We start from the raw sequence: 55501 nt of genomic DNA, 5'->3' as shown, positions 1-55501 counted from the left end.
GAGGCACAAGGCCATGATGATCGACCACCCCTCCGCCAAGGTCTTCCTCGTTGCCCGGCAGCGCATGCTGCGGGAACTGTTCGGCGAGCATCTCGCGGGTGTTGCACCTGACCTTGCCGTCGCGGGGCACGAAAGTTTCGCCGAGGTGCGCGACCGGGTCGAGGAGGCGGGGCCGTGCCTCGTCGTTTTCTATTGCGCTGGCCTCGACGACCGCGTGGCAGACGAAATCCGTGCCGCCGCCCGGCTTGCGGGCAAGGTGCCCGTCGCGATCATCTCCGATGGCGGCGACGAGGAAGTGCTCCGCCTCGCGATGTCGCTGGGCATCCGGGGCCTCATCTCCACAACCATGGGTGCTGCCGCGCTGGTGCACGCGCTGCGTGTTCTGCTCGCGGACGGCGAGTTCATGCCATCCTCCGCCGTGCTGGCAGCAGCTGCCGGTTACTCGGCCGAGCCGCGCGGTGCCGGTGACCCGGCGACCGCCGAGGGCGTGCCGCTGAGCCGCCGGGAACTCGACGTCCTCCAGCTCCTGCACACGGGCAAGTCGAACAAGGCCATCGCCGCCGCGCTGGACATGCAGGAAGGAACGGTCAAGGTCCACCTGCGCAATCTCATGCGGAAGTTCGGTGCCCACAATCGGGTCGAGGTGGTCCTGGCCACGAGCGAGATGATCCGCAATTCCGTGCCGCCGGCGGCCGTGCGGACCCGGGGTGCGGAAGCCCGCGTACTGGTCGGCTGAGGCTGGGTTCGCGGGGGTTCGACCGGCGGAGGAGTTCCCCCGCCAGCCATCGCCATCAGGACGGCACGCTTGGAGCTACGCTGCGGAAACGGCTACGCTTTCGCCGATCGCTACCGTATCTGCCACGGATGGCCGGACGCCGGCCGGCCGCTTCAGCCAGGTGACGTAGCTGTCCTCGAAGGTGCTGATCTGCCGGAGCTGCGCGAGATCGGCAACCACCAGCTCCCGGCGAACATAGCGGATCACGCCTGAGCGCTTGAACTCCTTCAGCGTGCGGCTGACGTGGATGGGCGTCAGCCCGATCGCGTCGGCGATCTGGTTCTGCGTCATCGGAACCACGATGCCGGCGCCGTGGGCGAGGTCGCGACCTTCGGCGCGGCAGCTCAGCTCCAGCAGCAGGTTTGCCACCCGTTCGCGCGCGGAGCGGCGCGCCACGTCGGCCAGGCGCTCGCGCAGGAGAAGCTCGCGGCGGATGATCTCGGCGGTCAGGCGAAGGCCGAGGGTCGGCTGCAGGCCCGCCTGCCGCATGAGCGTTTCGCGGGGGATCAGGCAGTAGGTCACCTCGGTCAGCGTCTCGCAGCCGCAGGCGGCTGCTTCACGCAGGTTGAGGTTCAGTCCCACCATGCTGCCGGACAGCTCGATCGTGGTGATCTGGCGCAGCCCTTCCGGGAAAAGGCGATAGGAGAAGGCCCATCCCGACAGCAGCCCGATGATGCGCTCGCCGCTTTCCTCCGGAGCCTGGAGCTGGCGCCCGGCCGGCATGCGGAACGTACCACCCGGCGGCGCAAGCCGCAGCAGGTCGTCTCGAGTGAAGGGGTAGCAGCTGCCGAAGAAGGCCGGCGTCTGCCCGTATCCCCCTAACGGTACGGTCGCGGTCATCTCGATGTCTCCGCCGTATGCGGGCCGACGGATCGGCAGTCCAAGGACGCAGGCTGCGGAGGTAAATATTAATTTCAGCCCTTCAGAATACTAAAAAGATTAATCCCCAACAGGCAATTACACTTATGGGGTTTACCCGACCCCTTTCGGAGTATGGTTGACTGCGCGTGACCGTACGGAGGGTGGTTCGCCTACCCCCGGTCATGCCGAAATTACATGCAGGGACTCGGGCTTGCAGCTTCGCTTTCGCTGCAAACGACCTTGCCGAAAGCGGTAGGACCGGCTTGCCTCAGGGCTGGAACTTGGCGACCGCCAGGGCCTTCACGGCCGGTCCGGAGAAGCGCTCGGTGGTCATATCGTCGGCCGTGCCGAAGCCCATCACGACCGATGAGGCAGGCGAATCGGTCAGACCCCGGACATTGGTGACGGCAATGTGGGCCTTGGCGGTACGCACGCGGGCCGTCTTCGGCAGGCCGGTTGCAGCGGCAGAGAAGAGCGATTTCAGGCCCGTCCTGTCGAGCTCCGCGGCGGATGCAGTCTGTCCGCCTACGGCCAAAGGGGCCTCTGCGCGCGCGTGCTGCGGCGGCGGACCGGGCTGCGGCGCCAGGCTCGCTGTCACCAGCGCCGTGGGCCGCACCGGCGGCATGGGAGCGTAGGCCGAGACGTCCTTGTCGCCGGGCGGAGCTGAGATCGTTTCGGCCACGCCGATCGTCTCTGCACTGGGCACGATGGGCAGGAGCGAAGCGACCTCCACCGGGCGTGATGGCGGCAGCGGCACGTCAGCGGCCGCGACCAGCGATTCCAGATCCCGCGGACGCGAGAGCGGCAGCGGGACGACTGGGCCCTCGTTCGCGGCTTCCGCCCCGTCCGGCCGTGCTGCGCCTGCCGGGCCCGCTTCCCAGACGAGCTGGGGCTGCGCGGACCGGCCTGCCGGCTGTTGCTGCAGGGCAGGCTCGGGCGCAAGGGCGGCGACGGCGACGGGCTTGGCCTGCGGAGCGGGGGCTGGAGACGGCTGCGGGGGTGCCTCGGCAGCCGCCGGGGCCTGTGCGACGGCAGCCGCGCCGCCCGAGACGATGGGGCTGCCGCGGGTGACTGTCTCGTAGGGTTCGACCGTGTTCTCCGGCTCCTCGGCGCGGGCGACCCGCGTAGAGCGGCGGTTGACCTGCGCCCGGGTCTGCTGCGCCTCGTCGTCACGCGAGCCGAAAAGGGCGGCGAAGAAGCTCTTGCCCTTGCTGCCGAACAGGCCCTCGTCCTCGTCGCCGGCGTCGGCATAGGCGGAGACAGTGCCGCCATAGCGCTCGATCTCGGCTGCCGCGACGTCGTAGCCCGGCATCGGCTTGCCGTCGGAGGGAATGTGCACGGTTTTCCCGTCCGGGAACAGCCGGGTCAGCTGATCCCGGGTCATGCGCGGCCAGTGGCGGACACTGCCGGCATCGAGATGCACGAAGGGATTGGAGGTGGGATAGTAGCCCACTCCGCCGCGCTGAAGGCGCATGCCGACTTCGCGGACCTTGGACATCGACACGTCGGGCAGCTGGAAATCCATCGCCTTGCCCAGCATGTGCTGGGAGTGCTTGGCCACCTGCCTGGAACGGCGGCGCAGCATGGCGTTGGTTTCGGGGGCACGGTAGGCGGAAACGATGTGCAGAGGCTCGTTGGAGCCGACCTCGCGATGCACTTCCCAGACGATGTCGAAGAGGCGCGGATCCATGCTGGTCGGCTCGTCGCGGCGCCAATCGCGGAGGATCCAGTTCAGCTTCTCGAGGGCGTCTTTGTCGAACTGCCCGTTCCGCTTGTAGGTGATCGACGCCGATTCACGCGTGTGCGTGTGGTAGATCTCCAGCGTCCGCGTTTCGCCATTGGCATTGGCGAGGCCGCTCGTCCCCGTGCTGGCCAGCAGGACGCCCAGGGCTCCCGCGGGCATCGACAGGAAAACGGCCCAGCGCCGGAGAACGGTGGCGGCACGATGTCTGCGCGGGCGGGCCAACTCTTCTAATCCGCCTTGGTGGGAGCGAAATGCAGCCGTGGCTCTGAGGACATCGGCTTCGTAAACCGATGGTTGCCGAGAACGGTTAATGCCACGTTACCCCCCACGCTGCACCACCCATTACGCAGGTGGCGTCGGCGCCGCACCCGACACGGCTAGGACCGAAAGGTGGCGAAAACTTGGACTCGGCAACCCGGTCCACTGCCTCAGCGTGAGGTGACCACGTCCTTCAGGCCGGCGAAGCGGCGCCCGTCATTCGTCAGGCCGAGGGCCGTGCGGACCTTCCCGTCGTGGCCGTAGATGTCGTCGCGCCGCTGAAGCCGGCCATGCTCGTCCACGAAGAGCGTGAAATAGGTGAGGTGAATGGGCAGCGGCTCGGCCAGGCGGATCATCCGCTCGCCCTTGCCGATCAGCTTGCGGATGCGCTCCTCGTCGTAGCCGGCGTCGCCGAGCACCACTTCGGCCAGCCGGAAAGGCTGGTCGACGCGAACGCAACCATGGCTGAACGCCCTGCGGTCGGCCGAGAACAGGTTCCGCGTCGGGGTGTCGTGCAGGTAGACGGAGTGCTGGTTGGGGAACATGAACTTGATGAAGCCCAGCGCATTCCGCTCGCCCGGCGGCTGGCGCACGGCGATCCGCCCGTTGCGGCTGATCACCTCGTAGCCCCGCTTGGCGGCATAGTCCGGATCCTCGGCCAGCTTGGGCAGGATCTCGTTCTTCATGATCGAGGGCGGGATGTTCCAGTACGGGTTGACGATGACGTGCTGCATCGCGTTCGAGAACAGCGGCGTCGGAGTGTCCGGCTTGCCCACGATGACCCGGGTCTGGTGCACGATCGCGTCGCCGTCGAACACGCGTAACGTGTATTCGGGCAGGTTGACCGTGATGTACCGCTTGCCGAGATCCTGCGGCAGCCAGCGCCAGCGCTCCATGTTGGCGATGATGTCGGCCGGCGACACCGACGGAGTGGGCCGCGGCCCCTCGAGGATGGCGGCGGTCGAGGGGTCAAAGACGCCTGTGGCCCGGCGACGGTTCGCCCTCTGCAGGCTTTTGACGGCATCCGCGAGTTCGTCGTCGTAGACATCGTCCTCGCGGGCGGGAAGGTCGAACTTGGCGCGCAACAAGGGAACACGTGCGTCGGAGACGCCGATCCGAAGTGCCGGGCCAGCCGAGAGGGGCGCCTTGCGGTTCAGCGCACCGGTCGTTTCCCGCAGTTCCACCAGCTTGGCCCTCAGGGCCTTGTAGCCCTCGTGCTGCGGCTGGTATCCGGCGAGGATCTGTGCCGGGTCTGCCGCGGCGCCGATGCTGGCGAGCACGGTTGCCGGCGCAGGCAGGGTGAGTTCAGGCGTGATCAGCTTCGACAGGCGAGCCGGCTCGATCCGGCCGCCGCGTGCGTCGCGGGCATAGGCGTAGGCGGAGGCCGCGACGGCGAGCTCGGCCTGCGCAGCGGCATCCGGAGTTGCTGCGAAAGACGCCGGTACAGGGTAGGCTGCCGGATCCATGCCGTCGAAATCCGCCGACGCGATCTGGTCCGCCACGCTGCGAGCCGTTGCGTTCAGTCCGGACAGTCCGGCAAACAGCGGCTCGCCGTGGCGCGCCACGTAGAAGGAGGCGATGGCCTCCCTCTCGCTCTTCGACAGTTGCGCCATGGGGCCGGCCGTCCATGGGCCGGACGCCAGCCGTGCCTCGACGGCGACGGCCACCGGATTTCGGGCGGCAATATCGATGACGACGGCTGCCGGCGGAAGCTCGGGCACCAGCACATCCGCCACGGGAGCGGGAGCGGGGTCTGCCACGCTGGCGACCGGGGCCGGCTCCGCCGGAGCTGCCGCTACGGGGGCAGGCGCGGGCTCGGCCGGCGCCTCGGCCACCGGGGCAGGGGAGGGCTCTGCCGGCGCTGATGCGACGGGGGCCGGGGAGGGCTGCGCGGCCTCTTCGGCAACGGGTGCCGGAGCGGCCCCCGATGGAGCCTCCGCAACTGGCGCCGGAGCCGGCTCAACGGGAGCCTCGGCCACCGGAGCGAGGGCAGCGGGTTCCGCTGGAGCCTCCACGACGACCGGAGCGGGCTCCGCCGGCTGCTCGGCCGCCGGTGAGGAGGCAGGCTCAGCGGGAACCTCGATGACGACCGGTGCGTCCGGAAGGTCCGGCGGCGCGATCTGGGGCTCGGGAGCAGGAGGATCGATCCTGACCGTGACCGGCGGTGGCTCGGGGACGACCACCTCAATCGGCGCCAGCGCAGGCGACGCCGCGCCCTCAACCGCAACCGCGGCAGGCGAAGCACCAGCAGCCTTCACCACCTCGAATGCGGGGGTCTGTTGGTCGCCCGCGACGGCCGCGGGGGCCGCCAGCACCAGGGCCAGCAGGGATGCACCGGTCAACGGCGCACGCCAGAGGCGCGCACGCATGATTGTCTCCGTCACGGCCATCCTGTGCGCTGCATCCTTGGTCACTTGTCCATGTCCCCGTCGCGCACGCAAGGTGCAATCCCTGCGGCCTGATTCACGAAAGTGGTGAACCCCGGTTTTTCCGGAGCGTGTTGCAAAGCTGCCGGTCAGGCCGCTGCGGTCTCGCCGGGATCGTCGGTATCGAGGCCGTATTCCTTCAGCTTCCGGTAGAGCGTCGAGCGCCCGATTCCCAGACGCCGCGCCATCTCGGTCATGTGACCGCGGCAATGATCCAGCGCGAACCGGATCGCCGCCTCCTCGAGATCAGTCAGGGATCGTACCTCGCCGGTGTCGTCGATCAGCCGGAGATAGCTGGGATCGCGCATGACGATCTCGGCCGCGGACGGCGCGGTCATGGAGGGTGTCTCCGCGACCGGCGCTGCCATCGGAAGAGGCGGGGGAACCCGCACGTCGTAGCCTCCCACCTGCGCCGCGATCTGCGGGAATTCGTCAACGCCCAGCTCGTCCCCGTCGCACAGCACGACGGCCCGGAAAACGGCGTTCTCCAGCTGGCGGACGTTGCCGGGCCAGGAATAGCTGGTGAGGAGCGCGGCGGCCTCGGCCGTCAGGCCGCGAAGGCGCTTGCCTTCCTCGGCGGCGAAGCGGGCGGTGAAGCGGCGGGCGAGATCGGCGATGTCCTCACGCCGGACGCGCAGCGGCGGAATGGTGATGGGGAACACGTTCAGCCGGTAGAACAGGTCCTCGCGGAACTTGCCCTGCTTCACGAGCTCTATGAGGTTCTGGTTCGTGGCCGAGATCAGCCGTATGTCGACCTTCACGGGCCGGCGGCCGCCCACCGGGTCCACCTCGCCCTCCTGGATGGCACGCAGCAGCTTGACCTGTGCGTCCAGCGGCAGTTCGCCGACCTCGTCGAGGAACAGCGTGCCGCCATGCGCCTCGACGAACTTGCCGACATGGCGTTCCGTCGCGCCGGTGAAGGAACCCTTCTCGTGGCCGAAGAGAATGGACTCGACCAGATTGTCGGGTATCGCGCCGCAGTTCACCGTCACGAACGGCTTGCCCTTGCGGTCCGACGAACCCTGGATGGCGCGGGCGAGGAGCTCCTTGCCGACACCTGATTCGCCCTCGATCAGCACGGGGATCGTCGACTTGGCGGTGCGCTCCGCGAGCCGCATGGCCCGGCTCATCTCCGGGCTGCGGGTGACGAGGTCGCGGAAGCTCAGCGTTCCCGACACCTGCCTGTTGATGCGGCGGATTTCGCCTTCCAGCGCGTCGGTGCGCAGCGCGTTCTTGATGGAAACGGACAGCCGCTCGGCGCCGACGGGCTTGACCACGAAGTCGGCCGCGCCGGCGCGCATGGCGGATATCACGGTCTCGATCGACCCATGGGCCGTCTGCACAATGACGGGAGGCGGGTTGCCCCGCTCCTCCAGGCGCTTCAGCACCGTCATTCCGTCGAGATCGGGCATCACGAGGTCGAGGATGACGAGATCGATTCGGCCTCCCTCCGCTGATTCGAGCCTGGCCAGCGCGCCTTCGCCGCTGTCGCAGACCTGCGGGTGATAACCGAGCCTCTGGACGGTGTTTTCGAGCAGCCGACGCTGGATCGGATCGTCGTCCACGATGAGAATCGTGCTGCTCATGCGGTCCCCGCCTGTTCCGTTTCGGGGCGATCGTGAGTGTTGCAGGTAAACGACCCCTTAAGGTCAACGCGGACCCGCGACCCCTTCGCGCCATTGATCGGAGGCGTGCACTCGCCGATATGTGCGAGAGGCAAAGGCCGTCCCGCCGGACGACGAGGAACACAGATGCGCAGGCTCCCGGACATGCCCCGATCGACCGCAGCGGCAGCGCGCGGAGGCGGCGATGAGCCGCTGGGAAATCTGCCGGAATGGGACCTGAGGGATCTTTACCCCGGCATGGACTCGCCGGAGTTCCGCGACGACTTCGCCAGGGCGGAAGCCGAATGCAGGGCCTTCGCCGAGGCCTATCGCGGCAAGCTGGCCGCAATGGTGGCGGAGCCCGATGCCGGTGGCAGGCTGCACGAGGCGGTGAAGCGCTACGAGGCGCTCGAGGATGTGCTCGGCCGGATCATCAGCTTCGCCGGACTTGTCTATGCCGGCGACACGTCCGATCCCGTCCGCGCCAAGTTTTACGGCGATGCCCAGGAGCGGCTGACCGCCGCCTCGACGGACCTGCTCTTCTTCCAGCTCGAGTTGAACAGGATCGATGACACCGTGCTCGACCGGCTGGCCGCCGACGGTCCGCTCGCGCATTACCGGCCCTGGCTGGAGGACATCAGGCGGGAGAAGCCCTTCCAGCTGGACGACCGGGTGGAGCAGCTGTTCCACGAGAAGTCGATGACGGGCCGGGCAGCCTGGAACAGGCTCTTCGACGAGACGATCTCGTCCCTTCGCTTCCAGGTCGGCGAGGACGAACTGACGCTGGAGCCGCTGCTCAACCGCTTCCAGGATCCCGCCGAGCCGGTTCGCCGGCAGGCAGCCGAGTCGCTGGCAGCCACGCTGGGCGCAAATGCCCGCATCTTCACGCTGATCACCAACACGCTGGCCAAGGACAAGGAGATCTCCGACCGCTGGCGCGGCTTCAAGGACGTGGCGGAATCGCGCCACCTCTCGAACCGTGTCGAGCCGGAGGTCGTGGACGCTCTCGTTTCCGCGGTGCGCGCCGCCTATCCGCGCCTGTCGCACCGGTACTACGCCCTGAAGGCGCGCTGGTTCGGGGTGGAGCAGCTCAACCACTGGGACCGCAACGCGCCACTTCCCCGCGTCGAGCAGCGGGTGATCGGCTGGCCGGAAGCGCGCGATACGGTGCTCGGCGCCTATTCCGGCTTCTCGCCGGAGATGGCCGAGATCGCGAAGCGCTTCTTCGACGGGCGCTGGATCGACGCGCCGGTGCGCGCGGGCAAGGCGCCGGGAGCCTTCGCCCATCCCACGGTGCCCTCCGCCCACCCCTATGTGCTGCTGAACTATCAGGGCCGGCCGCGGGACGTGATGACACTCGCCCACGAACTCGGCCATGGCGTGCACCAGGTTCTCGCCGCCCCCAACGGCGCGCTCATGGCGCCGACGCCGCTGACCCTGGCCGAAACCGCCTCCGTCTTCGGCGAGATGCTGACCTTCCGCGCCCTGCTCGACCGCATCAGCGAGCCTGCCGCGCGCAAGGCGATGCTGGCCGCCAAGGTCGAGGACATGATCAACACCGTCGTGCGGCAGATCGCGTTCTATTCCTTCGAGCGCGAGATCCACGGCAAGCGTGCGGATGGCGAGCTGACCTCCGACCAGATCGGCACGATCTGGCTGGACGTGCAGCGCGAGAGCCTGGGGCCGGCCATTCGCTTCGGGGCGGGATACGAGACCTTCTGGTCCTACATCCCGCATTTCATCCACTCGCCGTTCTACGTCTACGCCTATGCGTTCGGCGATTGCCTCGTGAACTCGCTCTACGGCGTCTACGAAAAGGCGCAGGCGGGCTTTGCCGACCGCTACCTCGCCATGCTGGCGGCCGGCGGCACGCGCCACCACACCGAGCTTCTGGCCCCGTTCGGGCTGGATGCGCGCGACCCTGCCTTCTGGCAGATCGGCCTGTCGCTCATCGAGCGGATGATCGCCGAACTGGAGGAGATGCCGTAGGCGTTCGCGCCTACGCAATCTCAAGACTTTGCAGGTAGCGTCCCGCCTGGTCGACCGGGGACGGGCGCATGCAGAAGCAACTGGCGCGGGCAATGGTGTTTATCGGCGTGCTCGCGCTCGCCGCGGCGGGCAACGCCGTGTTCTTCTACAAGGTCTTCGAGACGGTATATCCCTATAACGGGTGGTTTCCGGGCTTCTTCATCGACTTCAAGAACACCTGGTACGGCGCCTGGACCTGGTGGAACGGCGAGCTCAGGACCATTTTCGACGCCGCCGACTTCAATATCGGCATGCGGCGCTGGTTTGCGCTCGAGGAAGGCCATCTCTGGTCGTACCCGCTGCATTTCATGATGCTCACCCTGCCGCTGGGGATGCTGCCCTTTCCGGTCGCGGCGCTCACCTGGACGGTGCTCGGCCTCGTCGCCTACGGCGTCTTCCTCGAACGCACGCTCTCGCCGAGCCGTACCGTGCTGCTCCTGGTCGTGCTGTCCGGCGGCTTTCTGAACACCGTGGCCTTCGGGCAGATGACCTTCTTCGCGGCCATCCTGCTCGCCGGCGGCCTCGCTCTGCTCCCGCAGCGGCCTGTACTGGCCGGAGTTCTCTTCGGCCTCCTGACGGTCAAGCCGCATTTCGGCGTGCTGCTTCCCGTCCTCCTCCTGATGGAGCGGCGCTGGCAGACCATCTTCGCCGCCGCCGTCACTGCCGCTGCGCTGCTGGCCGCGAGCCTCCTCGTCGTCGGTCCGGAGGCATGGAGCCTTTATGCGGACGTGGGCATGGGCGCGCAGACGGAGGCCATGCTGGAGCGGGTCGTGCTCTGGTCCTGGGAACCGACCTGGTACGCCGCTCTGCGCTGGCTGGGCCTTGATCGCACTCTTTCGCTTGCCGTGCAGGGCGTGGCGGCCCTTACCAGCGTGGTTGCTCTCATCGCGATGCAGCGTGCCGGGGTTCCCGAGCGGACACGGCACGACCTCGTGCCGCTGCTCACGCTTTTCGCGCTACCTTACGTGCTGCCGGCAGATCTCCTGCTGATCGCGCCGCTGCTCGCGCTGCGCATCACCGACCCGCGCACGCCACTGCCGGCCTTCGCGCTCCTCCTGCTGGTGCTGATGGGCTCCGGCCTGTTCTTCGTCGTGTCCCGCCTTACCTACGCGCCGCTGTTCCCGGCGGCGCTCACCCTCACGGTCGCCTGGATGCTGCTGCGTGCCTTCCGCGAGGCGCGGCGGGTGCCGGCCGATCAGGCCTCGCCTGCTTCGCCTCAGGCAGCGATGGCGCAGGCGTTGGCCTGAGATCCCTCCCTGCGGCCATGCGCGTCTGGCGCGCGGGCCGCAGGAGCCTATATCTCAGGTCCTGGCGGCAGTGCGCCGCCCTGACAGGGGTCCCGCATGAGCGATGTCGAACGCAACAGGCTGTCGGCCCGCGTCAGCCGTTACGCGAGAGTCGGCGCGAATGTCGGCGGCGTGGCGGCCCGCATCGCCGGCACGCGTCTCTTCGGCGTCGAAGGCCGGGACCGCGACAACGCCGCGGCGCTGATGCAGGCCTTGGGCGGTCTCAAGGGCCCGCTGATGAAGGTGGCCCAGCTCATGGCCACCGTTCCCGACGTCCTCCCGCCGGAATATGCCGAGGAGCTTTCCAAGCTGCAGAGCGAGGCTCCCCCGATGGGGCCGGCCTTCGTCAAGCGCCGCATGATGGCCGAGCTCGGTGGCAACTGGCAGTCGCGCTTCGAGGCGTTCGACCTGCACTCCTCCGCGGCCGCCTCACTAGGCCAGGTGCACAAGGCCATGGCCAAGACCGGCGAGCGTCTCGCGTGCAAGCTGCAATACCCGGACATGCAGTCGGCCGTCGAGGCGGACCTGCGCCAGCTGCAGCTCCTGTTCGCGGTTCACCGGCGCATGGACCCCGCCATCGACACGCGCGAGATCGTCAAGGAGATCGGGGCGCGGGTGCGCGAGGAGCTGGACTACAAGCGGGAGGCAAAGCATGCCGCGCTCTACGCCAAGATGCTCGCGGGCGAGGATCTCGTGCGCGTTCCCGGCGTCTGGCCGGAGCTGTCGACTGCCCGGCTCCTGACGCTGGACTGGCTGGACGGCGAGAAGATGCTCAACTTCCGGGAGCATTCCCTCGAGGAGCGCAATCGGCTGGCCACCGCGATGTTCAAGGCGTGGTGGACGCCGTTCAGCCATTACGGCGTGATCCATGGCGACCCGCATCTCGGCAACTACACGGTGTTCTCCGAGAACGGCCGTCCCGAGGGCATCAACCTGCTGGACTACGGATGCATCCGCATTTTTCCGCCGAGCTTCGTGGGCGGCGTCGTCGACCTCTATCGCGGCCTGCTGGCCAATGACCGCGCCCGCATCGTGCATGCCTATGAGACGTGGGGCTTCAAGGGCCTCAAGAACGAGCTGATCGACACGCTGAACATCTGGGCGAAGTTCATCTACGGCCCGCTTCTCGACGACCGCGTGCGGACGATCGCGGACAAGGTGAGCCCGGGCGAATACGGGCGGCGCGAAGCCTACACCGTGCACCAGGAGCTCAAGCGCAAGGGACCGGTGACGGTGCCGCAGGAGTTCGTCTTCATGGACCGCGCCGCCATCGGCCTCGGCGGCGTCTTCCTGCATCTGCGGGCCGAGCTGAACTTCCACCGCCTGTTCGACGAGACCGTCGCAGGCTTCGATCTCGCCGAGGTCACCAAGCGCCAGGCAGACGCCCTGACCGAGGTGGGGCTCAGGCGGGAAAAGGCGAAGGCCTGAGGGAGCTTGGCGTCTAGGGCGCGCTGCAGCGCGAAGCGGTGCAGCGCAGACCCGGGATCCAGCACCACGACCCAACCCCGACGGAGTTCCTGGATCCCGGCTCTCCGCTGCGCTCCGGCCGGGATGACGGGCGAGGCGCCACTGCATTGGCAGCTGCCTTCTCAGCGGGCCTGACCGTGGTACTCGTCGTTCGGGCGCATGCCGACGGCCGAGGCCATGCGGTTCGACATGCTGAAGAAGGACGCCACCGCGGCGATGTCCCAGATGTCGCGCTCGGAGAAACCTGCGTCCCGCAAGGCCTGCCGGTCGGTTTCGGCGATCTCCGCCGAGGACCGTGCCACTTTAGCGGCGAAGGCCAGCATCGCCGCGTGCCGGGGAGAGAGCGACGCGGCGCGCCAGTTCATCACCATCAGCTCGCCGAGCACGGGATCGCCCGAGAGCTGCCGCACTGCCGCGCCGTGGGCGACGAGGCAGTAGAAGCAGCGGTTCTCGGCGGAGACGACGACCGCGATCATCTCGCGCTCGAGCTTGCTGAGGCCGGAATGGCCGAGCATGAGGTCGTTGTAGAAGCTCGCGAAAGTCTCGAGCTTGGCCATGTCGTGCGCGTAGGCCGTGAGCACGTTGGGCACGAAGCCGAGCTTCTCGACGCATTTGTCGAAATAGGCGGCCATGGCGGGCGTGAGCTCCGCGGGCGGCAAGCCCAGCGCCATCACCGGTCCGCCTCCCTGTCGTGCCGGCATCTCGCCGGCCGTTGCCTTACCCTTTGCCATGCAACCTCTCCCCTGTGGACAGCACCGTCGTGACGGCGCCATGCTGCTCTGCCCAAGATTCGTGCGGCGTTGCCGGTCCGGCACTCCTGCGGAGGCGTCCATGAACGAGCAGAGCCAGTCCGGAAGCAGGGCGCAAGGCCCCGGGACGTACGGCGACATCCCGGCCGGCTTCGAAGATGCACTCTTCGCCGGCGCGGACGAGGAAGACCTCCAGTCCTACGGCAGTGCGGACCGGCACGCGATCGTCACCTGCGCGTGGGAGGGACTGGCCGCTCCGCGAGCGCCCGCCGCGGCGGCGATCCGCCTCCACGATCTCGCACTGTCCCGGAACGGCCGAGCCCGCGACGTCACCATCCTCGAGGTGGTGAACGACAACATGCCGTTCCTGCTCGACTCCACTCTGGCCGAGCTCGACGCGCAGGGTCTCCAGCCGCTTCTCGTGGCTCACCCCATCGTCGCGGTCGAGCGCGGGGCCGACGGAGGCCTGCTTCGCTTCGCAGGGCCTGTACAGCCTTCGGGTCAGGCGGGGCTGCGGCGCGAGAGCCTGATCCACATCCACCTCGACCGCATCGACGGCGAGGCCGCCGAACGCCTGCGTGCCGAACTCGGCCGCACCTACGCCGACATCCGTCTCGCCGTGCGCGACTGGCCGGCCATGAGGAGCCGTCTCGCCCAGATCGTTCACGCCTGGCGCACCGACCCGCCGCCTCTTCCCGATGCCGAGATCCGCGAGGCGGTCGCCTTCGTCGAATGGCTCGCGGCCGACAATTTCACCCTGCTGGGCGTGCGCGAGGTCAGCTTCCCCGGAGCCGATCTGAATGCGGAGCCGGTCGAGAGCGCCGGCCTCGGCATCTTGGCGGATCCCGCCGTGAAGGTGCTGCGGCGCGGGCGGGAGCTGGTGGCGATCACTCCGGAGATCCGGGCCTTTCTCAGCGAGCCGGTGCCTCTCATCGTCACCAAGGCGAGCGTGAAGTCGCGCGTCCACCGGCGCGTTCACCTCGACTATGTCGGCGTGAAGCAGTTCGGGCCGGACGGCCGCCTCGCCGGGGAGCTGCAGGTCGTCGGCCTCTTCACCTCCTCCGCCTATACGGAAACCACGGGCGCGATTCCACTCGTCCGGCGCAAGGTGGCGCAGGTGATCGAGCGCGCCGGCTTTGACCCGGCCAGCCATTCCGGCCGCGCGCTCACCAACGTCCTGGAGAGCTACCCGCGCGACGAGCTTTTCCAGATCGATCCGGCCACGCTGCTCGATTTCGCGCGCGACATCCTGAACCTCTACGAGCGTCCGCGCGTCCGGGTGCTGGCCCGCCCCGACCGCTTCGACCGCTTCGTCTCGCTGCTCGTCTTCATCCCGAAGGACCGCTACGACACCCGCATCAGGCAGGAGGTCGGGGAGACGCTGGCGCGGCTCTACCAGGGCCGTTTCTCCGCGGCTTACCCCGCCTATCCCGAGGGGCCCCTGGCCCGCACGCATTACATCGTCGGACGCTACGAGGGTGTCACGCCCGCAATCGACCGGGCGACGGCGGAGGCTGCGGTCGGCGAGGTCGTTCGCACCTGGGCCGACGGCCTGCGCGAGGCGCTGGCCGACAGCATGAGCGGGGACAACGCTCGCGCGCTCGCCGGCCGCTATTCCGGCGCGTTCAGCGCGGCCTATCGCGAGGCATTCGCGCCCGTCCAGGCGCTGGCCGACCTAGCGGTCATCGAGCGGCTCGGGCCGGGCCTGCCGTTCACGGTGCGGGTCGAGCCGCGCGAGGGTGGCGAGGCCGGGAGGCTGTCGCTGAAGGTGTTCTCGCGCGGGCGCGCCATGCCCTTGTCCGAGCGCGTGCCGCTGCTGGAGCATCTCGGATTTCGCGTGATCAACGAGCGGACCTACCGCGTTCGCCCCGCCGGCGAGGACGCTGAGGAGACGTGGCTGCACGACACCACGCTCGAGCTCGACGGCGTCGATGTCGTTGCGTTGAAGCCTCGCGTCGAGGCGGCGCTGATCGCGCTGCTGCGCAACGAGGCGGAGTCGGACGGCTACAACGCCCTGGTCGTGCGCGGCGGCCTGGGATGGCGGGAAGTCGCGCTGATCCGCACTCTTTCCCGGTTCCTCCAGCAGGCGCGCGTCCCCTTCAGCCAGGACTATATGAGCGCGACGCTGGTGCGCCATGCACTGCTGGCCCGGGACGTCGTCGACCTCTTCACGACCCGCTTCGATCCGTCAGCCGAGGCCGTGGGGGATCGGGAGAGCCGCCAGCAGGCGGTGCGTGCGCGGATCGAGCAGGGTCTCGCCGCGGTCACGAGCCTCGACGAGGACCGGATCCTGCGGCACTTCGTCAACCTCGTGGAAGCGGCGATCCGCACGAGCTTCTTCCAGCTGGGGCCGGACGGACGGCCGCGCGGCACCATCGCCGTGAAGTTCGAGAGTGGATCCATCGACGGGCTGCCCGCGCCGCGTCCGCTCTACGAGATCGTCGTCTACTCGCCGCAAGTCGAGGGCGTGCATCTGCGCTTCGGCAAGGTGGCCCGTGGCGGTCTGCGCTGGTCCGATCGCAAGCAGGATTTCCGCACCGAGGTGCTGGGCCTGGTCAAGGCGCAGCAGGTGAAGAACGCCGTGATTGTGCCCGTGGGCGCCAAGGGCGGCTTCGTGCCGAAGCGCCTGCCGCCGCCGGGTGATCGACAGGCCTGGATGGACGAGGGCATCGCCGCCTATCGCGAGTTCGTCTCGACGCTGCTCGACCTCACCGACAACATCGTCGGCGACGCCATCGTCCCTCCGCCGCTCACCGTGAGGCATGACGGCGACGACCCCTATCTCGTCGTCGCCGCCGACAAGGGTACGGCCACCTTCTCCGACATCGCAAACGCCATCTCGATCGAGCACGGGCACTGGCTGGGCGATGCCTTCGCCTCGGGCGGCTCGCATGGCTACGACCACAAGAAGATGGGCATCACCGCCCGCGGTGCGTGGGAGGCGGTGAAGCGCCATTTCCGCGAGATGGACGTCGACATCCAGGAGACGCCGTTCACCGTCGCGGGGGTCGGTGACATGTCCGGCGACGTGTTCGGCAACGGCATGCTGCTGTCGCGCCACATCCGCCTCGTCGCCGCTTTCGACCACCGGGACATCTTCCTCGACCCCGATCCCGACACCGAAGCGTCCTGGTCGGAGCGCAAGCGCCTCTTCGAGCTGCCACGCTCCTCCTGGGCGGACTACGACAAGGCGCTGATCTCGGCGGGGGGCGGCATCTTCTCACGGTCCGCCAAGAGCATCCCGCTCACGCCGCCGCTCAAGGTGCTGCTCGGCCTGACCGCCGAGCAGGCCACCCCGCCCGAGGTCATGCGCGCGATCCTGAAGGCGCGCGTCGACCTGCTCTGGTTCGGCGGCATCGGCACCTACATTCGCGCCTCTACCGAAACCGACGAGCAGGCCGGTGACCGCGCCAACGATGCGATCCGCATCACCGGGGCGGACGTTCAGGCCAGGGTGGTCGGCGAAGGCGCCAATCTGGGCGTCACGCAGCTCGGGCGCATCGAGGCGGCCCGCCAGGGTGTCCGGATCAACACCGACGCCATCGACAATTCCGCCGGCGTGAACACGTCGGACGTCGAGGTGAACATCAAGATCGCGCTGGCCACCCCCGAAAGGGACGGCGTGCTGCGGGCAGAGGACCGCGACGTCCTGCTGTCAGCCATGACCGACGAGGTGGCCGGGCTGGTCCTGCGCAACAACTACCTGCAGACTCTGGCGCTTTCTCTGGCCCAGCTGCGCGGCGGGGATGATTTCGGCTACCAGCGCCGCCTCGTCCGGCTGCTGGAGACGCAGGGCCGGCTCGACCGGACGGTGGAGTTCCTGCCGGACGAGGCGCAGCTCTCCGACCGCGCGTCCCGCGCGGAAACGCTGACCCGGCCCGAACTCGCCGTGCTGCTGGCCTACGCCAAGCTCGCCCTGCACGACGCGCTGCTGGACAGCCCGGTGCCGGACGATCCGCATCTCGCACGCGAACTCGTGCGCTACTTCCCGCAGAGCCTCGTCGAGCGCTTTCCCGATGCCATCCAGTCGCACCGCCTGCGGCGCGAGATCATCGCCACCCAGCTCGCCAATGCCATCGTCAACCGGGGCGGGCCGACCGTCATCGTGCGCATCGCCGACCAGACCGGGGCCGACGCGCCGCTCATCGCCGCCGCCTACGCGGCGACGCGCGACAGCTACGATCTGATGGGCTTCAACGCCGCGATCGACGCGCTGGACGGCAAGGTGGCGGGAGCCGTCCAGCTCGGCCTCTACCGGCAGGTCCAGGACCTGATGCTCTCGCGCACGGTCTGGTTCATCCGCAACGTCGATCTCGCGCGCGAGACCATCGACTCGGTCGTGGCCCGCTACCGCACGGGCATTGCCGAGGTGGAGGCCAGCATGAACGCGGCGCTCGACCCGTCCCAGCGCGAGCGGGCCGGCAAGCGCGCCGCGGAGCTGATGGAGCAGGGTGTGCCGGAGCAACTGGCCGTGCGCGTCGCCCTGCTGCTGGCGCTCGAATCAGCGACCGACATCGTCTTCATCGCGACGCGCAGCGAGCGGCCCATCGCGATGGTCGCGGCCAACCATTTCGCCGTCGCCAAGCGCTTCCGCCTCGCAGACATCGTCCTTGCGGCCCGCGAGGTCGCCGTTTCCGACTACTACGACCGGCTGGCGCTCGACCGCGCGGTGTCCACGATTGCCGCCGCGCACCGGGCCCTGACCACCGAGGTGTCGCGCCGGGCGGACGTGACCGGGGCCGCAGCCGTCGATGCGTGGGCGGTCGAGCGCGGCCCCGATGTCGAGCGCCTGTCCGCGACGGTCGAGGCCATCGCCGGATCAGGGCTCACACTGTCCAAGGCGACCGTCGCCGCCAGCCTGCTGGCGGACCTCGCGAGGGTTTGACCGGAGCGCGGGTCTTCAGACCCGCACTTCCACGCCTTTCAGAAAAGCGCGTCTGAAGACGCGCGGTCCGGGCCTACCCCAACGCCTTTTCCATCAACCGCGACAGCCGGCGGCCAAAGTCGGCTGCGTCGGCTGGGGCGAGGCCCTCGGCGGCCCGGGCCTGGGCGAGAAGCAGGTGCGCCGCGTCCTCCACGATCTCGCGGTCGCCTCCGGCCTGGTAGCGCTCCGCCAGCCGCGTCACGAGGGCGTGGCGGGGATTGACCTCCAGGACCGGCTTGGCGGCTTCCTTGAGGCGCCCGTGCGAGGCGAGCAGGCGCTCCAGGCCTCGGTCAGGACCGTGCTCGCCCGCGACCAGGCACGCAGGGCTTTCCGCCAGCCGGTCAGACGCACGCACGTCCTCGACCGCGTCCGAGAGTGTCTGCTTGGCGAAGGCGAGCAGCGTCGCAACGGCCGGCTTGACCTCGGCTGAGTGTTGCTCCTGGCCTTCCGCCAGCGGCACCGAGGTGATGTCGGCAGCTCCCTGGGTAACGGACCGGAACGGCTTGCCCTCGAAGCCCAGCGCCGTCTGCACCCAGAAGGCGTCGACAGGGTCGGAGAGCAAAAGCACCTCGATTCCGCGGGCCCGGAAGCCTTCCAGGTGCGGGCTCCTGGCCAACCGCTCGCGGTCGTCGCCGACGAGATACCAGATGGCGGTCTGGTTGGGCCGCAGATCGGCAACGTACTCGGCAAGCGAGCGGCGGCCTTCGGGATGGGTGGAGCTGGAGAAGCGCGCGATCTTGTAGAGGGCGTCGCGCCGCTCGAAATCCTCGTAGAGCCCCTCCTTCATCACCGGGCCGAACGTATCCCAGATCTTGCCCCAGGCTTCCGCGTCCTTCTCGGCGAGCTTCTCGAACTCCGAGACCATACGGTTCGCGAACGCCTTTCGGATGGCGGCCAGGATCGGGCTTTCCTGGATCGTTTCGCGCGACAGGTTCAGCGGCAGGTCGGCGCTGTCGACGACACCGCAGACGAAGCGAAGCCAAGCGGGAAGAAGATCGATGTCGTCGGCGATGAACATGCGCCGGACGTAGAGCTTCATGCGGCCCTTGCGCAGCGGATCGAACAGGGCGAGCGGCTGCGTGGAGGGTACGAAGGCGAGGACGGAGTATTCCTGCCGGCCCTCGGCCCGGTAGTGGACGGTGAGCGCCGGGGCATCGAACTGGCCGGAGACGGACTGGTAGAAGGAGCGGTAGTCCTCCTCGGTTACGTCCGACTTGCGCTTCGTCCAGATGGCCGTGCCGTCGGCGAGGCGGCGCGGCTCGTCTCCAGGCTTCTCGACGAGGTCGACCGGCACGGGCACCGCGCTGGAATGCTCGCGCACGATCTGCTCGACGCGAAAGGCCTTGCCGTAATCCTCGTTGCCCTCGGCGAGGTGCAGCAGCACGCGGGTACCCCTGGCGGGGATCTCGGCCTCATCCGCCGGCTCGATCGTGTAGCTGCCCTGGCCGTCCGACGACCAGTGCCAGCCGTCCTGCGTTCCGGCGCGGCGCGTGAAGACGTCGACCTTCGAGGCCACCATGAAGGCCGAGTAGAAGCCGACGCCGAACTGCCCGATGAGGCGGGAGCCGTCGCCCTGCTCGCCCAGCGCGTCCATGAAGGCGCGCGTTCCCGAGCGCGCAATGGTGCCGAGGGCTTCCGCGAGATCCTCCCGCGTCATGCCGATGCCGTTGTCCTCGACCGCCAGCGTTTTGGCATCGGGATCGAGCAGGATGCGGATGGCGAGTTCACCACCGCCCTGCATCAACTCCTCGTCCTGCAAAGCGAGGGTGCGGAGCTTCTCGCAGGCATCGGCGCCGTTGGCGATGAGCTCGCGCAGGAAGATGTCGCGGTCCGAATAGACAGAATGGACCATCAGGTGGAGAAGGCGGGACACGTCCGCCTCGAAGGGGCGCTGCTCCATGGCAGCCGCCGTCGTCGTCTCTGATGTCACGGTGTCGCCTCATGAGCTGATGCTGCCGCCGGCAGCGCCGGCGGTGCGGCACGGATATCGCTGCCCGCGGCGTGGAATTCAAGCTCTCCTGCGCGCAAGGAAAAAGGGCCGGCTTGCGCCGGCCCTCAGGGACAGGGAACTGAATACTGAGGTTGGGTCCGGTCCACCAGGCCAGAGGGGCTGGGGGGCTGATAAATCCGGCAAGGCGAACCGGACCCGAGGCAACGATTGGAAGATCGCTGCCCAGTGGGGCGGGTGCACGGCCCGGCGGGGGCAAAATCGTGGCGGGTTTCACGGCCACGTGAGATCACTGCGCGGCTGCTGTGCGACCCGCCTGTACAGCGTCGGTCAGAGACGGCGTCCGGCCCCGCCCTCGGTTTCAATGCCCGGCGGATCGTGCCACAGTGCCTCCATGACAGGTTGATGTCGCAGCGGAGGCGCGATGAGCGACGGCGAGATCGCAGAGCCCGAGCGGGGAGCCCAGCCCCGCGATCCCGCAACGGGATCCATGGCAGCAGGGCTTCCCGCGCAGGTGACCTTCAGCAGGGACGAGTTGCGGTCGATCTTCGGCCTCTATGGCCGGAAAGTCGCCGCCGGGGAATGGCGGGACTACGCCATCGACTTCCGCCGGGAACAGGCCGTCTTCTCGGTCTTCCGCCGGACGGCCGAGTTCCCGCTCTACAGCATCGAGAAAAATCCGAAGATGGCGCGCCGCCAGGGTGCCTACTCGGTCGTTGCGGCCGGAGGTTTCATCCTCAAGCGCGGCCACGACCTCGCGCAGGTGCTGCGGGTGCTGGAACGCCCCGTGAAGCTGGTCGAGGCGTAGGCCCGGACCGCGGGTCTCCAGACCCGCTTCTACATCCGGGCGAACTGCGCGTCTGAAGACGCGCGCTCCTGAACAGAAGCGGCGTGTCTCTTGCCGTGAGATCCAACGAAAAAGGCCCCGGTGTGAGCCGGGGCCTTCCGCGTTTCGTGCCGCCAGAGCGTCAGTTGCTGTTACGCTGGCCGACGATCGAGAGCAGGAACTGGAACATGTTGATGAAGTCCAGGTACAGCGTCAGCGCGCCCATGATGGAAGCCTTGCCCATCATCGTCGCGTCGCCGGCGACGTAGTCGTACTGCTCCTTCAGGCGCTGCGTATCCCAGGCGGTCAGGCCGGCGAAGATCAGCACGCCGAGGACGCTGATGCCGAACTGGAAGGCTGAGCTGCCGATGAAGATGTTCACCACGCTCGCCAGCAGCAGGCCCCACACGCCCATCACCAGGAACGAGCCCATCGCCGACAGGCTGCGCTTGGTGGTGTAGCCGTAGAGCGAGAGGCCGCCGAACGCCGCGGCCGTGATGAACAGCGTCTGCACGATGCTGCCCAGCTTAAAGGCCACGAAGATCCACGACATGGACAGGCCCATCACCGCCGCGAAGGCGACGAAGGTCCCGAGCAGCGCGGTCTGGCTCATGCGCTCGAAGCGCCAAGAGAGCACGAAGACAAAGGCCAGCGGAGCGAGCATGATGACCCACTTGAGCGGGCTCATCCACAGCGCCTGGCCGAGCGGGGTCAGATAGCGTCCCGCGCCGATGGCGACCTCGCCGCCCGCGCTCGTCGTGGCCACCATGAAGGTGCCCCACGCCACGAGCGCCGACACGGCTAGCGCCAGCGTCATATAGTTGTAGATGCCGAGCATATAGGCCCGCAGGCCCTGGTCGTACTCGGCAGCCCCTGTCCGGGCTACGCCCGGCGACAGGGTGTAGGCGTTGCGATCATAGTTCGACATCTCATCCTCTCGACGAGCGGATCCGTTTCCCTCCCACCGGTGTATGCCCGGCAGTTGCGGTCAATATGTGTTGGCCTTGTCGAAGCTACAAGGGTCTTCCCGTCGCATCCTTGAGAAATTCCGAGTCGAGCGGTTTTGCCCGCCCAATCAGACAGTTCAAATCAGTGCACTCCAGAGTAGAAGCCGAATTTCTACTTACTGATCGCGTAGATACGATGCGGGCTTCTGCCCGAGAATCCGCCAGGTTCCGAAGAGACCAAGGAGCAACGTCACGCAGATCGCGCCGATCGCCGACATGATCCCGCCTGTTACCTGCCAGTCGAAGTCGAGCTTCATCAGCCGGGTAAGGATCCAGGCGGCGGCGGCTGATCCGGCAACTGTGCCGAAGAGGGCCGTGACTGCACCGAGCATCCCGTACTCCAGGAGAAACGCACCGAGCAGCCGCTTGCGCGTGGCACCCAGCGTCTTCAGGACAACGGCGTCGTAGACGCGCGCCCGGTGCCCCGCCGCGAGCGCCCCGGCCAGCACCAGCACGCTGGACAGCAGGGCGACGGCGCTGGCGCCCCGGATCGCCGTCGCGAGCTGGCCGACCACCTCGTTGACGGCATCGAGCGCGTCCTTGACGCGGACAGTGGTGACGTTCGGGAATTCCTTCGCCGAGGCCGAAACGACCGCGGCCTCCTGTTCCGGGGTCGCTCCGCCGGGGAAGGTAACGGTCGAGAGGTCGGTGTGGGGCGCGCCCGCGAAGGCGGAGGGCGAGAACACCATGACGAAGTTGATGCCGAGCGACTGCCATTCGACGCGGCGCAGATTGGCGATTTTCGCCGTCAGGTTCCGGCCCAGCACGTTGACGGTGAGGCTGTCGCCGATGCCGAGGCCGAGCCCCTTGGCGATCTCTGCATCGACGGAGACGAGGGGAGTGCCCTTGTAGTCGGCTGCCCACCATTCGCCGGCCGTGAGCTTGGAGCCGGCGGGGAGGGTGGCCGAATAGGTGATGCCGCGGTCGCCTTCCAGCACCCAGGCGGCGTTCTCCTCCGCCTTCACCTGTTCTGCGGGAACGCCCTTCACCGAAACGACCCGGCCGCGCATCATCGGCACGCGCTCCAGCGTGGCTGCAGGAGCGGCGGCGCGCAGCATCGTATCGAAGCGGTCGACCTGGCCGCTGGGAACGTCGAGGAAGAAGAAGCTCGGCGCCTTCTGCGGGAGCGAGCGCATCAGCTGGGCGCGGACCGAGGCGTCGATCACCGCGATGGTAACGAGCAGCGTCACACCCAGCCCCAGCGAGAGGACCAGCGACGGCGTCAGAGCGCCCGGCCGGTGGATGTTGGCGAGCGCCAGGCGGAACTCGGTCCGCTTCGGCCGGGGAAGCCGGCGCGCGCCGGCCATGATGGCAGCCGCGACGCCGCGCAGGAGCGCGAAGGCAATCGCCGTGCCGATGACGGCCGCCGTGGCGATGCGCGCATCGTAGGCGAGCAGGATGGCCGTCGCTGCCAGCGCGAGGACGGCCAGCGACACCATGATGACGTAACGCGGCCGCGGGCGCCTGATCTCGGGATCGACCTGGTCCCGGAAGAGCGCGGAGACTGGCACGTCATGGACCCGCCCCAGCGGCCAGAGCGAAAAGGCGAGCGCCGTCAGCAGCCCGTACACCGCGCCGAGGCCGAGTTCGCGCAGGTAGAGATGAGGCTCTAGCGGGATCGGCAGCAGATTGCCGACCACCCCGGCCAGGACGAAGGGCAGCGCCGCACCGATCGCGAGCCCGATCACGATTCCGAGCCCGGCGAGAACCGCGATCTCGGCGAGCGCGATCACGAACACCGCGCCGCCGGAGGCGCCCAGCGCTTTCAGCGTGGCGAGGCTCGCCGTGCGCCGCTCGACATAGGCGGACACCGCATTGGCGACACCGACGCCGCCCACGACGAGGGCGGCGAGCCCGACGAGCGTCAGGAACTGCGTGAAGCGCTCGATGTTGCGCTGGAACTGGGGCGCGGCGTTCACCCGCGACCGCACCTCGAAGCCCGACTCCGGGAAGCGGGACTTCAGGTCGCTCTCGAATCGCGTGAGGGTGGCGTCGTCAGCCGCGCCCTGCGGCAGGACGACGCGGTAGCTCCAGCGCACGAGGCTGCCGGGCTGCAGCAGCCCTGTCGCGCGCAGTGCGTCCTGGGAGATAATGACGCGCGGGCCGAAATTGATGCCGGCGGCGATCTTGTCCGGCTCGGTGACGATGACCGACCTGAGCTCGAACGTGGCCGAGCCGACCGTGACGCGGTCGCCCAGCTTGAGATCCAGCCGCGAGAGAAGGGCCCGGTCGACGGCGGCGCCGAAGACAGCGGCTCCATCCTGCTCCGACCGGCGAAGCGCCTCCTCTTTCGGGAGTGGCGGGTCGAGCACCAGCGTTCCCACCCGGGGGTAGCCGGGATCGACGGCCTTCGGCTCGATGAGGGCGGTGCGTCCGTCAGTCGTGCGCACCATGGCGCGCATGGTGGCGACGCTGGCGAGGTCGCCCTGCGACCCGAGCCAGGCCAGCTCGTCGGGGGTGGCTTCGCGCTGCAGCAGGCTGGCCGCCACGTCTCCGCCGAGGATGAGGCGGCCCTGCGAGGCGAGACCGTCGCCCAGCGAGCGCGCCACGGATCCGACGCCGCTGATTGCGGCAACGCCGAGCGCGATGCAGGCGAGGAACACGCCAAAGCCGGAGAGTCCGGCGCGCAGGTTTCGTAGCGTCATGCGCCAGATGATGGCGGCGCGGCCCGGGGCCTGCGCCTCGCCGGCTGCTCCTGCCGGCGCCTTGGTGTCTGAGATCAGAGCCATGCGTCAGGCCGTCGCTTCGAGCGCACGCAGGTCGCCGTCGACCTTGCCGGACCGCAGGACGATAGTGCGGTCGCAGCGCCGGGCGAGGCCGGGATCGTGGGTGACGAGGATCAGCGTTGTGCCGCGGTCGCGCTTCATCGCGAAGAGCAGGTCGACGATCTGCGCCCCGGTCCCCTCGTCGAGATTGCCGGTGGGTTCGTCGGCCACGACGATGGCGGGCCCGGGAGCCATGGCGCGGGCGAGCGCGACACGTTGCTGCTCGCCTCCCGAAAGCTGCGCCGGGTAATGGTTGAGGCGATGGCCGAGGCCGACGGCGCGCAACTCGGCCTCTGAGCGGGCGAAGGCCTCGGCGTGACCTGCCAGTTCGAGCGGCACCGCCACGTTCTCGAGCGCCGTCATGGTCGGCAACAGGTGGAAGGACTGGAACACGATGCCGATGCGCCGCCCCCTGAAACGAGCGAGGTCATCCTCGTCCATGCGGCCGAGGTCCTCGCCGTCGATCCGCACGGTGCCCGAGTCCGGCCGCTCCAGGCCGGCCATCGTCATCAGCAGGGTAGACTTGCCGGACCCCGACGGCCCGACGAGCCCGACCGCCTCGCCGCGGTTCACCGTGAGGCTGATACCGCGCAGGATGTGCACGCGCGCCGCGCCCCGGCCGAGGCTGAGATCGATGTCCGCGAGCTCGATCGCCTTGACCGGGCCGCCCTGAATGCCGATGTCCGCTGTCATGATGGTTCTTGTCGCCCGCTTCCACCGACCCTGCCGCGATGGCCGGTCTTCAGCCCGCAAGTCGTCTGCCCGCAAGGCCGCGGACGTCTTGGGCCACTATGTCCTTGGCCAATATGGTGAGCCCTCCCGCCACGTCCAGCGATCCCGGCCTGTCCTGGCCCGGGCCGTGGATGCGGCGTGGACACTTCTCGGGATCGTGATCGCGATGGCCGGCGCCCTTGCCATGCCCGTTGCCGCTGCCGCGGCGGAGCCGCTCAGGGTCGTCGCGCTCGGCGACAGCCTCACCGCCGGGTACATGCTGCCGAACGGCGCCGCCTTTCCCGACAAGCTGCAGAAGGCGCTGCAGGGCAGGGGTCTCAACGTGGAGATCACGAATGCAGGGGTCTCCGGCGACACGGCGCAGCAGGGGCTCGACAGGCTCGACTGGTCGGTGGCGGACGACACGGATGCCGTGATCGTCGAGCTCGGGGCCAACGATGCCCTGCGCGGCATCGACCCTGCCGCGACGCGGGCTGCCCTCGACGGCATCGTCACGCGCCTGAAGGAGCGCGGCATTGCCGTGATGCTGGCCGGCATGCTGGCGCCGCGCAACATGGGGCCGGACTACGCCAAGGCTTTCGATGCCATCTATCCCGACCTCGCGGCCAGGCACGGCGTCGTCCTCTACCCGTTCTTCATGTACGGGGTCATCGAGGATCCCCGGCTCAAGCTCCAGGACGGCATGCATCCCACCGCGGAGGGTGTCGACGTGATCGTGAAGCGCATCTTGCCCACCGTCGAGGCATTCCTTGCAGGGGTGAAGCCCGCCCGGCCGGTGCAGTAGCGGGCGCAACCAGCCTCCGTGTCGAAGGTTGATGAGGTCTGCTAGGTTCCAGAAACCATGGCGAAGGGAGAACCGCCCAGGCCGGGTTGAGAATCGGGAGATCCGGCCCCATGCTTGCATCGTGGCTCGCCGGTCGTGGTTTCGTAGTGGAATCAGGCCATCGTTGAAGCCCCGGACGCGCTCTCGCGTCCCTACTGACGGAGGGAGGCCATGCCCCGCCTCTTCACCGGGCTCGAAGTCCCACCCGAAATCGCCGAACAGCTATCCATGATCAGGGGAGGTCTAGTCGGGGCACGCTGGATCGACAGCGAGAACTATCACGTCACCCTGCGCTTCATGGGCGATATCGACTATGGAAGCGCCCGGGATATTTCCGCCCTGCTGGGCTACATCCGCCGCAGCCCGCTCACCCTCACCATCGATGGTCTCGACATCTTCGGGGGTGACAAGCCGCGTGCGCTCGTCGCCCGCATCGCGCCGACCCAACCCCTGATCGAACTGCAGGCAGACCACGAAAGGCTGATGCGCAGGGCCGGGTTGCCGCCCGAACGGCGCAAGTTCACGCCGCACGTGACGCTGGCCCGCTTGCGCGACACGTCGCCCTGGGACGCGGCGGACTTCCTGTCCTCCCGCGCCCGGGCCGGCTCGAAGAGCTTCACGGCCGACCGGTTCGTGCTGTTCTCGTCGAGGGCCTCGGTCGGCGGCGGGCCCTATGTGGTCGAGGCGGCCTACCCGCTGCAGCGGCAGGGCTTTACCGCAGCCGCCGGAGCGCCATCTTCTCCGTGAGGGATGGGAGTGCTGCATGGCAACGAAGCTGACCGATGGGGAGCGCGCCGCAGCGCTGGCGCGTGTACCCGAGTGGAAGACCGCGGAGGGACGCGACGCCATCACCCGGCGCTTTATCTTTGCAGACTTCAATGCCGCATTCGGGTTCATGACCCGTGCCGCGCTCGTGGCCGAGAAGCTGGACCATCATCCGGAGTGGTCCAATGTCTATCGCACCGTCGATGTGACGCTGACGACCCACGATGCCAACGGCCTCACCGAACTCGACATCAGGCTCGCCGAGGCCATGGACCGCTTCGCAGGTTGAGTTGGAACCGCATTCACGCCGGGATCTTGTGAAAGAACGATCCAGCGACCACTTGATGCGCGGGCCGTCCGATGGACGGTTCACGGAGGATGGCATGTCCGCTTCGCACGACGATACCGACGACCTGTTCCGCCGCCGCTTCAGCGAGGCGGAGATGTCCGCCATGCGCCGCGCGGCGAAGGACGAGGCAGGGGTTCTTTCGGAAGCCATGGGCATGCTGCGCCGCCTGGGCCGGAAGCTCCCCTTCGCCGAGGATGCGCTCGCGGCCTTCTACTGCGCCACCGATCCGCAGACCGACAAGCGCGTCAAGCTGGTGCTTGTCGGGGCGCTGGCCTATTTCGTGATGCCCTTCGACGTCATCCCCGACGTGCTGCCGTTGCTCGGCTTCACCGACGACGCGGCCGTGATCGCGACGGCGCTCTCGGCCGTCAGCCGCGCGATGAAGCCCGAGCACCGCGAGCGCGCGAAGCAGAAGCTCGACGAAGCGTAAACAGAGCGAGGGTCGCCGGTAGGGGTTCTCAGCCCCTCGGCCTGACGAGGATCTTGCCGACGGCCCGGCGTCCCTCGAGGTCACGCAACGCGTCGGCCACTCCCTCCAGGCCGACTACCTTCGAGGAGAGGGCGCTGATGCGCCCCTCCTTCGCCCAGGCGAAGAGCTGTTCGACATTGGCGGCGTTGGCCGCCGGCTCACGGTCGGTGAACGACCCCCAGAACACACCCAGGATGTCGCAGCCCTTCAGCAGCACGAGGTTGAGTGGGATCTTGGGGATGCCGCCGCCGGCAAAGCCGACGACGAGGTAGCGTCCCTTCCAGCCCAGCGAGCGCAGGGCGGGCTCGGCGAGGTCGCCGCCGACGGGATCGTAGACGACGTCGATGCCCTTGCTGCCGCCCAGACGCTTCAGCGCCGCCTTGAGGTCTTCGCGGGTGTAGTCGACCAATTCCGCCGCGCCATGCGCGCGGGCCGTCTCCAGCTTTTCGGCGGTCGAGGCGCAGGCAATGACCCGGGCGCCCATGACCGTGCCGATCTCGACGGCCGAAAGGCCGGCGCCGCCTGCGGCCCCGAGCACGGCGAGCGTCTCTCCCGGCTGCAGCCGGGCGCGATCCCGCAGGGCGTGGAGGGAGGTGCCGTAGGTCACCATCAGGCCGGCCGCCTGCTCGTCCGCAAGGCCCTCGGGGACACGGGCGAGCTTCGCCACCGGGATGGCCACCTTCTCCCGGCATCCGCCCCAGCCCACCCAGGCGGCGACCCGAGCCCCGAGCCAGGACGGTTCAACTCCCGCACCGAGGGCAGAGACCCGGCCGGACAGCTCCGCGCCCGGCGAAAACGGCAATTCCGGCGTGAACTGGTAGCGGTTGCGGACCGTCAGCGTGTCCATGAAGTTCAGCGCGGCAAATGCCACGTCGACGACCACCTCGCCTGACCCTGGCGCGGGCTCCGGAACATCGCGGACGGCGAGTGCATCAGGGCCGTCGAAGCTGGAACACAGGAGCGCGCGCATGGCTCAGCCCGCCTCGACCACGCCGCCAGCCTCGAGCTGGCGTCTCAGCCGCGTGAAGGCCAGCCGGATGCGGCTTTTCACCGTCCCGAGCGGAAGCCCCAGCTTTTCCGCGATCTCGCTGTGCGACAGCCCGTCGAAGAAGGCGAGGCGCACCAGCTCGAGCTGCTCGGCCGGCAGGGATTCCATGGCCCCGCGCAGAACTTCCTCGCGCTGCTGCAGATCGATGGCCTTGTCCGTCTGCGGGTCGTCGGCGATGTCGAAGGCCGGTTCGAGCGGATCGAGGTAGTCGACCCTGTCACGCCTCGCCGCATCGATGCGCCGGTTGCGGGCGATGCGGTATAGCCAGGTAGGCACCGAGGACTTGGCGGGGTCGAACTGGCCGGCCTTGCGCCAGAGCGTCACCATGACTTCCTGGGTGAGCTCCTCGGCCATTGATGATTCTGTGCCGAGACGCAACAGGTAGGCATTGAGTCGTGGAGCGAAATGATCGAACAGGCGGGCAAACGCATCCCGGTCGCGACGCTGCGCAACCGCTGCCACGAGCGCCGCCAGTTCCTGATGGGTGACCAACGCGTGTCCCTTGCAAATCCCACGATCTGGGCCGTGACCGCGTCCCCCCGCCACCTCCGGCCCTGGCGCTTGACCTTTTGCCGGCGCCGCCGCTCCATGTTGACACGATCCGCAGCTTCGCGGAACCCCGTCCCCCGCCTGCCTTGATTCCTTCACTTCCAGCGGGAAAGGTTCGCCCGGGCGCGCGCGCCGCGGTAGCGCTCCTGTTCGAGCGGAGTAACATGACCTCCATGATTCGCTGCCTTTACACCCGTTCCCGGGCCGCCCTCGCCGTGTGCCTCGTCTCCGCCGGCATGGCGACTGCGCCAGCCATGGCCCAGACTGCGGCACCGGCCAAGCCCCAGGGCGCCAAACCACAACCCGCCAAGCCGGCCACGGCCGCCAAGCCGAAGCCTGCATCGACAGGTGGGGCTCCCGCGGCGGCTCCCGTCCAGGTTGCATCGTTCCAGGACTGGGGCGTCTACACGTCCGATACCGCGAAGGGGAAGGTCTGCTACGCGCTGGCCCAGCCCAAGGACCGCCTTCCGAAGTCGCTCAACCGTGACCCCGGCTATCTCTTCGTCTCTTCGCGCCCGACCGAGGGCGTGCGCAACGAGGTGAGCCTCGTCCTCGGCTTCGCGCTCAAGGATGGTGGGGAGGGCTCGGCAGCGGTCGGCAACACCGGCTTCGCGCTGGTGACGAAGGGCAACGCCGCGTGGATGAAAAACGCGGCGGAAGACGCCACCTTCGTCGACGCGCTGCGCAAGGGCCAGGGTCTCACCGTGAAGGTCACCTCGAAGCGCGGCAACGAGAGCACGGACCGCTACAGCCTCTCGGGCGCCGCCCAGGCCCTCGACCGCGTCAAGAAGGAATGCCCCTGATCGCAGGTCGGTCTCGGCCGAAGGGAAACGCCATCCAGCGATCGGCAAGTCTCGCCCCTGTCATCCCCGGCGCGCCGCAGGCGCGGGAAGGGGATCCAGCGGCTTCCTTGCAGGCTGAAACGTGGTGAGCGGCGGGCATTTGGCCCCTGGATCCCCTTCCCCTCCGCCGCTTCGCGGCTCCGGCCGGGGATGACAAGGTTGGCGCTGCGATCGTCGCCGGCTTGGATTTGGCTCTGTCCCTGTCATCCCCGGCGCGCCGCAGGCGCGGGAAGGGGATCCAGCGGCTTCCTTGCAGGCTGAAACGTGGTGAGCGGCGGGCATTTGGCCCCTGGATCCCCTTCCCCTCCGCCGCTTCGCGGCTCCGGCCGGGGATGACAAGGTTGGCGCTGCGATCGTCGCCGGCTTGGATTTGGCTCTGTCCCTGTCATCCCCGGCGCGCCGCAGGCGCGGGAAGGGGATCCAGCGGCTTCCTTGCAGGCTGAAACGTGGTGAGCGGCGGGCATTTGGCCCCTGGATCCCCTTCCCCTCCGCCGCTTCGCGGCTCCGGCCGGGGATGACAAGGTTGGCGCTGCGATCGTCGCCGGCTTGGATTTGGCTCTGTCCCTGTCATCCCCGGCGCGCCGCAGGCGCGGGAAGGGGATCCAGCGGCTTCCTTGCAGGCTGAATCGTGGTGAGCGGCGAAAGAACTGGCCGCTGGATCCCCTTCCCCTCCGCCGCTTTGCGGCTGCGGCCGGGGATGACAAGGTTGGAGTGGAGGTGGGCTTGGCGCTTGCAGGGCCGCCACAGAGGCGCCACGTGAGGGGTCCATAGGCGCGGGCCGGCTTTTCTGCTAGGAGCCGGGCCGCAACAGGACCACTCCCGACATGGCCGCCTCGCTCGACACCGCCACGACCCAACCCATGCCCGCCGCCGCTCCGGCCGCCGGCGGGGATGCCCGGTTGCCGTCTCTCGTCGGCCTCACCCGGTCCGGCCTGTCCGAGGCGCTGGCCGGGATCGGCGTGCCGCAGCGCGACCTGCGGATGCGGGTCGGCCAGCTGTGGCAGTGGATCTATTTCCGCGGGGTGCGCGACTTCGACGCCATGACCAATGTCGGCAAGGGTTTGCGGGCCGAGCTGGCACGGCACTTCACGCTCGCCCGGCCCGAGATCGTGTCGGAGCAGGTCTCCGTCGACGGCACCCGGAAGTGGCTTCTGCGCATGCCTCCGACAGGCCCGCACGATCGCGGCGCCGAGGTGGAGGCAGTTTACATTCCCGAGGCGGACCGGGGGACGCTGTGCGTGTCCTCCCAGGTCGGCTGCACGCTCACCTGCACGTTCTGCCACACCGGCACGCAGCGCCTCGTCCGCAATCTCACCGCTGCCGAAATCGTGGCCCAGCTCGTCGTCGCCCGTGACCGGCTGGGCGACTGGCCGGGGGCCGCACGCCCCACGGACGGTCTGGTGCCCGATGCAGAGCGCGCCGTCTCCAACATCGTCTTCATGGGGATGGGCGAGCCGCTCTACAATTTCGAGGGCGTCCGCGACGCCGTCGAGGTGATCTCGGACGGGGAAGGGCTGTCGCTGTCGCGCCGGCGCATTACGCTCTCCACATCCGGCGTCGTGCCGATGATCGGGCGGGCCGGCGACGAAATCGGCACGATGCTCGCCATCTCGCTGCACGCCACCCGCGACGACCTGCGCGACGAGCTCGTGCCGCTCAACAAGAAGTACCCGATCCGCGACCTGCTCGAGGCCTGCCGCGGCTACCCCGGCCTGTCGAACGCGCGCCGGATCACCTTCGAGTACGTGATGCTGAAGGGCGTCAACGACAGTCTCGCCGAGGCCCGCGACCTCGTGCGCCTGCTGAAGGGCATCCCGGCCAAGATCAACCTGATCCCGTTCAATCCCTGGCCCGGTACGCGCTACGAATGCTCGGACTGGGAGCAGATCGAGGATTTCTCGGAGGTCGTGTTCCGCGCCGGCTATGCCTCTCCCGTCCGCACCCCGCGCGGTCGCGACATCCTGGCGGCGTGCGGCCAGCTGAAGAGCGAGACGGAGAAGCTGCGCGCCCGCGCCAGGCTCATGCTGGAGAGCGGCATCGGCGCCGAGGGACTGTTCGTCGCCGGCGAAGCGGACTGACTGCGGCCACAAGGACTTGGGGGCTGCCGGCGCTTCCTCCGGGCGGCCGATTGCACGTCCGTTGCGCATGCGCTAAAGCCCGTGGGACTTCGTGCCGCTTCAGGGAGCACCCATGGCCGACCACCACGCCGCATCCTCCGCCGGTCACCCCGACATGGACTATGCGGAGCACGAGCGCACCTATCGCGGCTTCACCACGTTCGCCAAGTGGGGCACGATCGTCGTGTGCGTGATCGTCGCCGGCATGTACATCTTCCTGGTCTGACGCGGCTTTTTCCTCCTCGGTCCTGACGGCGCGCCGGGGCGGCGCGCCGGGTCTCCACCGGAGTGCCCACGATGCGCATTGCCGTCATCACCGAAACCGATCCGCTCGAGTCGCGCGTCGCCGCGACCCCGGAGACCGTGAAGAAGATCATCGGGCTGGGCGGCACGGTGGCCGTGCAATCCGGCGCCGGCATCCGCTCGGGCATCACGGACGCCGACTACCAGGCCGCGGGCGCCGAGATCGCCGCCACGGCCAAGGCTGCCATCGCCGGGGCCGACGTGATCCTCAAGGTGCGCCGTCCCGCTCCCGCCGAACTCAAGGGGGTGAAGAAGGGCGCGCTGGTGATCGCCATCCTCGACCCCTATGGCAACGAGGCGGCGTTGCAGGCGCTGGCCGAGGCCGGCGTCTCCTCCTTCGCCATGGAGCTGATGCCGCGCATCACGCGCGCCCAGGTGATGGACGTGCTGTCCTCGCAGGCCAACCTCGCCGGCTATCGCGCCGTCGTCGACGCGGCGGCGGAGTATGGCCGCGCCTTCCCGATGATGATGACGGCGGCAGGCACCGTGCCGGCGGCTCGCGTCTTCATCATGGGTGTCGGCGTCGCCGGCCTGCAGGCCATCGCGACGGCCCGCCGCATGGGAGCGGTCGTGACCGCGACCGACGTCCGCCCGGCGACGAAAGAGCAGGTCGAGTCGCTCGGCGCCAAGTTCGTCGCCGTCGAGGACGAAGAGTTCAAGCAGGCCGAGACGGCCGGCGGCTACGCCAAGGAGATGTCGAAGGACTACCAGGCCAAGCAGTCGGCGCTGGTGGCCTCGCACATCGCCAAGCAGGACATCGTCATCACGACGGCTCTCATTCCCGGCCGCCCGGCGCCGCGCCTCGTCACCGAGGAGATGGTGGCCTCGATGCGGCCAGGCTCGGTGCTCATCGATCTCGCCATCGAGCGCGGCGGCAATGTCGCGGGCGCAAGGCCGGGCGAGATCGTGACGACGCCAAACGGCGTGAAGATCGTCGGGCACCTCAACGTGCCCGGGCGCCTCGCGGCGACCTCGTCCAGCCTCTACGCCAAGAACCTCTTCGCCTTCCTCGAGACGCTGGTCGACAAGGCCTCCAAGAGCCTCGCGGTGAAGTGGGACGACGAGCTGGTCAAGGCGACCAACATCACGCGCGACGGCGCAATCGTACATCCGAATTTCCAGCCCAAGGTGGCCGAGCCGGCGGCCTGAGCCGCGGCTTCGAGGGGGAGGTCAGCATGGCAAACGAGTCACCGCAGGACCTGCTCGAGAAAGCGCAGGCCGCGGCGCGCATCGCCCGGGAGGCCGCCGACGCGGCCCAGGCGAATGCCGACCAGCTCGCACACGCGGTCGGGGCGGCGGCCCATGCCGCGACCGGCGGCGGAATCGATCCCTTCGTCTTCCAGCTCGCCATCTTCGTGCTGGCCGTCTTCGTCGGCTACTTCGTGGTCTGGGCGGTGACGCCGGCGCTGCACACGCCGCTGATGTCTGTGACCAACGCCATCTCCTCCGTGATCGTCGTGGGCGCGCTGCTCTCGGTCGGCGTCAGCGCCGAGGGGGCCATGAGCGACGGGCCGGTCTGGGCACGCCTCTTCGGCTTCATCGCCCTGATCCTGGCGAGCGTGAACATCTTCGGCGGCTTCCTCGTCACCCAGCGCATGCTGGCGATGTACAAGAAGAAGGGCTGAGGACGATGAGCATCAACCTCGCCGCCCTCCTCTACGTCGCCGCCGGCGTCCTCTTCATCCTGGCCCTGCGCGGATTGTCGTCCCCCGCCAGCAGCCGCAGGGGAAACCTGTTCGGCATGGCGGGCATGGCCATCGCCATCCTGACCACTTTGGCGCTGGCGCCTCCTGCGGGCGGCCTCGGCTGGCTGCTGGTCGTCGCGGGCATCGCCATCGGCGGCGGCATCGGCGCGGTCGTGGCGCGGCGCATCGCGATGACGGCGATGCCGCAGCTCGTCGCCTTCTTCCACTCGCTGGTCGGCCTTGCCGCGGTGCTGGTGGCGGCCGGCGCGCTCTACGCCCCGCAGGCCTTCGGCATCGGCTCGCCGGGCGCCATCCACGGCGCCAGCCTCATCGAGATGTCGCTCGGCGTCGCCATCGGCGCCATCACCTTCACCGGCTCGGTCATCGCGTTCCTGAAGCTCGACGGGCGGATGAGCGGCAAGCCGATCCTGCTGCCGCAGCGCCACGTCATCAACATCGCGCTGGCGGTGCTCCTGGTCGGCCTGATCGTCGCCTTCGTCCAGACGGAGAGCCACGCCGTCTTCTGGCTGCTGACGCTCGCCGCCTTCCTGCTCGGCGTGCTCATCATCGTCCCGATCGGCGGCGCGGACATGCCGGTCGTCGTGTCGATGCTGAACTCCTATTCCGGCTGGGCTGCCGCGGGCATCGGCTTCACCCTCGGCAACATGGCGCTGATCATCACCGGCGCCCTGGTCGGCTCGTCGGGCGCCATCCTCTCCTACATCATGTGCAAGGGGATGAACCGGTCCTTCATCTCCGTGATCCTGGGCGGCTTCGGCGGCGAGACGGCTGCCGCCGGTGCGGGGGCCAAGGAAACAAGGCCGGTCAAGCAGGGCTCGGCCGACGACGCAGCCTTCATGATGAAGAACGCCTCCAAGGTCATCATCGTGCCGGGCTACGGCATGGCCGTGGCGCAGGCCCAGCACGCGCTGCGGGAGATGGCAGACAACCTGAAAAAGGAAGGCGTCGAGGTGAAGTACGCCATCCACCCCGTCGCGGGCCGCATGCCCGGCCACATGAACGTGCTGCTGGCCGAGGCAAACGTTCCCTATGACGAGGTCTTCGAGCTGGAGGACATCAACTCGGAGTTCGCGCAGGCGGACGTCGCGTTCGTCATCGGCGCCAACGACGTGACCAACCCGGCAGCCAAGACCGATCCCACCTCGCCGATTTTCGGCATGCCGATCCTCGACGTGGAGAAAGCCAAGACGGTTCTCTTCATCAAGCGCGGCATGGGCTCCGGCTATGCCGGCGTGGAGAACGAGCTGTTCTTCAAGGACAACACGCTGATGCTCTTCGCCGACGCCAAGAAGATGGTCGAGGACATCAACAAGGCCATGGCGCACTGAGCCTGCGCTTCACAGATCCGTCACGACGGCCGGCCATCGTGCCGGCCGTTTTATTTCGGGGCGAAGGCAAGACGATGGGACATCGCGAGGAGCAGGCACACTTGCCCCGCCTGCTGGTCCGCGCCATGCGCGAGGCCGACCGCGATGCTGTCGCGCAGCTGCTGCTGGAGATCAACCGCGTCGAGAACGACTTCACGCAAGACCGGCACATCGCTCTCGAGGCAGGCCGGGATTGCCTCATCGCCAATGAGGCCCATATCGCCGAGGCTGGAGGGACAGTGCTGGTCGCGGAGGATGCTGGCCGGGTCGTGGGTATCCTGGTCTTGGCATTCGGCATGGCCGACGCCTTCGTCAGGCCCGACCTGCGGCCCTGTGCGATTGTCCTGGATCTCTGCGTCGATCAGGCGTCCCGAGGCAGGGGAATTGGAAAGCTGTTACTGGCCGAGGCGGAGCGGATCGCCCGCGAGGACGGCCGATCGGCCCTGCTCGTGGGCGCGGTAGCCGGCAACGAGAGGGCGATCGCTCTCTATGAAGCCACTGGTTTTCGTCGCCAGGCGATCGAGTTCCGCAAGCCGCTTCGGACTTTTGACCAGTGACCATCGCGCGTGGACGCATCGTGACGCTGCTCCTTCTCCTCGCCATCCTGCTCTATGCCGGCGTCGCGGTGTTCCTCTACGTCATGCAGCGGCCGATGATGTATCCGGCCTTCGGGGGCAGGACGGCACCGTCGAAGGCAGGCCTTTCCGGCGTCGAGGAGGTTGTGCTGCCCACGCCGGACGGCGAGACGCTGGTGGCATGGTGGAAGCCACCTGCGCCCGGCGCCAGGACCATCCTTTTCCTGCACGGCAATGCCGGCAACCTCGCGATGCGGGCCGATCGGATCCGCCTGCTGACAGCCGACGGCACGGGGCTGCTGCTGCTCGCCTATCGCGGCTATTCGGGCTCGACGGGGTCGCCGACAGAGGAGGGGCTCGCGACCGACGCCCGCACCGCCTTCGACTGGCTGGCCCGGCGCGTCGATCCGGCTGGGATCGTGCTCCTAGGGGAGTCTCTCGGTTCGGGCGTGGCGGTGAGGCTGGCGCAGGAGCGGCCAGTCGCGGGCGTCATCCTCGATGCGCCCTATACTTCCACGGCCGACGTCGCGCGCAGGCTCTACTGGTGGCTACCGGTCGGCCTTCTGATGAAGGACCAGTACCCGTCCATCGATCGCATCGCGGGCGTCCGCGCGCCCATTCTCGTCCTGCACGGCGACGGGGATGGCGTCATCCCCTTCGCCCTCGGCGAGCGCCTCTACGCTGCGGCGAACGAACCCAAGAGCTTCCTGCGCATCGCCGGCGGCAACCACACCGGCAACATCGAGCGGCCGGAAGGGCTGGCCGAGGTGCGGCGGTTCATCGATGGGCTTAAGGCCGGCAAACCCCTGCCTGCGGGCACGCCGGCGTCGCCGTAGGGGACTGCGGAACTCCGGATAGCCCGGATTGATGGCTGGTCGAGGCTGCTTCGATCGATCTGGCGCCGAAACTCAGAACCAGCCGCGGCCACCGCCACCGACGCGCGCGAGACCTTCCTTTGCGGCGCGGTTGCCCTGCTCGAGGGTCAACGCGTGACTGTAGGACTCGGACGCTTTCTGCTTGTCCCCGAGCTTTTCGTAGGCCTCGCCGCGGCCGACCCACGCGTCGACATTGCGGTTGTCGACGTTCAGCGCGGCGTTGAAATCCTCGATGGCCTTTTCAGGCTGGCCCAGCGCCAGCAGGCTCTGGGCCCGTCCGAGATAGGGCGCCCCTGCGAAGGGATCGCGGTCGATCGCGGCATCGAAATCGTTGACCGCTTTCTGATGGTTGCCCTGGCGCTGATAGATGAGGCCGCGGGCATGGTAGGGCTGTGCCGACTCAGGGCTCAGCCGGATCGCCTGCGTCAGGTCGGCGAAGGCCTGATCGAAATTGCCCTGCGCGCGCTCGAGGTTGGCCCGGCCGAGATAGGCGGGGCCGTAGTTCATGTCGGCCTGGATGGCGCGATTGAAGTCGCCGGCCGCCTGCTCGTTCTTGCCGATCTGGCGGAAGGCGAGCGCACGGTTGGTGTAGGCGGCCGCGTAGTTCGGGTTCAGCTGGATCGCCTTGGTGAAATCGGCGATGGCATCGCTGTAGCGGGCGGTGCGGGCATAGGCGGCGCCGCGGGTATTGTAGGCGTTGGGATCGTTCGGGTTGCGCGAGATCACGTCGCTCAGCGACTCGATGTTGACCTGCTGGGCGCCCGACTTGTCGTCGACCACCTCGGCCACATTGGCGGCCGGCCGGCCCACCGTTTCGCAAGCTGCTGCGGCGAGGCATACCCCGGCCACGAGAAGAAGCCGTGCCGACAGGCGGGAAGGGCCGGAGCGGAGGAGGACGTGTCGGAGCGCGTTCGCCATCGTGGTCATGGTCCCGTTCTCACCCGGCACATGGCCGATTCTGTGCTGTCCCGGTCATTGGCGCGATCACCGCAACGCCACGCCGCAAAAGCATGGCGCCCTGCGACCTTTCGGCCGGGGCGCCTGTCGGTCTGGGCCGGATGCGCGGGCCTGTCGGCCCGCCCGGGCGATCAGCGTGCGGCGACCTTCGGCTTGGGAGCCGGCAGCAGGCCTTCGCGCTGGGCACGCTTGCGGGCCAGCTTGCGGGCGCGGCGAACGGCCTCGGCCTTCTCGCGGGCACGCTTCTCGGAGGGCTTCTCGTAATGACCGCGGAGCTTCATTTCGCGGAAGATGCCCTCGCGCTGCATCTTCTTCTTCAGCGCCTTGAGAGCCTGGTCGACATTGTTGTCACGAACGAGAACCTGCACGCGATGCCTTCCCCGTGTCTTGATGGGAATTGAATGGTTCGGGTCGAGGATCGCAGGCGACCCGGGACCAGGATGCGGTGAACTAGCAGAATCGACCGGCCTTGTCCATGCGCGAATTGTTGGCAAACGCTGGCGGTGCTGCCGAATTTTGAGGCGCAGACTGGAGGCCGGCAGTGCCGGTTCAGGTGCTCACGCGCGTGACATGCCCCATCTTGCGTCCGGGCCTGTGCTCGCCTTTGCCGTAGTCGTGCAGATGCGCGCCGCGCTCCGACAGAATAGCGGGCCCGCGCTCGATTGCGGCGCCGATCAGGTTCTCCATCTCGATCGCACCGAGCCTCTTCGGCGAGCCGAGTGGCCAGCCGGCCACGGCCCGCACGTGCTGCTCGAACTGGGAGGCCTCGGCGCCCTCGATGGTCCAGTGCCCGGAATTGTGCACGCGCGGCGCGATCTCATTGACGAGGACGCGCTCGCGCCCGCCGTCGGCCACCACGAAGAACTCGACGGCGAGGACGCCGACATAGTCGAGCGCCGTCGCAATCCGGGCGGCGTGCTCCGCCGCGGCGTGCGCCGCCTCCGCCTCGAGCGTCGCAGGAAGCCGGGTGAAAGCCAGGATATGGTCTCGATGCTCGTTCTCGCAGACGTCGAAGGCTGCGACTGTTCCATCGGTACCGCGGGCGGCGACCACGGACACCTCCCGCACGAAAGGTACGAAGGCTTCCAGGACGCATGGGCGGCGCCCGAGCCTCTCGAAAGCGGCAGCCGGCTCGTCGCCGGGGCGAATGATCGCCTGGCCCTTGCCGTCATAGCCGAAGCGGCGTGTTTTCAGGACGGCCGGACGGCCGAGCTCCGCCAGCGCCCTCTCCAGTGACGCCTCGTTATCGACCGCCCGATAGGCGGCGAGCGGCAGGCCGATGCCGGCGACGAAGTCCTTCTCGCTCAGCCGGTCCTGCGTCACGGCGAGGGCGCGGGGTCCCGGCAGCACCGGCCGCCGCGCGGCCAGGAAAGCGGCGGTGGCGGCCGGCACGTTCTCGAACTCGTAGGTGATCACCGCAACCTGGGAGGCGAAGGCGGCGAGCGCATCCTCGTCCTCGTAGGCCGCGATAGTTCGCGCGGCACACACGTCAAACGCGCAACTTTCGGCTTCGGGCGCGTAGACATGGCAGCGCAGTCCGAGCGGCGCCGCGGCGAGGGCGATCATGCGCGCAAGCTGGCCGCCGCCGAGAATCCCGATGGTGTCGCCGGGGCGCAGCATCTCACGCCTCGCCGGACGGCTGCTCGGCGACGGACGCCGTCTGCCTCTCCCGGTAGGCGTCAATGCGGGCGGCCAGCGCCGTGTCGTTGAGGGCGAGAACAGCCGCCGCCAGCAGGGCTGCATTAACCGCGCCCGCGCGGCCGATGGCCAGCGTTCCAACGGGGATGCCGGCCGGCATTTGTACAATGGACAGAAGGCTGTCCTGGCCGGAAAGGGCTTTCGATTCGACCGGAACACCCAGCACCGGCAGGGGGGTCATCGCCGCCGTCATCCCGGGCAGGTGGGCGGCCCCGCCGGCGCCTGCGATCACCACCTTGAAGCCGGCGTCCCGCGCGCCCTTGGCGAAGGCGACGAGCCTGTCCGGCGTGCGGTGCGCCGAGACGATCCGGGCCTCGTAACCGACCTCCAGAGCGTCCAGCGTCTCGCACGAATGGCGCATGGTGGCCCAGTCGGATTGGCTGCCCATGATCACAGCCACCGGCTTTTTACCACCCATTGTATACCCTCGGTTGAGACTGCTACGCGAGCGCAGTGGAAATTCGGAGGCGCGGAGTATAGTTGGAGGCATAGGGGGCGCAAGCTCCCGTCAAGTCTCCGGATCTGACGCAATTGAGCGACGACGTGCTGCATCCCTTCGAAACACTGCATGGGTCGGATGACGACCTGAGGCGGGAACTCGCCCTCGCCAAGGCCCGGATCCGGGAGCTCGAGCAACTCGCCCATGTGGACGAGCTGACCGGCGTGCTGAACCGCCGTGGCTTCATGCGCGAGTTACGGCGAGCCGCCTCCTACAGTGCCCGCTATGGTGCCCCGGTGGCGCTGGCCATCATCGACCTCGACGATTTCAAGCGCACCAACGACACGCACGGCCATGCCGCGGGCGACGAGGTGCTGCGGGCGGTGGGACGCCTGCTCACCGAGCGCGTGCGCGCCTCCGACATCGTCGGCCGAATCGGCGGCGACGAGTTCGCCGTCATCCTCTGGCACGTCGGCGACGAGGCGGCCGCTGACAAGATCGACGACGTCGAGCAGCAGATCGAGGCGACGACGATCCCGTTCCATGGGCTGTCGCTGCGCGCCAAGCTGAGCGCGGGCGTCACGGCGCTGCGGCCGGGGCGGAGCATCGAGGCCTCGCTGGAGGCGGCCGACCACGTGCTCTATGCCGCCAAGGCCCGCAAGGCGGGCTCCTTCATGCAATGATGTCGGGCGTGACCTGGTCGGAGAGCGCCCGGATGCGGTCCTTGAGCGCCAGCTTGCGCTTTTTCAGGCGCTGGATCTGCAGCTGATCGGCCGCCGTCATGCCTTCGAGCGCGTTGATGGCGGCGTCGAGGTCGCGGTGTTCGGTGCGAAGGCGGTTCAGTTCGGCGAGTATGGCGCCGTCGTCCTGGTCACTGGTCGTATCGGGCATGGAAGCTGCGTTCAGGGCTCCGCCTCGGCCACCGGCGCGAGTTTCCACGTTCTAGCACAGCGGTCCGTCAGGCGTAACCGGTCAGGCTTACGTCCAATCGGTCCGAAGCTGTCGACCTCATTTTTGCCGTTCCGATAGTTTCCCATTTCCCCTGTGGGAGGGCTGTGTCACACTGCTGTTGCAGTAAGCCCAGGGAGGTTTTGCATGGCATTGCAGTCCCATCTTGCTGAACTCGAGCGCCGCCACAGGGCACTCGAGCGTGAGATCGAGCAGGAGCAGACTCATCCTGCGGGAAGCGACCTGAAGTTGGTCGAATTGAAGCGTAAGAAGCTTCTTCTAAAGGACGAAATCGAACGTTTGCGGCACAGTGCGTCACCGAGCGTGACAGTGCACTGAAGGACTGTTCAGACCGCGTGACGGCGCCTGAACGCGCCGCAGGTCAGTGCGTTTCGCCGCCGCGACCCCTCCCGGTCGCGGCGGCCTTGTTTCTGGGGTGGATGGGCGTTCGCACCCTGGGTGCCGGCTCTACGCTTCGCGCGCCAACTCGCGCAGGACGAACTTCTGGATCTTGCCGGTCGAGGTCTTCGGCAACTCCGTGAACACGATGTGACGCGGGCACTTGAAGCCCGCGAGGTTCTGCCTGCACCAGGCGATCAGCTCGTCTGCAGTGGCCGTCTTCCCCGGCTTCAGCTCGATGAACGCGCACGGCGTTTCGCCCCATTTCTCGTCGGGCTTGGCGACGACGGCCGCGGCCTGCACCGCCGGGTGCTTGAACAGCGCGTCCTCCACCTCGATCGACGAAATGTTCTCGCCGCCCGAGATGATGATGTCCTTCGACCGGTCCTTCAGCTGGATGTAGCCGTCGGGGTGCTTGACCCCGAGATCGCCGGAGTGGAACCAGCCGCCGGCGAAGGCTTCTGCGGTGGCCTTGGGGTTCTTCAGGTAGCCCTTCATCACGATGTTGCCGCGGAACATCACCTCGCCCATGGTCTGACCGTCCGCCGGAACTGGCGTCATGGTGGCGGGGTCGAAGACGTCCAGCCCGTCGAGAGCGAGATAGCGCACACCCTGGCGCGCCTTCTTCGCGGCCTGCGCCGCCGGCTCCAGCGCGTCCCAGTCCAGGTGCCAGTCGTTGACGACGGCGGGGCCGTAGGTCTCCGTCAGCCCGTAGAGGTGCGTGACGTTGAAGCCCGCCGCCTTCATGCCGGCGAGCACGGCCTCCGGTGGCGGCGCGGCCGCCGTGAAGAACTCCACGACGTGGGGCAGGGGGCGCTTCTCCGCATCGGGTGCGTTGAGCAGCGTCGACATGACGATGGGCGCGCCGCAGAGATGAGTGACCCTGTGCTCGGCGATGGCGTCGTACATCGCCCTGGCACGGACCTGCCGCAGGCAGACATGCGTGCCGACCGCGGCGGAGATGGACCACGGGAAGCACCAGCCGTTGCAGTGGAACATGGGCAGTGTCCACAGGTAGACGGGATGCTTGGCCATGCCGCAGGTAAGCACGTTGCCCTGCGCCAGCAGCGCGGCGCCGCGATGGTGGTAGACAACGCCTTTCGGGTTTCCGGTGGTCCCGGAGGTGTAGTTGAGCGAGATCGCGTCCCACTCGTCCGAGGGGAAAGCGCGGCGGTAGCCGTCGTCGCCGGCGGCGACGAAGTCCTCGTACTCGATTTCGCCGATGCGCTCGCCCCCACCCCGGTATTCGGGATCGTCGTAGTTCACGACGAGAGGCCGGACCGTGCAGAGCTCCAGCGCGGCCTTCATCGTGCCCGAGAACTCGAGGTCGACGATGACGATCTTCGCCTCGCCGTGGTCGAGGGAGAAGGCGATGATGGCGGGATCGAGCCGTGTGTTCAGCGTGTTCAGCACGCCCCCGGTCATGGGGACGCCGTAGTGGCACTCCAGCATGGCCGGCGTGTTGGCGAGCAGGACCGCGACGGTGTCCCCGCGGCCGATCCCGCGCTTCGCCAGAGCCGACGCCAGCCGGCGAGAGCGCGCGTGGAAGTCGCGATAGGTGCGCCTCAAGATGCCATGCACGATGGCGACATGGTCCGGGAACACGTCGGCCGCGTGCTCGAGGAAGGTCAGCGGCGTCAGCGGCTGATAGTTGGCCGGGTTCTTGTCGAGACCGGTCTCGTAAGGGTTCGCCATGGCGTGCCTCCCTGTTCTTTGTGTCGACGGTAAGCAGGCGCATGCGGGCCGGCAATGGGACGGAAGGAGGGTGGGCGATCGCGCATGCCCCGTCTTGCACTTTCGGCTGGTATCGACCTTCGCCGTCTTGCCTGCATCGCGACGCGTGAGCGATGCCGGCCTGACTACACGCGAGGTGCACCCGGCGGTTCGTGGGCGGGTGCAGGAATCCGTGCTGCTGTGGGCGCGCCGGCCGGACTGACTGCTCCGGCTCTCCCGTCCCAAGGCGATCCGGAGCCCGCCATGCGCTTCACCCTCATCCTGTGTGCCGCTGTGCTGGCGGTATCGACATCCGCACACGCGGCGACGCCTGACGCGACGCCCGCCCCAGCCGTGTCCAAGGCCGCCCCGCTCCGCACGCCATGCTCCGGCAAGAAGGGCGGGGTCGACCGCTGCGAGAACGGCAAGTTCATCTGCAAGGACGGCACGACCAGCGCCTCCAAAAAGGTCTGCACTCCTGCCGACAAGAAGGACGGCTGAGGCCGCTTCCAGGCCCCGCCCGCGTCATGGCGAGCGGAGCGTAGCGAACCAAGCCTGTCTTCCCTGATGGCACAGTCCCCTGGGTGCTTCGTCGCCGCGCTCTACGCAACGGCGGAATTCCACCGCCTGCCTACGCCGTCCCGGCGCGCAGCGCCGCGGCTCCGCCAAAGCAGCCGGTGACGAGCGAGAACAGGCTCAGTCCGCACAGCACCAGGAACGGCGTCAGGAACGGCACCGTCCCGCCGGTGGCTGCCTGTGCGGCGGAGACGCCGAAGATCAGCACGGGGATCATCAGGGGCAGGACGAGGATCGACATCACGAGGCCGCCGCGGCGCAGGCTCGCCGTCAGCGCCGCCCCGATGGCGCCGATGAAGGTGAGGGCGGGCGTGCCCGCAAGGAGCGTCGCCGCCATCGAGAACTGCGCCTCCGGCGACAGCGCGAGCAGCAGGCCGAAGAGGGGCGCGGCGATGGCCAGCGGCAGGCCCGTGACCAGCCAGTGCGCAAACCCCTTCACGAGCACGACCAGCTCCAGCGGCGTCTCGCCCATGAGGATGAGGTCGAGGGAGCCGTCCTCCTGGTCGGCCTGGAACAGACGGTCGAGACCAAGCAGTGTCGCCAGCGCCGCGGCGACCCAGAGGATGGCCGGTCCGATGCGCGAGAGAAGGTTGAGGTCGGGACCGATGGCGAAGGGCACCACCGTGACCAGCATCAGGAAGAAGACGAGACCCATGGTCCCGCCGCCGCCGATGCGCGCCGCGAGCCTGAGTTCCCGGACGAGAAGCGCCCGCAGCGGATGCGTCACGCCGCGCCCCCCAGGCGAAGCTCCGTCTGGCCGGGCAAGCCGAGCGGCACATGCGTGGCGGCGACGACGATGCCGCCCGCCTCGAGGTGCGACCGGGCGAGCGCCGCGAAGCGGGCCTGCGAGGCCGCGTCCAGTGCCGAGGTCGGCTCGTCCAGCAGCCATACCGGACGGGAGGAGACCAGCAGCCGGGCCAGAGCGAGCCGCCGGCGCTGCCCGGCGGAAAGCCATGCACAGGGAAACTCGGCGGCATGGCCGATCCCCACCTCGTCCAGCGCCTGCGCGGGAGCCATGGCAGGACGCCCGAGCATGGCCTGCCAGAAGGCGAGGCTCTCGGCTGCGGTCAGGGCAGGCTTCAGCGCGTCGCGGTGGCCGACATAGTGGGCCTCCTCCGGCAAGGTGCGCTCCCCTGTCGCGCCCTCGATGCGCAGCGATCCGCCCGCCGGTTCCACGAGACCGGCCAGCATCATGAGGAGGCTCGATTTTCCTGCTCCGTTGCGTCCGGTGAGGACCAGGGCGGTCCCTTGAGCGACGGAGAAGGAAAGTCCGGAGAAGATGGCGCGTCCCGCGCGTTGGCACGCAACTTGTTCCGCGACGAGGCGCATCGGGATGAAATCCGGGAAGGGCCGGGATGACGACTTTCGTCCGTGTAGCGGCTTCGCCGGAAATTATCTATAAGCCGCACGGCTGCGCCGAGCGCTTCATCCAGCGCGGGGACCCGGGCACTCCCGGGGCGGCGCTCGATCCCAGTGCATCCTGGCCGATGCGCCGCAACCCCGAGAGGATTTCGTCGTGACGATCTCTGTCGACAGCTTCAAGGCCCGCCAGAAGCTCAAAGTCGGTGACCGCACCTACGCCTACTACTCGCTGACCGAAGCCGCGAGGAACGGCCTCGCCGGCGTCGAGAAGCTGCCCTTCTCGCTCCGCGTGCTGCTGGAGAACCTGCTGCGCTTCGAGGACGGGCGCACGGTGACCAAGGACGACGTGGCATCCGTGGTGGACTGGCTGAACACGCGCGGCAAGGCCGAGCGCGAGATCGCCTTCCGCCCCGCGCGCGTGCTGATGCAGGACTTCACCGGCGTTCCCGCGGTGGTCGACCTCGCGGCCATGCGCGACGCCATGGAGAAGCTCGGCGGCGACCCGAACAAGATCAACCCGCTGGTCCCGGTCGACCTCGTCATCGACCATTCCGTCATCGTCGACGAGTTCGGGACCCCGCAGGCGCTGTCGCAGAACGTCGAGCTCGAATACGAGCGCAACGGCGAGCGCTACGACTTCCTGCGCTGGGGCCAGAAGGCGTTCGAGAATTTCCGGGTGGTTCCGCCCGGCACGGGCATCTGCCACCAGGTCAACCTCGAGTATCTCGCCCAGACCGTCTGGACGCGGACGGAGGACGGCGAGGAGGTCGCCTATCCCGACACGCTCGTCGGCACCGATTCCCACACCACGATGGTCAACGGCCTCGCCGTTCTCGGATGGGGCGTCGGCGGCATCGAGGCCGAGGCGGCCATGCTGGGCCAGCCCATCTCCATGCTCATCCCCGAGGTGATCGGCTTCAAGCTGACGGGCAAGGCGCGCGAGGGCGTCACCGCCACAGACGTCGTGCTCACCGTCACGCAGATGCTGCGCAAGAAAGGCGTGGTCGGCAAGTTCGTCGAGTTCTACGGTCCTGGCCTCGCCTCCATGACGCTGGCAGACCGGGCAACCATCGCCAACATGGCTCCCGAATACGGCGCCACCTGTGGCTTCTTCCCCATCGACGAGGAGACGCTGGACTATCTGCGCACCTCCGGCCGGGAGGAGAACCGCATCGCGCTTGTCGAGGCCTACGCCCGCGCCCAGGGGCTGTTCCGGTCGAGCGAGACACCCGACCCGGTGTTCACCGATACGCTCGAGCTCGAACTCGGCTCCGTCGAGCCCTCCCTTGCCGGCCCCAAGCGCCCGCAGGATCGCGTCCTGCTGACTGAGGCGAAGCCGGGCTTCGCGGCCAATCTGGAAAGCGAGTTCAAGAAGGGCGCGGCCGACCTGCCGAAGCGCTACAAGGTGGCCGATCGCAACTACGACGTCGGACATGGGGACGTGGTAATCGCGGCGATCACGTCGTGCACGAACACATCCAATCCCAGCGTCATGATCGCGGCCGGCCTGCTGGCCCAGAAGGCGGCGGCGAAGGGCCTCACCTCGAAGCCGTGGGTGAAGACCTCGCTGGCGCCGGGCTCGCAGGTCGTCGCCGAGTACCTCAAGGTCGCAGGCCTGCAGGAGCCGCTCGACAAGCTCGGCTTCAACGTGGTCGGCTTCGGCTGCACCACGTGCATCGGAAACTCCGGCCCGCTGGCGCCGGAACTGTCGAAGACCATCAACGACAATGACCTCGTCGTCGCTGCCGTGCTGTCGGGCAACCGCAACTTCGAAGGCCGCGTCAACCCTGACGTGCGCGCGAACTACCTCGCGTCGCCGCCGCTCGTCGTCGCCTACGCCATCGCCGGCTCGCTGCAGGTCGACCTCGCCAAGGATCCGATCGGCAAGGACCGTGACGGCAACCCCGTCTACCTGAAGGACATCTGGCCGACGTCGAAGGAGGTCGAGGAGACGATCCGCAAGGCGGTCACCCGGTCGCTCTTCACGACCAAATATGCCGACGTGTTCAAGGGCGACGAGCACTGGCAGAAGATCAAGGTCGAGGGCGGACTGACCTATGCCTGGAACTCCTCCTCGACCTACGTGCAGAACCCGCCCTATTTCGAGGGCATGGGCAAGACGCCGAAGCCGGTGAAGGACATCGAGGGCGCGCGCATCCTCGGCCTGTTCCTCGACTCGATCACGACCGACCACATCTCGCCGGCCGGTTCGATCAAGGCTGCGTCTCCGGCGGGGCGGTACCTGATGGAGCACGGTGTCCAACCGGCCGACTTCAACCAGTACGGCACGAGGCGCGGCAACCACGAGATCATGATGCGGGGCACCTTCGCCAATATCCGCATTAAGAACCAGATGGTGCCGGGCGTCGAAGGCGGCGTGACCATCCACTATCCCTCGGGCGAGCAGATGCCGATCTACGACGCCGCGATGCGTTACCAGCAGGAACAGGTGCCGCTGGTGGTGTTCGCCGGCAAGGAGTACGGCACCGGTTCGTCGCGGGACTGGGCCGCGAAGGGCACCAACCTGCTGGGCGTCAGGGCGGTGATCGCGCAGTCTTTCGAGCGCATCCACCGGTCAAACCTCGTCGGCATGGGCGTTGTCCCGCTCGTCTTTGAGGAGGGCACGTCCTGGCAGACGCTGGGGCTGAAGGGCGACGAGACGGTCACCATCAAGGGGCTCTCCGGTGAACTGAAGCCGCGTCAGATGCTGACCGCGGAGATCACCTTCGCGGACGGGACGAAGAAGTCGGTGCCGCTGGTCTGCCGCATCGATACGCTCGACGAGATGGAGTACTTCCGCAACGGAGGCATCCTCCACTACGTCCTGCGCGGTCTCGCCGCCTGACGCGGCGCTCCAGGCGAGGCCAGGGCTTCGCGCCTTGAGCTTCGCGTTGGCGGCTTCCTACATCACGGTCGTGTGAAAATGGCCGTCGGCACAGCCGGCGGCCACTTTTTTGTGCACTTGTCAACCGGACGTGAGTTGTGGTGAGCCGCCCGGCGCCTATGGTCGGCGCCTTCTTCTGACAGATCGAGTCCATGAGCTTCATTCGCCGTTCCGGACTGACCGTCCTTCTCCTCGCAGTTGCGGGCGGTGCCTGCGCGGGCGAGGCTCCCAAGGTCGTCGTCGAACTCTTCACCAGCCAGGGCTGCTCGTCCTGCCCCCCCGCCGACGAGCTGCTCGCCAACCTAGCGTCGCACGAGGACGTCGTCGCCCTGTCGCTGCCTGTCGACTACTGGGATTATCTCGGATGGAAGGACACGCTGGCCGAGCGGATGTTCACCACACGGCAAAAAGGCTATGGCGAAGTCAGGGGCGACCGGCACGTCTATACGCCGCAGGCGGTGGTCAACGGCCTGCGCCACGCCGTGGGCTCCGATGGCGCCGCCGTGCAGGAGGCGGCCGACAAGGTGCGTGCCGACGGCCACTTCGTCGCCCTCGCAGCCGATGAGCATGGGCCAACCATCAGGATTCATGTTCCCGAAGGCGTTGCGCCGGCGGCTGGAGCCACCGTGTACTTCCTGCCGCTGCGCAAGCGCTCGGAGGTGGCGATCGGCCGTGGTGAGAACGGCGGTCGCAAGGCCACCTACGTCAACGTCGTGCGCGACATCGTCCCGCTCGGGGTGTGGAACGGAGCCGCCCAGACCTTTGAGATCCCCGCGTCCACCGCCCGCACCCGGGACGCGGACGCGTTCGTGGCGATCCTGCAGGAAGGCACGCGGGAGAAGCCGGGAGCCATTCTGGGAGCCGTCAAAGGCCCCGGGGTTTAGCGGCCTTTTCGCGCGGAAGGTCAGGCCTGATCCCTATCGGCCCTCTGCCGCGGTGCGCCCTAAAGCTCGATGACCCTGTTTGGGAGTTCGTCCCGGTCGTCCTCGGCGCGTGGTGCGGTTGCGGCGAGGTCGGCGGAGATGCTGTCTACGGCGGCAATGAGCCCATCGGCGGTGCGGCCCTGGTGGAGGGCGTCGGTGAGCGCGACGATCGCCTTCTTCCAGGTTTCCTGCGGCAGCGCGGCCTCTATTCCTCCGTCCGGCATCACGCAGGCATAGCGCTCGGCGACGGCCACGAAGACGAGCACTCCGGTTCGGCCGTGCGTGCCACCCAGCCCGCGCACCATGAACTGCTCCGCGGCGGCCTGGTGGGCCCGTTGGCGCGCGACGTGGCGCGGGACGAGCCGCATCCGGACGGGCACTGGCCGCATCAGCAGCCAGAGCCCCACGAACACCAGAAGCTGCGCGGCGTGGATCCACTGCACGGGCCAGTCGGTGAACATGGCCAGCGGCCACGGCACCGTGAGCGCCACGAGCGCGGCCCACAGCAGCGGCACCACGTTCCACTCGTCCGCCTGCCGCATGACGACACAGACGAACTCCGCGGACGTGCGCTGCTCGGCCCGGCCCACCGCCTCCTCGATGCGGGCGCGATCGGCGGCCGGGATGACCGATCTCATGCCGGACCAGGCCATCACCAGCTCCCCGAGGCGCCGCCGCCGCCGGATGATCCTCCGCCCCCCGAGAAGCCGCCACCCGAGGAGAACCCGCCGCCCCCGCCCGACCAGCCACCGCCGCCCCAGTTGCCGCCACCGCTCGGGATCACGATCCAGTTGCCGCGAGACGTCCGGTAGGGCCGGTTGCCGCCCGACTGGCGCTGGCGGAATGCGAGGTAGAGGATGAAGGCGAAGATCAGGATGTTCAGGATCAGCACGGCATAGCCGGCATCGCTGCCTTGCGGCTCGGGGCGCAGCTTGGCCCGACGCTGCCATTCCTCGTCGCCGGTCAGCACGGACTCGATGGCGTCCACCGCCTGGTCGATGCCGCCTGCGAAGTCGCCCGCCTTGAAGCGCGGCGCCATCGCTGTGGTGATGATGACGTTGGACAGCGCGTCGGTCAGCTGGCCCTCGAGCCCATAGCCGACCTCGATGCGTACCTTGCGCTCATTGGGTGCGACGAGCAGGAGAACGCCGTTGTTGGTCTTCGCCTGGCCCAGCTTCCAGGCGCGGAACAGCTGGTTGGCATAGTCCTCGATGCTGGTGCCCTGCAGCGAAGGCACGGTGGCCACGACGATCTGGTCGGAGGTCTTGGCGTCATAGCCGGCGAGCTTGTCCTCCAGCGCGTTTTTCTTACCGGGCGGAATGATGTTTGCGGCATCGACCACGCGCCCGGTGAGCTCCGGGAACGTCAGGGTAGCCCAGGCGGGTACGAGCAAGGCAAGGACCAGGAGAAGGCCGGGCCAGAACTGGAGGCTCGCCTTCTTCATGCGGAGGGCATCCCTGCTCTCCGCTTCGCGAAGGCCGGGACGACCGGCTCGAAATCACCGTCTCGGCGGCGCATGCTCAGAACTGCACCTTGGGTGCGGCCTGGTTCTCCGGGGCCGTGGAGAACGTCTCCATGGGCTTGGCCGAGGGATAGAAGATCGCCGCGATCCAGCGTCCCGGAATGGTGCGCAGCTCGGTGTTGTAGTTCTGGACGGCGCCGATGTAGTCGCGCCGCGCTACTGCGATGCGGTTCTCGGTGCCTTCGAGCTGCGACTGGAGCGCCAGGAAGTTCTGGTTTGACTTCAGGTCCGGATAGGCCTCGCTGACTGCAATCAGCCGTCCCAGCGCGCCCGAGAGCTGGTTCTGCGCGTCCTGGAATTCCTTGAACTTGGCGGGATCGGTGATCGTCGAGGCGTCCACCTTCACCGAGGTGGCCTTGGCGCGGGCCTCGACCACCTTCGTCAGCGTGTCCTGCTCCTGCCTGGCGTAGCCCTTCACCGTCTCGACGAGGTTCGGGATCAGGTCGGCACGGCGCTGGTACTGGTTCTGGACCTCGCTCCAGGCCGCCTTCGCCTGCTCTTCGTAGGTCGGAACGTTGTTGATGCCGCAGGACGCCAGGAAAAGCCCCGCCGCCATCACAACAGCCACCGCCCTCAGCCGCGCCAAAACGCCCATCGCCCATGCCCTCCCGCCATCCGTCTCGCCCGCAGTCTAGCGAACTTTGTGACGGACGTAATCGCGCAGGCTGTGCTTCCGGTTCCCTCTCGTATCAGTTGAGGAGCGGGGACCAGGCCGGGTCGGATCCGTAGGAGGGTGTCGGCACGGGAACCTCGACGCGGCCGGTCGTATCGACCATGAACACCTTGGCGCCGCCGCTGCCGCCCGCGTCGCGGAAGAACATCAGGTAGCGGCCGTTCGGAGCCCAGGTCGGGCCCTCGTTGTGGAAGCCTTCGGTCAGGATCCGTTCGCCCGAGCCGTCGGGCTTCATGATGCCGATCGCGAAGGTGCCCGCCTTCTGCTTGGTGAAGGCGATGTAGTCGCCCTTCGGCGACCAGACAGGGGTGGAGTAGCGGCCCTCGCCGAAGGAGATGCGCTTCGCCGGACCGCCGCTTGCCGGCATCACGTAGACCTGCTGCGTGCCGCCGCGGTCGGATTCGAAGACGATCTGCGATCCGTCGGGCGAGTAGGAGGGCGACGTGTCGATGGCGTTGGTGTCGGTCAGGCGCGTCGTCGCGCGCGAGCGCAGGTCCATCGCAAACAGGTTGGACGACGAGCCCTGGGCGAGGCTCATGATGATCTTCTGCCCGTCGGGAGAAAACCGCGGCGAAAACGTCATGCCCGGGAAATTTCCGACGACTTCGCGCTGCCCGGTCTCGATGTTGAGCAGGTAGACGCGTGGATCGCCTGCGCCAAAGGACATGTAGGTGACCTCCTGGCTCGAGGGCGAGAAGCGCGGCGTCACCACGAGATCGTCGCCGCGTGTCAGGTAGCGCACGTTTGCGCCGTCCTGGTCCATGATGGCGAGGCGCTTCTTGCGGTTGTCCTTGGGGCCAGTCTCGTCGACGTAGACGACGCGCGTGTCGAAGAAGCCCTTGTCGCCGGTAATGCGGCTGTAGATCGCGTCGGCGATGATATGAGCGACCCGGCGCCAGTTGTTGGGATCGGTGAAGTACTGCTGGCCGGTGAGTTGCTGGCCGGCGACGACGTCCCACAGCCTGAACTCGGCCTTGAGCCGCCCGGAGGCGTCGCGGCTGATGCGTCCGGTGACGAGCGCCTGGGCGTTGATCGCCTTCCAGGACTCGAAGTCCGGTGCGCTGTCCATGCTGGAGACCTTCTCGATGAAGGCCTTCTTGTCGACGGGCAGGAACAGGCCCGAGCGCTTCAGGTCGTTGCTGATCACGCCGGAGATCTGCTGCCCCAGCGCCGGATCGGCGCCGCCGAAATCCGTGATGGCGATCGGCATCGGCTGGAAGTTGCCGCGGTCGACGGTGATGCTGAGTTCGGCGCGGGCGGGGACTGTCGCCGCAGCCGCCATGGCGGCGAGGCAGGCGAAAGTCAGGCGGCAGACGTCGCGGAAGCGCATGGCGTCAGGTTCCGATCGTCGGGGGAAAGGGCTCTTGGCGGAGCGTCATGGCGGGTGCTTTCGGCAAAACCATGTCAGCCCAGCACTTCGGCGGGATTGAATTCGACACCCCAGTTCTTCCAGTCGTTGGCAGCCGGGAGATACTGGGCCGGGATCTTGTAAGGCGCGCAACGGCGTACGGCCCGCACGGCGCTTTCGGCAACGGCGCGGAAGGCCGGGTCGCTCGACGCGCGCGCGACGGCGGGCTCGCTGCCAAGCGTGCCGTCCTTGTTGACCTGCACGATCACCTTGAAGCGATCCATGCCGGCAGCGCCCGGAGGCGGGTTCCAGCATGCCATGATCTGCTCTCGCAGCAGGGCTGCGAGCGCGTCGCGCTGGCTCGGAGACAGCTTCTGGCCGGTCGCGCTGGGCGCTCCGAGAGACGCGGTGCGGCTCACCTCCGAACCGGCGGAGGCCTGCTGGGCAGGCTTTTCCTTGGAGGTCAGTAGCTTCTCGATCGCTGCCGGATCGAACTTGGCGTCCGGATTGGCTGGCTTCGGCGGAGCCGGCTTGGCCTGCGCCTCCGCGGCGAGCTGGGCGAGCTTGCGTGCCTCGTCCGCTTTTCTCGCGTCGGCCGCCTTCTTGGCTTCTTCTGCCTTCCTGGCCTCGGCGAGCTTCTTGGCTTCCTCGGCCTTTCGCGCTTCCTCGATCTTGCGGGCCTCCTCGGCCTTGCGTTCTTCCTCGGCCTTCTTCGCGTCGGCGACGCGCCTGGCCTCGGCGGCTGCAGCCTCCGCCTTTGCCTTTGCCTCAGCCTTCGCCTTGGCGAGGGCCTCGGCAGCCTCAGCCTCGGCGATCTGCTTCTCCAGCGCGTCGGCGCGGGCCTTTTCCTCCGCCTTGGCCTGCGCCTCGGCCCGGGACTTGGCCTCTTTCGCGGCGGCGGCCTGCGCGGCGGCCTCGGCCGCCTTTCGCTGCTCCTCCTTCGCCTGCTCTTCCTGAGCCTTTGCAAGTTCCTGCGCAGCGGTGTCGTCCGCCCGCTTCGGGGGTACTGGCACGTCCTCGGCCGTGGGGTCGGGCGGCGTCTCCGGCCGGGCGACGGGCGTCGGCACGTCGCGCTTCATGTCGAGCGTCTCAGGCTTTTCCAGTTGGGTGTTCGCCTTGACGACCGCCTGGGGCTCGGGCGGCTGCTGCTTGCCGTTCTTCTGGCCCTTTGTGATCTCGGAGAACTCGCTGGCCGACACCACCTCGACCGGGACCGCCTCGGTCACGTCCTGGAAGGCTTCCGTCTGCGAAAAGGCCACCAGCGTCGCCACGAGGAGCGCGACGTGCACGCCCGCCGAAACGGCGAGACCGGGCTGGTTCCTGTCGAAGGGGAGCTTCACCGGGCCATCCCGCGCAGTGTCAGGGCTTCTGGTCCGGCTCGGTGACGAGCGCGACCTTGCGGTAGCCTGCGGCTGTGACGACCGCCATCACCTCGGCCACCTTGCCGTAGGCGATCGTCTTGTCGCCGCGCACGTAGATGCGCTCGTCCTGCCCCGTCTTGGCGATCGCCTGCAGCTTTGGGACGATTTCATCCAGCGTGATCGGCGTTTCCATCAGATAGATGTTGCCGTCCGCCTTCACCGACAGCGTGAGCGGCTGCTTGTCGATGTTGAGCGCCGCGGCCTTTGTCTGGGGGAGATCGAGCGGCACGCCCACCGTCAGGAGCGGCGCGGCGACCATGAAGATGATCAGGAGCACGAGCATGACGTCGATGAACGGCGTCATATTGATTTCGGCGATGGGGCGCTGCTTGCGGCCGCTGCGCCGGCGGCGCCCGCCCTTTCCGCCCCCTGCTGCGACTGACATGGCCATGGTCGTTCTCCCTGCCGGCGATCAGGCCGCGATCCGCTCGTCGATCTGGCGTGACAGGATGGCGGAGAACTCGTCCGCGAAGGTCTCCAGGCGGCCCTGCTGCTTGGCGGCCTCCGCCTGCAGCTTGTTGTAGGCGATGACGGCCGGGATGGCGGCGAAGAGACCGATGGCGGTGGCGAACAGGGCCTCGGCGATGCCGGGGGCGACGACGGCGAGCGAGGTGTTCTTCGACGCGGCAATGGCCTGGAACGATGTCATGATGCCCCACACCGTACCGAACAAGCCGATGAACGGCGCGGAGGAGCCGATCGTGGCCAACACGAGCAGCTTCGACTCCAATCGTTCGGCCTCGCGCTGGATGGTGACGTCGAGCACCTTGTCGATGCGCTGCGACAGGCCCGCGACGGCGCGGCTCGACCCCTCGAAGGAGCGCTTCCACTCCCGCATGGCGGCCACGAAGACGGCCGCCATGGCGCTCGTCTGGCGCTCCGACAGCATCCGGTAGAGCTCTTCCAGCGACTGGCCGGACCAGAACACCTCCTCGAAGCGGTCCATGGCCTTGCGCGTGCGGGAATACAGCAGCGTCTTGTCGATGATGATGGCCCAGCACCACACAGATGCCGCAAGCAGGCCGAGCATGACGACCTTCACGACGATGTGGGCGTGCCAGAACATCGCCCACAGAGAGATCTCGGCGCCGGGCGCCGCAAGGCCCTGCGTGACCACTTCGGTCGCGTTCATCGCTCGATCCTTTCGTCACCGGGGCGCCGGCCGCCCCTGACTGTCGCCCCTCTGGGCCAGCTGCGCCGAAACCCGACGGCGTTTCCCACCGCAATGCACACGGGACACCAGGCAATCGCCCGTCAGTCACGCCTGAATCCGGCGAAACAAGGGCGCACCGCGTCCGCGCGCATCCGCTCGGGTACCACCTTCCGAGTTAAGGCCCCGTCAGGGTTAATGCAGGGTTACGACGATGCGGTTTCGCCACGCGGGGCGGGCATTGCACCCGCCAGTGCGATCCTCAATGCCTCGGGAAGGCGGCCCGGCCGCCCTTCGCGT

At 68.1% G+C, this 55501-nt stretch carries 51 protein-coding genes (1 of these 51 only partly in view); 24 read left to right on the top strand and 27 right to left on the bottom strand.

Features of this window, described 5'->3' with window-relative positions; translation table 11 throughout:
• Window positions 1-13 precede the first annotated feature (13 nt).
• Window positions 14-736 carry a helix-turn-helix transcriptional regulator gene (locus tag AC5JCN_RS14025; RefSeq protein WP_495755686.1) on the top strand — a complete coding sequence of 241 codons (723 nt, stop codon included), beginning with the start codon at window positions 14-16 and terminating at the stop codon, window positions 734-736.
• Window positions 737-811: 75 nt separating this feature from the next.
• Here AC5JCN_RS14025 and AC5JCN_RS14020 read toward each other — a convergent pair whose 3' ends face one another.
• The 4 genes from AC5JCN_RS14020 to AC5JCN_RS14005 form a co-directional block, all read right to left on the bottom strand.
• A complete protein-coding gene (locus AC5JCN_RS14020) occupies window positions 812-1615 on the bottom strand; it encodes a Crp/Fnr family transcriptional regulator (RefSeq protein ID WP_495755685.1) in 804 nt (267 codons plus the stop codon).
• Window positions 1616-1904: 289 nt separating this feature from the next.
• Complete coding sequence (mepK, locus tag AC5JCN_RS14015; protein ID WP_495755684.1) at window positions 1905-3602, bottom strand: peptidoglycan L,D-endopeptidase MepK; 1698 nt, start codon at window positions 3600-3602, stop codon at window positions 1905-1907.
• Between the two features lie 206 nt (window positions 3603-3808).
• Entirely contained in the window at window positions 3809-6007 is a 2199-nt protein-coding gene (locus tag AC5JCN_RS14010; protein WP_495755683.1) for a L,D-transpeptidase family protein, read from the bottom strand.
• A 146-nt stretch (window positions 6008-6153) separates the two neighbouring features.
• On the bottom strand, window positions 6154-7650 hold the full coding sequence (locus AC5JCN_RS14005) for a sigma-54-dependent transcriptional regulator (protein ID WP_495755682.1): 1497 nt from the start codon (window positions 7648-7650) through the stop codon (window positions 6154-6156).
• A gap of 183 nt (window positions 7651-7833) precedes the next feature.
• On the opposite strand from AC5JCN_RS14005, the gene AC5JCN_RS14000 reads away from it, so the two are divergent.
• The 3 genes from AC5JCN_RS14000 to AC5JCN_RS13990 all read left to right on the top strand — a co-directional run bounded on the left by AC5JCN_RS14000 (window position 7834) and on the right by AC5JCN_RS13990 (window position 12410).
• Window positions 7834-9657, top strand: coding sequence for a M3 family oligoendopeptidase (locus tag AC5JCN_RS14000; RefSeq protein ID WP_495755681.1), 1824 nt, complete (start codon window positions 7834-7836; stop codon window positions 9655-9657).
• Window positions 9658-9725: 68 nt separating this feature from the next.
• On the top strand, window positions 9726-10943 hold the full coding sequence (locus tag AC5JCN_RS13995; RefSeq protein ID WP_495755680.1) for a glycosyltransferase family 87 protein: 1218 nt from the start codon (window positions 9726-9728) through the stop codon (window positions 10941-10943).
• A gap of 96 nt (window positions 10944-11039) precedes the next feature.
• A complete protein-coding gene (locus tag AC5JCN_RS13990; RefSeq protein WP_495755679.1) occupies window positions 11040-12410 on the top strand; it encodes an ABC1 kinase family protein in 1371 nt (456 codons plus the stop codon).
• 161 nt (window positions 12411-12571) lie between these two features.
• On the opposite strand, the gene AC5JCN_RS13985 is transcribed toward AC5JCN_RS13990, so the two are convergent.
• The gene (locus AC5JCN_RS13985; protein WP_495755678.1) at window positions 12572-13180 is read right to left on the bottom strand and encodes a peroxidase-related enzyme; all 609 of its coding nucleotides are present in this window, start codon (window positions 13178-13180) and stop codon (window positions 12572-12574) included.
• Between the two features lie 100 nt (window positions 13181-13280).
• Between AC5JCN_RS13985 and AC5JCN_RS13980 the strand changes: the two genes are divergently transcribed.
• Entirely contained in the window at window positions 13281-18083 is a 4803-nt protein-coding gene (locus tag AC5JCN_RS13980; RefSeq protein ID WP_495755677.1) for an NAD-glutamate dehydrogenase, read from the top strand.
• A gap of 73 nt (window positions 18084-18156) precedes the next feature.
• On the opposite strand, the gene htpG is transcribed toward AC5JCN_RS13980, so the two are convergent.
• The gene (htpG, locus tag AC5JCN_RS13975; protein WP_495755852.1) at window positions 18157-20022 is read right to left on the bottom strand and encodes a molecular chaperone HtpG; all 1866 of its coding nucleotides are present in this window, start codon (window positions 20020-20022) and stop codon (window positions 18157-18159) included.
• Window positions 20023-20494: 472 nt separating this feature from the next.
• On the opposite strand from htpG, the gene AC5JCN_RS13970 reads away from it, so the two are divergent.
• Window positions 20495-20878, top strand: a complete 384-nt coding sequence (locus AC5JCN_RS13970) for a DUF2794 domain-containing protein (RefSeq protein ID WP_495755676.1) — start codon at window positions 20495-20497, stop codon at window positions 20876-20878.
• 160 nt (window positions 20879-21038) lie between these two features.
• On the opposite strand, the gene AC5JCN_RS13965 is transcribed toward AC5JCN_RS13970, so the two are convergent.
• The 3 genes from AC5JCN_RS13965 to AC5JCN_RS13955 all read right to left on the bottom strand — a co-directional run bounded on the left by AC5JCN_RS13965 (window position 21039) and on the right by AC5JCN_RS13955 (window position 25361).
• Window positions 21039-21824 (bottom strand): Bax inhibitor-1/YccA family protein, encoded by a 786-nt coding sequence (locus AC5JCN_RS13965; protein ID WP_495755675.1) that lies wholly within the window; start codon window positions 21822-21824, stop codon window positions 21039-21041.
• Between the two features lie 195 nt (window positions 21825-22019).
• Window positions 22020-24632, bottom strand: a complete 2613-nt coding sequence (locus tag AC5JCN_RS13960) for an ABC transporter permease (protein WP_495755674.1) — start codon at window positions 24630-24632, stop codon at window positions 22020-22022.
• A gap of 3 nt (window positions 24633-24635) precedes the next feature.
• A complete protein-coding gene (locus tag AC5JCN_RS13955; protein ID WP_495755673.1) occupies window positions 24636-25361 on the bottom strand; it encodes an ABC transporter ATP-binding protein in 726 nt (241 codons plus the stop codon).
• A 205-nt stretch (window positions 25362-25566) separates the two neighbouring features.
• Here AC5JCN_RS13955 and AC5JCN_RS13950 point away from each other — a divergent pair, with 205 nt between their 5' ends.
• The 4 genes from AC5JCN_RS13950 to AC5JCN_RS13935 all read left to right on the top strand — a co-directional run bounded on the left by AC5JCN_RS13950 (window position 25567) and on the right by AC5JCN_RS13935 (window position 27767).
• Window positions 25567-26184: an arylesterase gene (locus tag AC5JCN_RS13950; protein WP_495755851.1), complete on the top strand. Its 618-nt coding sequence runs from the start codon at window positions 25567-25569 to the stop codon at window positions 26182-26184.
• A 210-nt stretch (window positions 26185-26394) separates the two neighbouring features.
• Complete coding sequence (gene thpR, locus AC5JCN_RS13945; protein ID WP_495755672.1) at window positions 26395-26970, top strand: RNA 2',3'-cyclic phosphodiesterase; 576 nt, start codon at window positions 26395-26397, stop codon at window positions 26968-26970.
• Window positions 26971-26986: 16 nt separating this feature from the next.
• The gene (locus AC5JCN_RS13940; protein ID WP_495755671.1) at window positions 26987-27277 is read left to right on the top strand and encodes a 4a-hydroxytetrahydrobiopterin dehydratase; all 291 of its coding nucleotides are present in this window, start codon (window positions 26987-26989) and stop codon (window positions 27275-27277) included.
• Window positions 27278-27371: 94 nt separating this feature from the next.
• Window positions 27372-27767, top strand: a complete 396-nt coding sequence (locus tag AC5JCN_RS13935) for a YkvA family protein (protein ID WP_495755670.1) — start codon at window positions 27372-27374, stop codon at window positions 27765-27767.
• A gap of 28 nt (window positions 27768-27795) precedes the next feature.
• On the opposite strand, the gene AC5JCN_RS13930 is transcribed toward AC5JCN_RS13935, so the two are convergent.
• Complete coding sequence (locus AC5JCN_RS13930; RefSeq protein ID WP_495755669.1) at window positions 27796-28776, bottom strand: NADPH:quinone oxidoreductase family protein; 981 nt, start codon at window positions 28774-28776, stop codon at window positions 27796-27798.
• A gap of 3 nt (window positions 28777-28779) precedes the next feature.
• Window positions 28780-29346 (bottom strand): sigma-70 family RNA polymerase sigma factor, encoded by a 567-nt coding sequence (locus AC5JCN_RS13925; RefSeq protein WP_495755668.1) that lies wholly within the window; start codon window positions 29344-29346, stop codon window positions 28780-28782.
• Between the two features lie 221 nt (window positions 29347-29567).
• Here AC5JCN_RS13925 and AC5JCN_RS13920 point away from each other — a divergent pair, with 221 nt between their 5' ends.
• The 8 genes from AC5JCN_RS13920 to AC5JCN_RS13885 all read left to right on the top strand — a co-directional run bounded on the left by AC5JCN_RS13920 (window position 29568) and on the right by AC5JCN_RS13885 (window position 37149).
• Window positions 29568-30206: an invasion associated locus B family protein gene (locus tag AC5JCN_RS13920; RefSeq protein WP_495755667.1), complete on the top strand. Its 639-nt coding sequence runs from the start codon at window positions 29568-29570 to the stop codon at window positions 30204-30206.
• 899 nt (window positions 30207-31105) lie between these two features.
• Window positions 31106-32323 carry a dual-specificity RNA methyltransferase RlmN gene (rlmN, locus tag AC5JCN_RS13915; RefSeq protein WP_495755850.1) on the top strand — a complete coding sequence of 406 codons (1218 nt, stop codon included), beginning with the start codon at window positions 31106-31108 and terminating at the stop codon, window positions 32321-32323.
• A 112-nt stretch (window positions 32324-32435) separates the two neighbouring features.
• Window positions 32436-32588 carry an aa3-type cytochrome c oxidase subunit IV gene (locus AC5JCN_RS13910; protein ID WP_495755666.1) on the top strand — a complete coding sequence of 51 codons (153 nt, stop codon included), beginning with the start codon at window positions 32436-32438 and terminating at the stop codon, window positions 32586-32588.
• A gap of 71 nt (window positions 32589-32659) precedes the next feature.
• Window positions 32660-33814, top strand: a complete 1155-nt coding sequence (locus AC5JCN_RS13905; RefSeq protein ID WP_495755665.1) for a Re/Si-specific NAD(P)(+) transhydrogenase subunit alpha — start codon at window positions 32660-32662, stop codon at window positions 33812-33814.
• Window positions 33815-33840: 26 nt separating this feature from the next.
• Complete coding sequence (locus AC5JCN_RS13900) at window positions 33841-34290, top strand: proton-translocating transhydrogenase family protein (RefSeq protein ID WP_495755664.1); 450 nt, start codon at window positions 33841-33843, stop codon at window positions 34288-34290.
• 5 nt (window positions 34291-34295) lie between these two features.
• A complete protein-coding gene (locus tag AC5JCN_RS13895) occupies window positions 34296-35699 on the top strand; it encodes an NAD(P)(+) transhydrogenase (Re/Si-specific) subunit beta (protein WP_495755663.1) in 1404 nt (467 codons plus the stop codon).
• Between the two features lie 125 nt (window positions 35700-35824).
• Window positions 35825-36295, top strand: coding sequence for a GNAT family N-acetyltransferase (locus AC5JCN_RS13890; RefSeq protein WP_495755662.1), 471 nt, complete (start codon window positions 35825-35827; stop codon window positions 36293-36295).
• On the top strand, window positions 36292-37149 hold the full coding sequence (locus AC5JCN_RS13885) for an alpha/beta hydrolase (protein WP_495755661.1): 858 nt from the start codon (window positions 36292-36294) through the stop codon (window positions 37147-37149). Before AC5JCN_RS13890 ends, AC5JCN_RS13885 begins: the two co-directional genes overlap by 4 nt.
• A gap of 72 nt (window positions 37150-37221) precedes the next feature.
• Here the strand turns inward: AC5JCN_RS13885 and AC5JCN_RS13880 are convergent, their stop codons facing one another.
• From AC5JCN_RS13880 to purE, 4 genes are all read right to left on the bottom strand, one after another.
• Window positions 37222-38106 carry a tetratricopeptide repeat protein gene (locus AC5JCN_RS13880; RefSeq protein WP_495755849.1) on the bottom strand — a complete coding sequence of 295 codons (885 nt, stop codon included), beginning with the start codon at window positions 38104-38106 and terminating at the stop codon, window positions 37222-37224.
• Window positions 38107-38276: 170 nt separating this feature from the next.
• Window positions 38277-38513 carry a 30S ribosomal protein S21 gene (gene rpsU, locus AC5JCN_RS13875; RefSeq protein WP_254743751.1) on the bottom strand — a complete coding sequence of 79 codons (237 nt, stop codon included), beginning with the start codon at window positions 38511-38513 and terminating at the stop codon, window positions 38277-38279.
• A 181-nt stretch (window positions 38514-38694) separates the two neighbouring features.
• Complete coding sequence (locus AC5JCN_RS13870; RefSeq protein ID WP_495755660.1) at window positions 38695-39765, bottom strand: 5-(carboxyamino)imidazole ribonucleotide synthase; 1071 nt, start codon at window positions 39763-39765, stop codon at window positions 38695-38697.
• A 1-nt stretch (window position 39766) separates the two neighbouring features.
• Window positions 39767-40261 (bottom strand): 5-(carboxyamino)imidazole ribonucleotide mutase, encoded by a 495-nt coding sequence (purE, locus tag AC5JCN_RS13865; protein ID WP_495755659.1) that lies wholly within the window; start codon window positions 40259-40261, stop codon window positions 39767-39769.
• Window positions 40262-40374: 113 nt separating this feature from the next.
• On the opposite strand from purE, the gene AC5JCN_RS13860 reads away from it, so the two are divergent.
• Window positions 40375-40965: a GGDEF domain-containing protein gene (locus tag AC5JCN_RS13860; RefSeq protein WP_495755658.1), complete on the top strand. Its 591-nt coding sequence runs from the start codon at window positions 40375-40377 to the stop codon at window positions 40963-40965.
• Here the strand turns inward: AC5JCN_RS13860 and AC5JCN_RS13855 are convergent.
• Window positions 40955-41173 carry a YdcH family protein gene (locus AC5JCN_RS13855; protein WP_495755657.1) on the bottom strand — a complete coding sequence of 73 codons (219 nt, stop codon included), beginning with the start codon at window positions 41171-41173 and terminating at the stop codon, window positions 40955-40957. The two genes, AC5JCN_RS13860 and AC5JCN_RS13855, sit on opposite strands and share 11 nt — an antisense overlap.
• Window positions 41174-41377: 204 nt before the next feature.
• Here AC5JCN_RS13855 and AC5JCN_RS13850 point away from each other — a divergent pair, with 204 nt between their 5' ends.
• A complete protein-coding gene (locus tag AC5JCN_RS13850; protein WP_495755656.1) occupies window positions 41378-41569 on the top strand; it encodes a YdcH family protein in 192 nt (63 codons plus the stop codon).
• 129 nt (window positions 41570-41698) lie between these two features.
• Here AC5JCN_RS13850 and AC5JCN_RS13845 read toward each other — a convergent pair whose 3' ends face one another.
• A complete protein-coding gene (locus AC5JCN_RS13845) occupies window positions 41699-43324 on the bottom strand; it encodes an acyl-CoA synthetase (RefSeq protein ID WP_495755655.1) in 1626 nt (541 codons plus the stop codon).
• Between the two features lie 282 nt (window positions 43325-43606).
• Here AC5JCN_RS13845 and AC5JCN_RS13840 point away from each other — a divergent pair, with 282 nt between their 5' ends.
• Complete coding sequence (locus AC5JCN_RS13840) at window positions 43607-43843, top strand: YdcA family protein (protein ID WP_495755654.1); 237 nt, start codon at window positions 43607-43609, stop codon at window positions 43841-43843.
• Between the two features lie 130 nt (window positions 43844-43973).
• Here AC5JCN_RS13840 and ccmB read toward each other — a convergent pair whose 3' ends face one another.
• Both ccmB and ccmA read right to left on the bottom strand, forming a co-directional pair.
• Entirely contained in the window at window positions 43974-44645 is a 672-nt protein-coding gene (gene ccmB / locus AC5JCN_RS13835; RefSeq protein WP_495755653.1) for a heme exporter protein CcmB, read from the bottom strand.
• Window positions 44642-45247 (bottom strand): heme ABC exporter ATP-binding protein CcmA, encoded by a 606-nt coding sequence (gene ccmA, locus AC5JCN_RS13830; RefSeq protein WP_495755652.1) that lies wholly within the window; start codon window positions 45245-45247, stop codon window positions 44642-44644. The genes ccmB and ccmA overlap by 4 nt, the downstream gene beginning before the upstream one ends.
• 26 nt (window positions 45248-45273) lie before the next feature.
• Here ccmA and AC5JCN_RS13825 point away from each other — a divergent pair, with 26 nt between their 5' ends.
• The 3 genes from AC5JCN_RS13825 to AC5JCN_RS13815 all read left to right on the top strand — a co-directional run bounded on the left by AC5JCN_RS13825 (window position 45274) and on the right by AC5JCN_RS13815 (window position 49048).
• Entirely contained in the window at window positions 45274-45438 is a 165-nt protein-coding gene (locus AC5JCN_RS13825) for a hypothetical protein (protein WP_495755651.1), read from the top strand.
• On the top strand, window positions 45435-48125 hold the full coding sequence (gene acnA / locus AC5JCN_RS13820) for an aconitate hydratase AcnA (protein WP_495755650.1): 2691 nt from the start codon (window positions 45435-45437) through the stop codon (window positions 48123-48125). Before AC5JCN_RS13825 ends, acnA begins: the two co-directional genes overlap by 4 nt.
• A 191-nt stretch (window positions 48126-48316) precedes the next feature.
• Entirely contained in the window at window positions 48317-49048 is a 732-nt protein-coding gene (locus tag AC5JCN_RS13815; RefSeq protein WP_495755649.1) for a DUF1223 domain-containing protein, read from the top strand.
• Window positions 49049-49107: 59 nt separating this feature from the next.
• Here the strand turns inward: AC5JCN_RS13815 and AC5JCN_RS13810 are convergent, their stop codons facing one another.
• The 8 genes from AC5JCN_RS13810 to ybgC all read right to left on the bottom strand — a co-directional run.
• Window positions 49108-49740: a TPM domain-containing protein gene (locus AC5JCN_RS13810; RefSeq protein WP_495755648.1), complete on the bottom strand. Its 633-nt coding sequence runs from the start codon at window positions 49738-49740 to the stop codon at window positions 49108-49110.
• Window positions 49740-50531 (bottom strand): TPM domain-containing protein, encoded by a 792-nt coding sequence (locus tag AC5JCN_RS13805; RefSeq protein ID WP_495755647.1) that lies wholly within the window; start codon window positions 50529-50531, stop codon window positions 49740-49742. Before AC5JCN_RS13805 ends, AC5JCN_RS13810 begins: the two co-directional genes overlap by 1 nt.
• A gap of 76 nt (window positions 50532-50607) precedes the next feature.
• Window positions 50608-51204: a LemA family protein gene (locus AC5JCN_RS13800; protein ID WP_495755646.1), complete on the bottom strand. Its 597-nt coding sequence runs from the start codon at window positions 51202-51204 to the stop codon at window positions 50608-50610.
• Window positions 51205-51298: 94 nt separating this feature from the next.
• Complete coding sequence (tolB, locus tag AC5JCN_RS13795; protein ID WP_495755645.1) at window positions 51299-52612, bottom strand: Tol-Pal system beta propeller repeat protein TolB; 1314 nt, start codon at window positions 52610-52612, stop codon at window positions 51299-51301.
• A 74-nt stretch (window positions 52613-52686) separates the two neighbouring features.
• Window positions 52687-53970, bottom strand: a complete 1284-nt coding sequence (gene tolA / locus AC5JCN_RS13790; RefSeq protein WP_495755644.1) for a cell envelope integrity protein TolA — start codon at window positions 53968-53970, stop codon at window positions 52687-52689.
• Window positions 53971-53989: 19 nt separating this feature from the next.
• On the bottom strand, window positions 53990-54442 hold the full coding sequence (locus AC5JCN_RS13785; RefSeq protein WP_495755643.1) for an ExbD/TolR family protein: 453 nt from the start codon (window positions 54440-54442) through the stop codon (window positions 53990-53992).
• Between the two features lie 21 nt (window positions 54443-54463).
• On the bottom strand, window positions 54464-55183 hold the full coding sequence (gene tolQ / locus AC5JCN_RS13780) for a protein TolQ (RefSeq protein ID WP_495755642.1): 720 nt from the start codon (window positions 55181-55183) through the stop codon (window positions 54464-54466).
• Window positions 55184-55407: 224 nt separating this feature from the next.
• Window positions 55408-55501, bottom strand: partial view of a tol-pal system-associated acyl-CoA thioesterase gene (gene ybgC / locus AC5JCN_RS13775; protein ID WP_495755641.1) — the end only. The gene runs 335 nt beyond the window's last position; 94 of the gene's 429 nt are visible here — the last part of the coding sequence; its start codon lies beyond the right edge, outside the window; its stop codon occupies window positions 55408-55410.

Source organism: Alsobacter sp. (assembly GCF_059501845.1).
This window is presented reverse-complemented; position numbering and strand designations above follow the sequence as displayed.

Coding starts and splice junctions, on each gene's coding strand:
- AC5JCN_RS14025 (WP_495755686.1), top strand. CDS start 14: ATGATGATCGACCACCCCTCCGCCAAGGTCTTCCTCGTTGCCCGGCAG.
- AC5JCN_RS14020 (WP_495755685.1), bottom strand. CDS start 1,615: ATGACCGCGACCGTACCGTTAGGGGGATACGGGCAGACGCCGGCCTTC.
- AC5JCN_RS14010 (WP_495755683.1), bottom strand. CDS start 6,007: ATGCGTGCGCGCCTCTGGCGTGCGCCGTTGACCGGTGCATCCCTGCTG.
- AC5JCN_RS14005 (WP_495755682.1), bottom strand. CDS start 7,650: ATGAGCAGCACGATTCTCATCGTGGACGACGATCCGATCCAGCGTCGG.
- AC5JCN_RS14000 (WP_495755681.1), top strand. CDS start 7,834: ATGCCCCGATCGACCGCAGCGGCAGCGCGCGGAGGCGGCGATGAGCCG.
- AC5JCN_RS13995 (WP_495755680.1), top strand. CDS start 9,726: ATGCAGAAGCAACTGGCGCGGGCAATGGTGTTTATCGGCGTGCTCGCG.
- AC5JCN_RS13990 (WP_495755679.1), top strand. CDS start 11,040: ATGAGCGATGTCGAACGCAACAGGCTGTCGGCCCGCGTCAGCCGTTAC.
- AC5JCN_RS13985 (WP_495755678.1), bottom strand. CDS start 13,180: ATGGCAAAGGGTAAGGCAACGGCCGGCGAGATGCCGGCACGACAGGGA.
- AC5JCN_RS13980 (WP_495755677.1), top strand. CDS start 13,281: ATGAACGAGCAGAGCCAGTCCGGAAGCAGGGCGCAAGGCCCCGGGACG.
- htpG (WP_495755852.1), bottom strand. CDS start 20,022: ATGGAGCAGCGCCCCTTCGAGGCGGACGTGTCCCGCCTTCTCCACCTG.
- AC5JCN_RS13970 (WP_495755676.1), top strand. CDS start 20,495: ATGAGCGACGGCGAGATCGCAGAGCCCGAGCGGGGAGCCCAGCCCCGC.
- AC5JCN_RS13965 (WP_495755675.1), bottom strand. CDS start 21,824: ATGTCGAACTATGATCGCAACGCCTACACCCTGTCGCCGGGCGTAGCC.
- AC5JCN_RS13960 (WP_495755674.1), bottom strand. CDS start 24,632: ATGGCTCTGATCTCAGACACCAAGGCGCCGGCAGGAGCAGCCGGCGAG.
- AC5JCN_RS13955 (WP_495755673.1), bottom strand. CDS start 25,361: ATGACAGCGGACATCGGCATTCAGGGCGGCCCGGTCAAGGCGATCGAG.
- AC5JCN_RS13950 (WP_495755851.1), top strand. CDS start 25,567: ATGGCCGGCGCCCTTGCCATGCCCGTTGCCGCTGCCGCGGCGGAGCCG.
- thpR (WP_495755672.1), top strand. CDS start 26,395: ATGCCCCGCCTCTTCACCGGGCTCGAAGTCCCACCCGAAATCGCCGAA.
- AC5JCN_RS13940 (WP_495755671.1), top strand. CDS start 26,987: ATGGCAACGAAGCTGACCGATGGGGAGCGCGCCGCAGCGCTGGCGCGT.
- AC5JCN_RS13935 (WP_495755670.1), top strand. CDS start 27,372: ATGTCCGCTTCGCACGACGATACCGACGACCTGTTCCGCCGCCGCTTC.
- AC5JCN_RS13930 (WP_495755669.1), bottom strand. CDS start 28,776: ATGCGCGCGCTCCTGTGTTCCAGCTTCGACGGCCCTGATGCACTCGCC.
- AC5JCN_RS13920 (WP_495755667.1), top strand. CDS start 29,568: ATGACCTCCATGATTCGCTGCCTTTACACCCGTTCCCGGGCCGCCCTC.
- rlmN (WP_495755850.1), top strand. CDS start 31,106: ATGCCCGCCGCCGCTCCGGCCGCCGGCGGGGATGCCCGGTTGCCGTCT.
- AC5JCN_RS13910 (WP_495755666.1), top strand. CDS start 32,436: ATGGCCGACCACCACGCCGCATCCTCCGCCGGTCACCCCGACATGGAC.
- AC5JCN_RS13905 (WP_495755665.1), top strand. CDS start 32,660: ATGCGCATTGCCGTCATCACCGAAACCGATCCGCTCGAGTCGCGCGTC.
- AC5JCN_RS13900 (WP_495755664.1), top strand. CDS start 33,841: ATGGCAAACGAGTCACCGCAGGACCTGCTCGAGAAAGCGCAGGCCGCG.
- AC5JCN_RS13895 (WP_495755663.1), top strand. CDS start 34,296: ATGAGCATCAACCTCGCCGCCCTCCTCTACGTCGCCGCCGGCGTCCTC.
- AC5JCN_RS13890 (WP_495755662.1), top strand. CDS start 35,825: ATGCGCGAGGCCGACCGCGATGCTGTCGCGCAGCTGCTGCTGGAGATC.
- AC5JCN_RS13880 (WP_495755849.1), bottom strand. CDS start 38,106: ATGGCGAACGCGCTCCGACACGTCCTCCTCCGCTCCGGCCCTTCCCGC.
- AC5JCN_RS13870 (WP_495755660.1), bottom strand. CDS start 39,765: ATGCTGCGCCCCGGCGACACCATCGGGATTCTCGGCGGCGGCCAGCTT.
- purE (WP_495755659.1), bottom strand. CDS start 40,261: ATGGGTGGTAAAAAGCCGGTGGCTGTGATCATGGGCAGCCAATCCGAC.
- AC5JCN_RS13855 (WP_495755657.1), bottom strand. CDS start 41,173: ATGCCCGATACGACCAGTGACCAGGACGACGGCGCCATACTCGCCGAA.
- AC5JCN_RS13850 (WP_495755656.1), top strand. CDS start 41,378: ATGGCATTGCAGTCCCATCTTGCTGAACTCGAGCGCCGCCACAGGGCA.
- AC5JCN_RS13845 (WP_495755655.1), bottom strand. CDS start 43,324: ATGGCGAACCCTTACGAGACCGGTCTCGACAAGAACCCGGCCAACTAT.
- AC5JCN_RS13840 (WP_495755654.1), top strand. CDS start 43,607: ATGCGCTTCACCCTCATCCTGTGTGCCGCTGTGCTGGCGGTATCGACA.
- ccmA (WP_495755652.1), bottom strand. CDS start 45,247: ATGCGCCTCGTCGCGGAACAAGTTGCGTGCCAACGCGCGGGACGCGCC.
- AC5JCN_RS13825 (WP_495755651.1), top strand. CDS start 45,274: ATGACGACTTTCGTCCGTGTAGCGGCTTCGCCGGAAATTATCTATAAG.
- AC5JCN_RS13815 (WP_495755649.1), top strand. CDS start 48,317: ATGAGCTTCATTCGCCGTTCCGGACTGACCGTCCTTCTCCTCGCAGTT.
- AC5JCN_RS13810 (WP_495755648.1), bottom strand. CDS start 49,740: ATGGCCTGGTCCGGCATGAGATCGGTCATCCCGGCCGCCGATCGCGCC.
- AC5JCN_RS13805 (WP_495755647.1), bottom strand. CDS start 50,531: ATGAAGAAGGCGAGCCTCCAGTTCTGGCCCGGCCTTCTCCTGGTCCTT.
- AC5JCN_RS13800 (WP_495755646.1), bottom strand. CDS start 51,204: ATGGGCGTTTTGGCGCGGCTGAGGGCGGTGGCTGTTGTGATGGCGGCG.
- tolB (WP_495755645.1), bottom strand. CDS start 52,612: ATGCGCTTCCGCGACGTCTGCCGCCTGACTTTCGCCTGCCTCGCCGCC.
- AC5JCN_RS13785 (WP_495755643.1), bottom strand. CDS start 54,442: ATGGCCATGTCAGTCGCAGCAGGGGGCGGAAAGGGCGGGCGCCGCCGG.
- tolQ (WP_495755642.1), bottom strand. CDS start 55,183: ATGAACGCGACCGAAGTGGTCACGCAGGGCCTTGCGGCGCCCGGCGCC.